This window comes from Pseudoxanthomonas sp. LjRoot125, assembly GCF_964252705.1.
Taxonomy (GTDB): Bacteria; Pseudomonadota; Gammaproteobacteria; order Xanthomonadales; family Xanthomonadaceae; genus Pseudoxanthomonas_A.
This window is the reverse complement of the sequence record NZ_CAXUOY020000003.1, coordinates 114673-172343: the sequence shown is the minus strand read 5'-3', so window position 1 is coordinate 172343 and position 57671 is coordinate 114673. Positions and strand designations below refer to the sequence as shown.

Sequence of the window (57671 nt, the reverse complement as noted above, 5' to 3'; positions counted from 1 at the left end):
CGGCTTCGGCGAAGTTGGCGAACAGCACGGTGACGAACAGCAGCACGGTCACCGCCCAGCCGATGTCGGGCGCGGTGGTGCCGGCGAGCGTCAGCCCGGCGGTCAGCCACGTGCCCAGCCAGACCACGGCCATGACTGGATTCTTGAAGGCGTGCTGCGGGGCGAGCTTGGCGAACGACGCGATCACCGCGGCGTGGACGCCGGCGCGGTCGAGCAGGACCGGCGCACGGCCGGAGGAGCGTGAGGAAGAAGGAGTCATGTCGGTGTTCTCAGAGCGCGCTCAAGGCCAGGTGGTCGGCGATCGGGCCGAGGACCAGCACGGGCATGAACTGCAGCAGGGTCAGGATGACGACCACGGCGATCAGGGTGAGCGCGAAGGTCGGGGTTTCCACCTGGAGGGTGCCGGGGCTTTCCGGCGCGGCGCGCTTGCGGGCGAGCGACGCGGCGATGGCCAGCGGGATGATCAGCGCGGGGTAGCGGCCGAGCAGCAACATCAGCGTCGTACTGAGGTTCCACCAATAGGTCGCATCGCCCAGCCCCTCGAAGCCGGAACCGTTGTTGGCGAAGGCCGAGGTGTACTCGTAGAACACCTGGCTGATGCCGTGGAAACCGGGATTCGAGTTGCCGGTGATCGAGGGCACCGCCAGCGTGGTGGCGGTGAACGCCAGCAATGCCAGCGGCTGCAGCAGCACCAGCGCGGCGAGCAGTTTCACTTCATGCGCTTCGATCTTGCGCCCGAACAGTTCCGGCGTGCGGCCGGTCATCAGGCCGGCAAGGAACACGCTGAGCAGCAGATAGACGAGGAACTGCTGCAGGCCGCAGCCGATGCCGCCCCAGATCGCATTCACCAGCATGGTGCCGAGCGTCACCAGCCCGGTCAGTGGCGCCAGCGAGTCGTGCATCGCATTGACCGAGCCGTTCGATGTCTGCGTGGTGACGGCCGCCCACAGCGCGGACGGCGCGTCGCCGAAGCGGACTTCCTTGCCTTCCATCAGGGCGATGTCGGTGGCGGTGCCGGACAGGCTTTCGGACCACAGCGCAGCGCCCGTCGACACCAGCGACATCGTCAGCATGGTGCCGAACACCAGTGCGGTGAATCTCCGCCGGCCGGTGAAACCGCCGACCATGAAGGCGATGGCGACCGGGATCAGCACGATGCCCAGCGTTTCCAGCAGGTTCGAGAACGGCGTGGGGTTCTCCAGCGGCACCGCGCTGTTCGGGCCATACCAGCCGCCGCCATTGGTGCCCAACTGCTTGGCCGCCACCATCGGCGCGACCGGGCCGACCGGAATCTTCTGCTCGGCCATCTCCGCCGTCGTGTCGATCGGCGTGGCGACCGGTCCACCCTGCAGCGTCGACGGCACGCCCTGCCAGGTCAGCAGCAGCGACCACAGCAGGCACAACGGCAGCATCAGGCGCACGGCCGGGCGGATGACGTCGGCCCAGTAGTTGCCGAGATCGGCGTCACCGGCGGCGGGCGTGGTGGCCTTGTCGCCGCGGCCACCGAAGAAGCCACGCAGCGTGGCCACGACCAAGGCCAGGCCCATCATCGGCGTGACCACCTGCAGGCCGACGATGCCGGTCATCTGCGCGAGGTGCGACAGCTGCGCCTGGCCCGAGTAGTGCTGCTGGTTGGTGTTGGTGAGGAACGACACCATCGTGTGCAGCGCCAGGTCCCAGCGCATGTTCGGCGCATCGTTGGGATTGAGCGGCAACCACGCCTGGGTCATGAAGACGCCCCAGGTCAGCACGCCGAGGACCAGGTTGCTCAGCAGGAAGGCTTTCGCATACGCCTTCCAGTCCATGCCCTGCGCCGGATCGACGCCGAGCAGGCGGTACAGCGGTCGTTCGAGCCAACCGAACAACGCATCGCCGCGCATCGGCGCACCGCGCATGACCGCCGCGAGATAGCGGCCCAGCGGCCAGCCCAGCGCGATGGCCAGCGCGAATACAAGGAGGAATTCAGTCATGGAGGTCGTCCATCGGGGCGCGTACGCGCCGCGTGATCAGCAGGAACAGGAGACCGGCACCGGCGAGCACGCCCGCCAGGGCCAGCAGCAGATGAAGGAAGTCGGTGGCCATGGCGATGCTCAGAACGCAGCCTGGAGCGCCGCTTCCACGCGCGAACCGGCCAGGCCGGGGAACAGCGTCTTCGCGCGGTTGTCGGTGGCATGCGCCGTGACACGCAGTTCGAACGGCGCCTTGAACGCCCACACGGCGCCGAGCTGCACATGCGCGTAACTGTCGTCGTAGACGTCGTCCAGCCCGTAGTAGCCGGCCACGGCTTCCACGCGGAGCTGGTCGTTCAGCGGGAACCTCGCGCCGAGTTGGGCATAGGCGCCCGCGTCATCGGTGGCGAGCGCTTCAGTGGAATACCCCAGCTGCGCCCAGTAGTTCTGCTTCCACGTCAGCGTACCGATGGCCTCGGTCCAGTCCAGGTCGACGGTGGTGGACGGATAACGGTAGTGGGTCAGGTTGAGGTCGAGCGCCCAGTCGTCCGACAGCGTTCCACCCCAGCCCACGGTGACATCGATTTCACTGCTGGCGTGGGTGTCCGGTGCGAACTCGACGTTCGAGCCCCACACCGCGCCGTACACGCCGTTATCGGCCGTGGCCTTGAAGCCGGCCTGCACGGCCGGATCGCCCTGGGTCTGGGTGGTGCCACGCCAGACGTAATCGGTGGTGAGCGCACCGGAACCGTTGAAGGTAGCGGCGTGCGTGGTGGACGCCATCGCCAGCAGCAGGCCGGCGGCGACGGAAGAAACGACGAGACGCGCCGGCATCGACCGGCGCGGAAGGAACGAGGAGGAAGACATCGGTGCGATCCAGGCGGAAGACGTTCCGCCGACCGCGAAAGTCTGGTCCTGCCCCGCGTAAAGCCGCCATGCGCTTCCCGCGCACCGCCGTAAATTCGGCGTAAAACCGCGCGCCCCGACTCAGCCGGCGTTGCGTGCCTGCGACGATGGCGTGCCGAGCACGTGCTCCGCATCCTGATCGAACACCGGCGCGGCGAACGGCGCCGGACCCGGCGTGCGCCCGAACGCGATGGGTCGGGTGACGCCGCGATAGCTGCCGACGACGGGATGCGCGATCTCGGCCACCATGTCTTCGGCCAGCACCTGCGGATGTTCGAACATGTCTTCGACGCGTCGCGCCGCCGCGCACGGCACTTCGTCGCCGAAGTGCGCTTCCCACTCCGTTGCGGTGCGCGCCTGCAACGCGTCGTGCAGCTGCGGGACGATCTCGGCGGCCTGCGCGGCGCGCTTGCGCACGCTGTCGTAGCGCGGGTCGTCGGCCAACGCGTCCAGGCCGGTCAGGCGGCACAGCGCCTTCCAGAAGCGCGGCGTGTTGGCCGAGAGATAGAGATAGCCCTCGCGCGCCGGATGGATGCCGGTGACGCCGCCGGAGCGCATGTCGCGACCGATGTCGAGCGCTTCACCTTCGGCCCAGATCATGCGCGCGGACTGCATGGTCAGCGCGCTGCGCAACAGCGACACGCCGACGAACTGCCCGCGCCCGCTGCGTTCGCGTTCGTACAGCGCCGACGACACGCCGGCGGCGAGCAGCGCCGCCGCGTAGTAGTCCACCACCGAGCCGTAGATGATTTCCGGCGCACCGCCGCGCTTGCCCTGCAGCGTGCACATGCCGGTCATCGTCTGCAGCACCTGGTCATAGCCGGCCTTGTCCTTCATCGGCCCGGTTTCGCCGTAGCCGGTCACCGCGCAGTAGATCAACCGCGGGTTGATCACCGTCAGGCTGTCGAAATCGATGCCCAGCCGCTTCGGCACGGTGGGACGGAAGTTGTGCACCAGCACGTCGGCCTCGCGCACCAGGCGCAGCAGCGCGGCGTGGTCGGCCGGCTGCTTGAGATCGAGCGCGATGCCCTGCTTGCTGCGGTTCACGCCGAGGAAAGCGCGGCTCTCGCGCTCCAGCGTGGACGGATACTGGCGCAGGTTGTCGCCATCGGGCGGCTCGACCTTGATCACGTCGGCGCCCTGGTCGGCCAGCAGTGTGCAGCCGTACGGCCCGGCGATGTAGGCGCTGAGGTCGAGCACCTTCACCCCGCTCAGCGGGCCGACGGGACCCGTGCGCAGCCGCGAACGGAAGGGAGACGGATTGTCCATGGAAGAGGGCTCCTTCAGCCGCCGCCGCAACGGCGATGGCCAGTCTGTGCCACGGGGCGGGCGCGATACAGCCAGCGGCCGTAGCTTCTGCTGCCACAAATTCTTGCGAGCGCGCGGGCGGTCATGGCGGCGGCAGCGCCAGCCAGGTCAGGCGCCAGGCGCCGTCGTGACGCCCACCGGCGCGGTAGTACGGCCAGAACAGCAGCGGCGGTCGGCTCGCGGGCTGCAGCGAAATGGCCGCGCCCTCCTCGCCGTCGGTCACCGGCAGCACCTGCAGCCAGTCGTCCTGCGGGCCGTCGGGCAGACGGACGGTCTCTTCCGTCTTGAAGCCGTCGATCAGGTCGGTGGCGTAGGCCAGCGGGCCGCGCGTGAGCCCGACGTAATGCAGGTCCAGCACCTGCTGGTGGACCGCCGAGCCGTCCGGCGCGCGCGATTCCTGCACATTGCGCAGCACCTGCCGGTGCAGGGTCGGCCGCAACGGGAAGGCCAGTTGCACATGGTCGTCGGAACGCCACAGGCGGCGCAGGACGAGGAAAGCGCCGGGGACGACCGCGGCCTCCACGGGCTCGCCATTGACCGACACCGTGGCGCCCTCGGCCCAGGATGGAATGCGCAGCTGCAGGTCGAACGTCGCATCGCGCTGGGGCTGCACGTCCAGCGACACCTCGCCGTCGAACGGATACGCAGTGTGCTGGCGCAGCACCACCGTCCCGGCCTGTGGGTGCGCCAGGCGCGCCTCGCCGGGCCCGTAGAGCTGCACGCGGACGGTGTCGCCGTCCACCGCATACGCCAGCGACGGCAGTTCCTCCACCGCCATCGCGCCGCTGGACTTGCAGCAGCGCCAATAAGTGGTGTGCACGCGCCGCCCGTTCGGGAAGGAGTAGTAGCACCAGTCCTCGCCATCCGGCGCCTGCGCGCCGAGCAGGTCGTTGTACGCGGTGCGCTCGATCTCTTCGGCGAAACGCGCTTCGCCGGTGAGCTGCAGCAGCTCGCGGTTGAACTGGATCCACGACAGCAGCGAGCAGGTTTCCACGTAGGCATTCGGGCTGAAGCTGCCGCGTGCGTTGAACACTTCGCGCGAGCGATGGGCGACGCCGCCCCAGGGCCCGCCGCCCAGGGTCAGGTGGTGCTCGCGGATGTTCTGCCAGATGCGCTCCAGCGTGTCGCGCAGGGCGGCATCACCGGTGGCGCGGCACAGCTTCACGAGGGCGACCAGGTTCCAGAGCAGCTGGTAGGCCTTGCCAGTGGCGATCTCGGACGCGTCCGCACCGGCGTCGAGCGCGGGCAGCAGGCGCAGCGCCGGATGCGCGTTCGCCTGCTCCAGCACGCGCTGGGCGAGCGCGAGGAAGCGCGGCTCCGCGGTTTCGGCATGTAACTCCAGCGCGGCATCCATCAGCACCGTGGCCGACATGCCGTGGTGGTTGCCGAGCGTGGTGATGTCGATGCCGGACGCCAGCGCCTGCGCGCACAGGTCGGCGATGCGCGCGGCGGCCTGCGTATAGCGCGGATCCTGCAGGGCGCGCGCCGTCTCGACCAGGCCGAGGATCAGGTAGGCGTGCACCCAGATATCCCAGGTGCGCAGCGCTGGCGCGCCGTCCCAGCTGGGCGGCTTCGGCGGCTGCGGATGGAGGAAGCGTCGTTCTTCCGCGTAGGTACCCAGGTAGCCGTCGGCTTCCTGCACGGAGAGCAGGTAGTCGGCGACCGCGCGCAGGTGCGCGCCCAGCGTCGCATCGCCGCTGCGGCCATAGGCGCGGGCCGCGGCCGACAGCCATTTGCCGGCGTGTTCGCCGTACCAGTCGCCCTCGGTGTTGCGCGCGCGGTGCTCGGGCGAGAACAGCGCGATAGCGGGGCTGTCCGGCGCAGTGATGAAGTGCGAGAGGCGGCCGCGCAGGTTGGCCTCGAGGGCTGCGCCGAGGACGCCGTGCAGCTGGATGTGGTGCGGGGTCATTGCTTCAGGTACCTGGCCAGGTCGTCGATCTGCTGCGCGCTCAGGCCGGCCGCGTGCGGTCGCATCACGCCGCGGCTGAGCGCATCGACGATGCGGGTGTGGGGGCGCGTGGCGATCACCGCGCGCGGGGGAATATTGCCTTGCGGATGGTCGTGGCAGGCAGCGCAGCGCTGGGTGTACAACGTTGCCGCTGGCACGCCGGCCAGCCGCGCATCGACCGCGACGTCCTGCGTGGCGACGGCGACCGGCGCGCGATCGGTGACCCGCTTGCCGCCACGGCCGAAGGCCTGGATGCGGTCGGTGCCGACGAACACCTGCCCGCCGCCGAACGCGGGCTCGTTGTACTTGCCGCTGGTGAACAGCTCGCCCGGCGCACTGCGCCACACGATCTCGAGCGAGCGCGCGTCCAGGGCATAGAGCACGGGCCGTGGCGCATCGCCGCCGGCCAGCGAGGCCGAACGCGGTGCGTTCTCGTCGAGGATCCAGACCAGCGCATCGTCGGCGCCGCGGCTGGTCACCACCGGCGAACCGGGATTGCCGAGCACCAGCGTGGGATGGGCGCGATCGATGCGCAGGAACGGCGCGTCCGGCGACGTGCGATCCACGCGCAGGCGCACCACCGACGGCGCGATGCTGACCGGCGAGCCAGGCGCCTGCTTGGTGTTGCCGGTGACGACGACGTACTCGGCGCCCGAACCATCGCGGTACACCGCGGGCACCGAACGGGCGCGCGCCAGGTCGAGCGCCGCATCGTCTTCCGAATACGGGCCGAACACATTGAGCGGCCCACGCGTGCCGAACGGTCGCTGCGGCGACGGCGCCAGCAACGAGCGGTCGCTTGCGGCATCGGTGCTGCAGGGCGCACGGCGATCGAGCGCACCGGGCAGACGCTCGCGATCCAGCAGGTAGACGTTGCCTTGCTTGCCGCCCACGGTCATCAGCCGTCGGCCGCCCTCGCCCGCTGCGTCAGGGAACAGCGCCACGCCACCCGAGCCGAGGTCGATGTCCTTCTCGGCCGTGGTGCAGTAGTTGAACGGCGTATACGTGCCGCGCAACGCGAAACCCTTCTCGTCCGACGAGGCCAGCTTCAGCACCGACTGTGCCCAGTCGCCGTCGGAGTGCTGGTAGCCACCGAAGCCGCTGCCGGTGACCACATACACGTGGCCCTCCGCATCGACGGCAGGACCGCCCGCACCCCAGATACCGCCACTGCCCCGGTGCGGCATGGCGACCGCGGCGAACGCACCGCTGACACGTGGATGACGCGTATCCACCGCGGCGATCCAGCCCGTCTCCGATTCGCCGAACACGATGTACAGCTGCGAACCATCGGGACTGAGGTTCAACGCACCGCGCTGCACCCGGAAATCGAACTTGCGCTTCGGCGGCACCGGCGACGGGCCGGCGTTGGTGTTGAGGCGGTTGAAGGCGGCTTCGTCGAGCGTCACCGGCCAGCCCGGCAGCACGCGGCCGCTGCCCAGCTCGAGCGCATAGGCCCGCCACCGGTGCTGCGGGTCGCAATGGGTCACGTACAACCGGCCGTGCGCGACATCGATCACCGGCGTGCTCAGGATGCCGGTAGGCACGCCATCGAGCGGCGCCGGCTGCAGGCGGCAGGGTTCGCCCAGGCGCGTCTTCCAGAGGATGCGCCCTGGCGCGACGTCGCCCTGGCGCGCCGCGTTGATCGCGTAGACATGGCCGTTGTTGCTGGCGGCGATGACGACGTTATGCCGCTCGCCGGTCTGCGGGCCTGACGTGATCGCCAGCCGATCGACGTACAAGGGCGAGGCGTACAGGCGCGCCTCGCTGCCGTTGTCGGCATCGAGCGGTGGCGATTCCCATACGAGGCCGAAATCCTTCGCGCCGACGGTAGCGGGCGTCAGGACGGTTTCATCGCGGCGCCAGCCGGTGCGTGCGGCATCGACGTGGAAGGTGGCGCGGCGCACCTGGCCGGGTGCGCCGGTCGGCGCGGGTGCGGATGCAGCAGGGATCGCAGGCGCATCCAGCACGTCGGCATGCGCCGACCACAGGATGGCGTTGAGCAGCACGTGGCGCACGGAGGCTTGGCCGAGCGCATCGAGGTAGTGCCCGCCGGTGAAGACGACGCCTCGCCCGCCATTCGCTCGCTCGTGGGCCCAGGCCACGTCGGTCCGCTCGGCGATGTCCTCGATCACGGGTTCGCCGTCGCGGAACTGCGGATGCAGCACGGCCTGCAGCAGCGGCGTGCGCGCGCCGGTGCCCTGGAAGGTGGGATAGAACTCGTCGCGGTAGGCGAAGGGCTGCATGCCGGCAGTGACGGGGTGCGCGGCCGGTTCGAGCGTCGTCCACTCGGTAGTGCGATCGAACATGCCCACGCGCACCGCGCCCAGCCAACGCGCGAGACCGAAATCATCGCCTTGTGGCACCGTCGAGGCCTGGTGCAGCGCGACGACGCCAGCGCCGCGCTGCATGGCGGCGTCGAACGCCGCGCGATGCGCGGGATCGCGTAGCGGATGCTTCTCCAGGCCATCGAAATACAACACCACCGTATCCGCCTGGGTGAGCGCGGTGGGATCGGCCGGCCAGCCGTCAGGATAGGCCTGCACGCGCACGCGCCCAGAGGCTTCTTCTTCCAGCATCTTCTGCAGGTGGCGGATGCCGGCAGGATACGCATGCCGACCCGGACCTTCGCTGGCCGGGCCGCCGATCAGCACGACCGTCTTCGGCGCTCCGGCGGAGCAGGCCATCAGCACGCCGGCAAGCACCAGCGCGACCGCCCAACGACAGGTGCGCGACAACCCGCGTGCGCACCCGCCTGGCATCACGCCGCATCCACCACGCAACGGAAACCGATGCGACCGGAGCGATCCTTGCCCGGCGCCATCAACAGCAGCTTGCCGTGCTGGTCCAGTCGCTTGGCCTGGGGGAAATACCAGTGCGACGTGCGCGGCTCGTAGTCGCTGCCGCCGCGCACGATGGCCGCGCGTGTGTGCTCGTCGTGGAATTCATCCGTCCACTGCCAGACATGACCGACCAGGTCCATCACGCCGAACGGACTGGCGCCGGCCGGCCATGCGCCCACGTCGGCGGGCGGCGGCAGCACACGACCGCGGAACACCGGCGGCGCGGCATCGTCGCGCCAGGCATCGCCCCACGGATACAGGCGGCCGTCGGTACCCTGTGCGGCGTACTGCCATTCCCAGCCGTGCGGCAGGCGCTTGCGCGCCCATGCGGCGTAGGCACGCGCATCTTCCAGCGACACCCAGGTGACCGGCTTGTTCTCCCAGCCCGCCTGCGGTGCGCCATCGCGCCAGTCGCGGAGGAAATTCAGCGCATCGCGCGGCGCATAGCCGGTGGCGTCGATGAAGGTCTTGAACTGCGCGTTCGTCACCAGGTGGCGATCGATGTGGAACGCCGCAACCTGCATGCGCTGGCGATGGTGGCGGCGCGCGGTCGGTTCCCACGGAAACTGCACGTCCACACCCTCCCACACCTGCCCTTCGATCTCGATGCCCTGCACGGCGAACAGGAACTCGCCGGCGGGAATCGTCACCATGCCCGCCGGCGCGGTGCCCTGTGGCGTGGTCGCGGCGATCGCCTGCAGCGTTTGCGGTAGGGCGGTCCATCGTGCGGACAAAGACGCCAGCGGCGTCGCCGCGTGGTCCGCCATCTGCGCCAGGAAGGCATCCAGACCCTCTTCTTCCGCACCCGTGCGCAACGCCAGCAGCGCGCCGAAGCCACGGCCTTCCAGCGTCGTCTCCAGGATCGCGTGGCCGTCGATGATGCGCGGTTGCAGCGCCGTGCCGTTCCACAGATCGATATACCGCGTGCCGTCGACATGCGGCACGGCGAGTTGCTCACCGGCAATCGCGTACTCGTGGCGGTTGACCAGCGTCCACAACGTGCGGCCTTCGCCCGGGAAGCGGCTGGCGAAGATGCCGGCCTGCAGCGTGCGCTCGTACGGGCGCCAGTCCAGGCTGACCAGCAACGGCGCGAAGCGACGGTAGATCGTGGCGATGCGGCGCAGCGAGGCGGCATCGCGTGGCGTCAGCTGGTTCCACAAGCCCCACACGTTCTCCCACGCGTTGTAGCCCACGCCATTGAAGAAGATGTACTGCAAGTCGTGGTTGCGGTCGCGACCCCAGCGGTTCTCGTAGTTGATCATGTGGCGCGGTTCCAGCCACTTGAACTTCGCCACCGGCGGCACGACCTCGTTCGGCGCCTTCTTGCCCCAGCTCTGCACGTTCCAGATCAGGTGTTCTTCGGCGCTGATCGTGGATTCCGGCTGCACGACCACCGGATGGCCCAGCGCATCGCAGGCATCGAAGAACGCGCGCGGCACGCCGTTGTAGGTGTCGCCGTTGATGCCGTCCGCGCCGACCGCCTTGACGATCCGCGCGATGGCTTGCCAGTCCGGCGCGCCTTCGTCGCGGGTACCGTTGTCCCACGGCATCGTGGTGAGGAACACGCGCACGCCGCGGCGATGGAAATCGTCGACCGCGCCGCGCAGCGCCTCCAGCCCGCCCGGCAGGCTGCGCGCCAGGTCGAACTGGTTGCGGTCGTCCACGCCGATGTTCGGGTACACGCACCACAGCAGCACGCTGTCGAGGCCACCGAAGCGCGCTTCCAGATCATCGAGGTAGCGGTCGACGGTGTAGCGGCCGGCGACGGGATCGTAAAGGTAGCGGTCCTCGACCATCACCTGCGCATGCACGAAGTTGCGCTGCGCCCATTGCAGTTCCGGCCTGCGGTAGTTGGCGTCGTCGTAACCGATGCGCGTGAGGTGCTCGCGCCGCCAATCCTTCAGCTCGGCGACCCAGTCGTCGGCCGAGGCGTTGGCATCGATCTTCCACTGGCCGATGTCGGCGAACGGCCAACCCGGCGCCTTGCCCGGTGTGGGCAGGTAGCGCTGCGTGGTGACGTGGGAAAACTTGTATTCGGTCTTCACCACGTGCGCGTCGTCGTGACCAGCAGCTTCGTGGGAATCGGGGAACGTGGGAGTGCTCATGGGGAGATCTTGGATCGGGACGATGGATCAGTCGCGGGGAAGGCCGCAGTAAGCCGCCAGGGCGGCCTGCTGCGAGGGTGCGTCGACATGCCCGGCGAGCCAGGCTTCGACTTCCGGGCGCGCCGGGATGCTGGTCTGCGCGCCCAGCCGGGTGCAGGCGAGCGCAGAGGCCGCGCTGGCGAAGCGTAGCGCGTCCGCCAGCCCGGCATGCTCGGCCAGGCGGGCCGCCAGCGCACCGCAGAACGTATCGCCCGCCGCGGTCGTATCCACGGCGTCGATCGGGAACGCGGGCTGCAGGAAGATTTCACCGCCCCGCCGTGCGAAGCAACCACGCGCGCCAAGCGTCACGATCACGCAGGGCACCGGCAGGCGCGCCGCCTGCGCGGCCACGGAACCTTCGCCGGCCAGCGTGGCCAGTTCGCCTTCGTTGACGACCAGCACATCGACGCTGTCCAGCAGGCCCGCAGGCAGCGGGGTGGCGGGTGCGGCATTCAACACCACCCGCACGCCGGCCTCGCGGGCAAGCCGGGCGTAGCTGGCCACGCTGTCCAAGGGTGTTTCCAGTTGCAGCAGCAAGTGGCTGATGCCGCGCAGCGAAGGGAGATGGTGCGGCATCAATCCCGCGTTGGCGCCCGGTGCGACGGTGATCGCGTTCTCCGCGTCGTCGGACAGGCAGATGAAGGCGGTGCCGCTGGCGGTATCCGGCACGCGCACGATGTGCATGGCCACGTCGGCATCGGCAAGGGCGGCTTCGAGTACCACGGCGTACGGATCGTCACCGAGCGCGAGCAGCATGCGGGTCGCCACGCCGCCGGCACGCGCACTGGCGACGGCCTGGTTGGCGCCCTTGCCACCCGGAAACGTCGCGAACTCACGACCCAATACGGTCTCGCCCGGCGCCGGTACGTGCGTCGCACGCACGACGAAATCGAGATTGGCCGACCCTGCTACCAGCACGCCGCCCTGGCCGCGGCTCATGGTGTCGCCGCCGAATAGACCGCGCGATAGAACGGCGTAGCCAGCTTGGGCAATGGAGGCGCTCCATCGGTGGGCAGGTGCTGCGACAGCAGCAGGATAACCAGGCCGCGCTCGCGGTCGATGGTGAAGTACGTGGAAGCGGCGCCGGACCAGCCGAACTGTCCGCGCGATCCGGGACGCGTACTGATCGCCGGATCGGTCACGACATACCCGCCCAGCCCGAAGCCTTCGCCCGGCTCGGGTGCGGGCACCGGCGGATCGAAGCCCGCGAGCTGGTCGGACATCATCATCGCCACAGTGTCCTCGCGCAGCAGGCGAACGCCCTCAAGCGCGCCGCCGTCGACCAGCATCCGCGCGAAGCGCAGGTAGTCGGCGGCGGTGGAATAGAGGCCGCCGGCACCGCTCGTGTAGGGACGCAGGCGGACGCCGGGTTCGCGCGCAGACGGTGTATCTGCCAGGACGCGTTGCCCTGCGGCATTGCGCGTGGTCAGCGCCATGATGCGGCCACGCTGTGCTGCGGGCACTTCAAAACCGGTGTCGTGCAGGGCGAGTGGCGCAAAGATGCGCGTACGCAGGAAGGTCTCGAACCGCTGCCCGCTCGCGACTTCGATGACCCGCGCCAGCACTTCGGTATTGACGCCGTCGTAGCGGAAACGCGTGCCCGGCTCGATGCCGAGCGGCGCGCGTGCGACGCGATCGGTGTAGCCGGCGAGGTCCGTGGCTTCTTCCGGCGCCTGCGCCTGCAGCAGGGCGGATGCCACGCGAATGTCGTCACCGCCCGTGGCGAAACCGGCGGTGTGCGTCAGCAGGTGCCGCACGGTCAGCGGGCGCTGCACCGGCACGAGCGTGGGGGCCTCGACGCTGCCACCCGCGACCCGCTGCAGACCCGCGAATGCAGGCAGGTAGGTGGCTACCGGGGCATCGAGTTGCAACCTGCCCTCTTCCACCAGCATCAATGCCGCCACCGAGGTGACGGGCTTGGTCATCGAGTAGATGCGGAAGATCGCGTCTTCGCGCAGCGGGTGCCGGCCTTGCAGGTCGGCATGGCCGAACGCACCGCGGTAGACCACGGCGCCATGATCGGCGACCACGGCGACGGCCCCCAGGTAACCGGCATCGCCGGTGTCCCGGGTGAGCAACGCATCCATGGGCGCACGGGGCAGCGGCGACGGAGCGGCCGTCGCGCAGGCGGCGAGCGAGAGCATCAGGACCATCCAAAGCCCGCGCCGCCCTGGAGAGGGAGCGGCGCGGGTGGATGCAGCGTGGGGGAGTGCCGACATCCGCAGATCGTGGATCAGAACGTATATTCGTAGGTGACGGAATACATCCGGCCGCGGCCCGCGAAGTAGTTCTTGAAGAAGTCCACCTGCGACCAGCTGAGGATGTACTGCTTGTTGGTGAGGTTCTCGATGCCCAGCGTCACACGGCCATAGTTCTCGAAGCGGTAGTTCGCGCTCAGATCGAAAAGCGTGTAGCCCCGCGTGTGCTCCTGGAAGGAGTACGTCTGTCCATCGAATGCCCGCGTGTCGGAACCGGTGAGATCGCGATCCAGCAGTTTCGTGGCGTTGAGGGTGACGTCACCCTGCTCGTTGAAGCGCCAGTTGACCGAAGCGCCGATCTTGTCCGGGTTGATGTCCGAGACACCGATCGGCTTGTTGAGTCCACCGGCGGGATAACGATCCAGGAGATCGGCATTCCAGAATGCGGTCTCGCCGCGGATACGCGAGTACAACCCGTTGACCTTCCACTGCGGGTTGAAGCGCCACTCGCCGCTCAGTTCGACGCCCTTGATGCGCGTGGGAGCGCGGTTGAGCACGTAATCGTTGGTCGCCGGGTCGACCGCCAACGAGGTGCCGAACGGCGAGCGCGAGTCGTAGTACGAACCGCCGAGCGAACCGCGGTCGCCACGCCAGTTGAAACCGTACTCGCGGTTGTCCACGACAATCGCCTGCAGGTCGCGGATCCGGTCCACCGACTGGCCTGGCACGTTGATGTTGCGCAGCGGGATACCGATGTTGGGGAGGCTGAAGCCCTCGCCATACGAAGCGAACACCGACCAACCGCCCGCGATCCGCCAAATGGCGCCGAAGTTGACCAGGTTCTCGGTGTATTCCACACCGCCGCCTTCGACGAACACGCTGTTGCGATAGGGCGTGGTGGTGTAGCTGTCCACATGCAGCTCGCCGTCTTCGCGGCGGAAACCGCCGCTCAGGGTCACGGGCCCCAGGTCGTAGCTGAGCTGGACGTACGGCGCCAGGCTCGTGTATTCCATGGGAGGCACCCACAGCCGGTCGGTCAGCGCCAAGCGCTGTTGCGCTTCGTCATATACGTAGTCGACGCCGGTGCGGAGTTCCAGCCCTTCGACGCCGAACAGCGACGTGCGCGTCCACGACGGGCGGAATCCCCACTTCTTGCTGGTGATCTCCGACTGGTCGAAGATGCGCTCGGCGCCTACCGGCAGCGGCCAAACCAACTGGCGATCATCGCCGTTCTCCGGCAGGTAGCGCATGGCCTGGTCGGCCCAGTAAGCGTTCAACACCAGGTTGCCGCCAAGGAAGTCCCCGTGCGTGTAGAGCGCGTTCAATTGCTCGAAGTCGTTGAATTCCGCCTTGCTGCCGAAGATATGGCCGCGCTCGGACGTATTGGTCACGGGATTGGCGCAGGTGCCGGGCCGGCAACCTTCCACCTGGATGTAATCGCCATTGCCTTCGATCTTGAAATTGCTGTAGCTCAGCTGGATGCGTTGCACACCGTCTTCGCCGAAGTTGATGCCGCCCTTCAGAAACAGGTTGCGGGCCACCGAATCGGATACCGAGCCGCTGGTGTTCATGCCGACCCGGCGACCGTCCGCGTCGTAGGACATGCCGCGCTCGATCGTCGAGACGCCCACCACCAGGTCCTTGTTCTCCTGCTTGAACGCGTAGTTCAGGCCGAGCTTCCAGCCGGCGCTGTCGTCCTTGAACTGGGTGGAGTAGCGCGACAGGAAGCGGAACTCGCTGCCTTCCTTGGTGGGCACGGTGGAGATGTAGTTGATGATGCCGCCGGCGGCGCCGATGCCTTCGGACGCTGACGGACCGTTGATGACCTCGATGCGGTCCACGATGCCCATGTCGGTGAAGGTGGCATTGCGTCCACCTTCGCGCAACGGCGATCCCTGGGGCACGCCGTCGAAGAGGCGCAATGCGATGCGGCCGCGCAGCGTCTCGCCGGTGTTGCTCATGGCTTGCGACGACTCTGCGTAACCCGGCACGGTGCGCGCAAGCACCGCCGTGGCGTCTTCGGTGACCGCCAGCGTGTGCTTGATCTCTTCCTTCGACACCAGCGACACGGCACCGGGAATCCTGTCGATCGACTTCGGCGCGCGCACGCCGGTCACGATCACCTGATCCAGGTCGACGGCGTCCTTGGCCTTGGCTTCTTCGGTCGCCGCGTCCTGCGGCGGCAGCGGCGTGTTCTGTTGGGCCTTGACGCTGGCGCTGACGGCGGCGGCGAGTAGGAAAACGCCGAACGCGGCGGGTACCTGTTTCATGGTCTGTTCTCGAAATGCGGGGTGGGCGGCGGCGCGCGAAGCGCCTGCCGCATGGCAAGGGTGAGTGCGAGAAAGGCCGCTCCCGGCGGCCGGCGTGCCCAGCGTTCCTCCCAGACGCTCGAACCCGACGATGTTCGAAGCGTAGGCGGACGTCCGTCACGGAAGAATCGCCCGCGGATATGTTCACAGGCTAGTTTTTGTAGCGTGCACTGCAACATGACGCCGCGCCGTGCGGCGTGGATCAACCCTGCCCTGCGGTGGCGCGGCTTTCCTGGAGCAGCACCGTCACCAGGCGGATGCGCACCGTCGAGCGCGACCACACCATGCCGATCCGGCGCGGCTCGCTGGGCATCGGCAGCGGGATGCGGACCAGGTCCAGGCCTTCAGGCCACGGTTTGGCCCAGTCCGGCACCAGCGATACGCCCAGGCCACGGTCCACCATGACGGCGATGGCGTTGAGCCCGTTCAGTTCGAAGCGCTCGTGCGGCACGATGCCGGCGCGGCGCAGGTAGTCGTCCGCCACGCGCCCACCCCACTGGTTGCGGTCGTAGCGGATCAGCGGCTCGCTGCGCAGCAGCTCGTGCGGGTCGCGGCCGGCCATGCGCGCCGGCGCGATGACCACCAGCGGTTCTTCGCGCAGCAGCTGCCAGTCGCAGGTCTTGGGCAGGTTGTAGGGCGCCTGCAATACCAGCGCGGCATCCAGCTCGCCGTTCTCCACGGCGCGATACAGCTCCGCCGAGTAGCCGGGCCGGATGTAGACGTTGATCTGCGGGAAGGCGTCGACCATCCGCGCCAGGATGTCCGGCAACATGCCGGCCAGCGCGGTCGGGCATGCGCCCAGCCGCAGTTCGCCGGAGACTTCGCTGTCGTTGGCGACGCTGCGCATGTCGGCGACGTCGCGCAGCAGGTCGCGGGCACGCTGCAGGATGCGCGAGCCTTCCTCGGTCAGGCTGACGGTGCGGCCGGCGCGGGCGATCAGCGGTGCGCCGAGTTCTCGCTCCAGCGTGCGGATCTGCTGGGCCACGGCGGCAGGCGTGATGTTGAGCACGCGTGCGGCCGCGGCCATCGAGCCCCGGTCGGCCACCACCACGAAGGTATTCAGGAACTGGGTGTCCACGCGCCTCCCCTGCTGCCTTCAGGCTACACGAGGCGCGCGACGCCGACGATGGGACCTATGGCCCATGCGCTCCGTCAGCCGCATTCACGGCATCCTGCCGGTGGATCGTCAGGCCATCCAAGGACTGCGCGGGCGGCGGGAACAGCCAGCTCGCGGCATAGCCGATGACGATGCACAGCAGGATGGAGATGCCGAGATAGAAGTACGGATGCACCAGGTCCATCGACCAGATCAGCATGGTCAGCACGATGCTCCCGCCGATGCCGATCGCCACGCCTTGTGCATTCGCACGCCGGGTGAACATGCCCAGCGTGTAGGCGCCCGCGAAGCCGCCACCCAGTAGGCCTGCCAGTTCGATGGAGACATCGAAGAGCGAATGGATGTCGTAGCGCGACAGCACCAGCGCGATGCCGATACCGACCAGGCCGACCAGCACACCCATGATTTCGGCGAACAGCACGCTTTTCTTCGGCGTCGGGTTCTTCGCCAGTTTTTCGTAGAAATCGACCGACGCCAGCGTCGAGACGCTGTTGATGATGCTGGACAACGTGGACATCGCCGCAGCGAAGATGCCGGCGATGATCAGGCCGGTGACGCCCATCGGCAACTCGGCCGCGATGAACAGCGGGAACGTGGCGTCGATGGGGAGCAGCGGATTCATCCGCTCCGGATGCGACTGGTAGTAGACGTAGAGCGCTGTTCCGATAGCGTAGAAGAAGAATCCTCCGGGCACCATGATGGCGGCGAACGTCCAGATGGAACGGCCCGCCTCCTTGTCCGATTTCGTCGACAGCACGCGCTGCATCAGCACCTGGTCTTTCGGGAACGTCAGCACGACGTCGAACACGACGAGGAAGATGAATCCCCACACGGTCGCCTTGGTCAAGTCGAAGCTGAAATCGAACAGCTGCGTCTTGTTCTCGGCCATCGCGACATCGAGGAATTCGGGGACGCCGCCGTTGAGATGGTAGATGATGAAGCCAATGGCGAAGATCGCGCCACCGAACATCACGAACACCTGCACGAAGTCGGTCCAGATGACCGCCTTCATGCCGCCCAACGTGGTGTAGATGATGGTGAACACACCCATGATCAGGATGCTCCACACCACATCCAGGCCGGTAATCGTGGCGATGGCAAGCGCCGGCAGGAACAGGATGACGCTCATGCGGCTGCCGATCTGCATGGCGATGCACAGCGCGCTGGCCAGCATGCGGATCGCGGGATGGAAGCGCTTCTCGAGGTACGAGAACACCGACATGAGATCGAGCCGGCGCAACAACGGCACGATCCACACCGCGACGAACATCAGGCCGATCACCGCGATCAGATTGTTGGTCAGGTACTGCCAGTTGGTCTCGAACGCCTTTGCAGGGATCGCGATGAAGCTGATCGAACTGGTATTGGTGGCGTACAGGCTCACGCCCGCCGCCCAGAAGGGGATGCTGCGGCCACCGACGAAGAAGTCCGCTGTCGAGGCGCGCTTCTCCTGCAGGTAGAAGTACATGCCGATCCCGACCATCGCCGCGAGATAGACGACGATGACCAGCCAGTCCAGCCATTTCAGCAGGTAGGTGCTGCCGGTCAGCGTGACGGAGCGCAGGGCACCCGCTTCCGCATCCCAGCCCACCAGGCCGTTGCCCCAGGCGGTAGCCAGTACGGGCATCGGATGCGCGGCCGGGGGCAAGTCGGCCCACGCGCGCGTGATCGTGTGGAACGTGGCCAGTCGCGTCGCGGACGCATCGCCGGTGGCGGGCTTCAGCAGATACAGCACATGGGCCTGGCCGAGGGCCCGTGCCGTGCCGTGTCCCGCCAATGCGCCGGGCAACGCCGGCCCTGGCTGCCAGCCCGCATCCTGCGACCATCGCCACATGGCGTCATGGCCGGAGCCAACGGTCGTCGCGATCAGCTCGCCCCGCTGCGCCACGAGGGAATTGGCGGCCGACCCGGTGGGCCATGCCGGCATCGCCTGCCAAGCGATCGCATCGGCGGCATCCGCCGCCCGACGCCATACCCGCAGGGCACCCGACGCATCCCGGCCCGAGACGAACAGGGTCGCGGCATCCTGGGCGAGCTGAACCTGCTGCAGAGGCTGCGGAAATGGCAGGACGTCGTGCAGCGTCAGTGCCCCCTTCGCCAGCGACGCGCGTGCGATGTACGCAACGTCATCGGATCCGTCGGCGGATCGAAGGAAGTACAGGCGTCCGAGCGATGCGTTGCGCCACGCTTTTGGCGACGTGGCATCGGCTGGCAAACGGATCGCCTGCCAGCGTGCGGCATTCCCGTCCCATTGCCACGCAGCGGCGTCGCCGAATGCGATCAACTGGCCATCTACGGTGTGCAGCCCGCGGGCTTCACCGGGAGGTTTCGTCAGGGTGCCCTCTGTCAGGTGCGTCAGGCTTTCAGCGCGGGCATCCGCCGGCAGGAGGGCGAACGTGGCCGCCATCAGCATGCCGCAGGCCAGCGCCACCCCACGTACTGCATTTCGCCACGACATCATGCGCGCCCTCTTTCAGCTGCCGCCAGCAAGGCTCGAGCACGCGCAAGGAAGGGAGCATCCACCATGCGTCCATCCACCGCGTACGCCCCGATGTCTCCACCGGCTGCGGCTTCAACCGTACGCCTGGCCGCTTCGACTTCCTCGGTCGAGGGCGCGAAAACATCGTTCGCCCACGCCACCTGGCGTGGATGCACGCAGCTCTTGCCCGCGAAGCCCAGGGCGCGCGCCGCATCGGCTTCCGCACGGAAGCCTGCTTCGTCTTCGAGTCCCGGGAAGGCCGCATCGTAGGCAAAAGCACCGGCTTCTGCCGCCGCCATGCGCAGCGCGTACTGCGCGGCGTGGACGTTGCGGAGGTCACCGCGCCGGATGCCATGGGGCTCGAAGAGGTCACCCAGGCCCAGTTGGAGGCCGCGGACGCGTGGGTGCGCCTGCGCGATCTTCGCGGCATGGCGGAGCGCGCGCGGCGTCTCGATGTTCACCAACAGGCCGACGGCGCGGCGCACGCCGAGGCGCGCTTCGATCGCATCGATCTCGCTCATCGCCTGGCGGAGTTGGTCCGCGGACTCGATCTTCGGCAGATTGAGCAGGTCGACATCCAGCGGCAGGATCGCGCGCAGGTCGTCTTCCCAGGCGGAGGTGTTCCATGCGTTCACCCGCACCACGACCTGCTTGCCCGCGGCACGGTGCGGCACGGACTTCAGGAAGGCGGCCACCTGCTGGCGCGCCGTCGCCTTCTCGTCACCGGCGACGGCATCTTCCAGGTCGAAGGACAGCAGGTCGGCGTCGCCGGCCAGGGCCTTGGCGAACAGCGCAGGGCGACTGCCGGGTACGAACAATTTGCTACGCATGGACGGCGCTCATCATGGCGCGCAGTCTGCGGGAATCAGGCGACGGGCAAAGCCCGCGCCGGCATCTTCAAACGATAGTTTTTCCTGCGTCCGGGAATGCCGCGACGCAACATTCCCTGTTGCTCGATGCGGGGATCAGCGCTTCACGTCCAGGCTGTTCTCGCCAAGGAACGCCTGCACATCGGCCGCCCCGACCAGGTTGAAGTCGCCTGGCAGCGAATGCTTCAGGCACGCCGCTGCGACACCGAAGTGCAGTGCGTCCGCCGACGACATCCCGGAAAGTCCGCCGTGCAGGACGCCTGCCGCGAAGGCATCGCCGGTGCCGATGCGGTCGACGATCGGCGAAACCTCGTGCGATGGCGTGGTATGCAGCGCGCCCTCGCGCAGGGCGGTGATCCCCGACAGCACATGGTGGTCGACGCTACGCTGCACGCGCACGGTGGCGGCCATCTGCTGCAGGTGAGGAAAGGCCCGGAACGCGGCGGCCGCGCCGGCGGCGAACCGTTCTTGCGGCGTCGCCTGCGGGAAGTCCAGGCCCAGCACGACCTGGAGGTCGCGGTGGCTGGCGAACAGGATGTCGGCTTCGGCCATCAACCCGCGCAGGATGGTCGGCGCGTCCCCACCCCAGGCTTCCCACAGCTTCGGTCGGAAGTTGCCGTCGAACGACACTTTTACCCCTGCGGCACGCGCTGCCTTCACCGCGGCGAGCACGCCATCGGCCGCGCGTTGCCCCAGCGCCGGCGTGACGCCGGAGACATGCAGCCATTGGGCGCCGTTGAGCAACGACGGCCAGTCATGGTCTCCGCCACCCGCGCGCGCGAAGGCGGAGTCGGCGCGGTCGTATAGCACTTCACTCGGGCGCTGGATGGCGCCGGGCGTCAGGAAGTAGAGGCCCATGCGACCCGGCTGCTGCTGCACGGCGGCGACATCGACGCGGTGCCGGCGTAGTTCGCCCAGTGCGGCCTCACCCAGCGCGTTATCCGCTACGACCCCGACGACGCGCGTGTCGTGACCGAACCGCGCCAGCGACACCGCAACATTCGCTTCCGCGCCGCCGACGTGCACGTCCAGCACCGGCGACTGCAGCAATACCTGCCTGCCGGGCGCGCCCAGGCGCAGCAGCAGCTCTCCGAAACACACGATCTTGGCCATGCCAGCACTCCTCCCGTTGCGGTGTTGCATCGATGCTTGCGCGCCGTCCTGGCTTGTCCTGAGGACAAGATAATCCGGACCCGGCGACAGTTGTTGTTGCAGCGCACACTCTGTTAGCGTTGTTTTTGACCAGCGGTGTCATTTTATCAGCTGGCACGATCTGGAAGGGAATACACAGCGTTTTTTTGCTAACAAAACAGTCGCACACGCGGCCATGGTCCCTTGAGGAGGGGAGAACATGCCAGTCAGTCAACACCGCCGGAAGACACCGGTTACCTTGCTTGCCGTTTCGATCGGCCTGGCGCTGCAGATGAGTGCAGCCGCGCACGCCCAGGAAGCGGCGCAGACGACCGAGTCCGGTCAGGCCACCCCTGCGCAACAGAGCGTCGATACGCTGGATACCGTCAGCGTCACCGGCTACCGCGCGAGCGTGGAAAAGGCACTCGACATCAAGCGCGGCGAAGCCGGCGTGGTCGATGCCATCGTCGCCGAGGACATCGGCAAGTTCCCCGACCTCAACCTGGCCGAGTCGCTGCAACGCATCCCGGGCGTGGTGATCACGCGTGAAGGCGGCGAAGGCCGCCAGATCTCCGTCCGCGGCCTGCCGCCGGACCTCACCCGCGTCCGCATCAACGGCATGGAGGCCCTCACCACGGTGGGCGCCACCGACCAGAATGGCGGCACCAACCGTGGCCGCGGTTTCGACTTCAATGTCTTCGCGTCGGATCTGTTCTCGCAGCTGATCGTGCGCAAGACGCCCTCGGCCGACGTGGAAGAAGGTTCGCTGGGCGCCACGGTGGACCTGCGTACCGCGCGTCCGCTCGATTACGACGGTTTCACCTTCACGGCCAGCGGGCAGGCCAGCTACAACGATCTGGCCGACAAGACGGACCCGCGGATCGGCGCGCTGATCGCCAATACCTGGGCCGACGGCAAGTTCGGCGCCCTGCTTTCGGTCGCCTACTCGGAGCGCCAGGCGCTCGAAGAAGGTTCTGGCAGCGGCCGCTGGGCACAGGGCACGAGCAACGGCAACTTCAGCGCGACGTCGCCGTTCGCGGCGGCGCGCGGCGCGGATGTCTACCACCCGCGCTTCCCCCGCTACACGCTGATGGAGCACGACCAGAAGCGCACCGGCGTGGCCGCTTCGCTGCAGTTCAAGCCGACCGATCGCACCCAGTTCGCGCTGGATGCGCTGTACTCGAAGATCGATGCCACCCGAGACGAGAAGTACATCGAAGCGATTTCCTTCAGCCGCAGCGGCACCGGCAAGCCGCAGACCGTCGTCCGCGATGGCGTGATCCAGAATGGAGCGCTGGTATATGGCCTGTTCGACGATGTCGACATCCGTTCGGAAAGCCGTCACGACGAGTGGAACACCGTCTTCACCCAGCTCAACCTGGAAGGCGAGCACGAGTTCACCGACAACTTCAAGATCAGCGGCAAGATCGGCACGTCCAAGTCGGAGCACGAGAATCCGATCCAGACCACGATCATCATGGACAAGGCGAACGTCGATAACTACAGCTACGACTATCGCAACGATCCCTACAAGCCGGTCCTCAACTACGGCATCGATCCGACCGACCCGAACGGCTGGACGCTGGCGGAGATCCGCATCCGTCCCCAGTACGTCACCAACGATTTCGACACGGCGCAACTGGATTTCAACTGGAACATCAGCCCCGGGTTCCGCCTGAAGGGTGGCGTGCAGTCGAAGGACTACTCCTTCTCCACGCGTGAGCTGCGACGCGCTTCCGAACTGGCGGTCCCCACCTTCACCGGCGGCACCACCACCGTGCCGTCCGACCTGACCGAACTGGCCAGCCTCAGCGGCGTCAATGGTTCGCCGGGTACGTGGGTCATACCGGACTACGAGGCCATCGCCGACCTGTTCGACATCTACAGCAACAGCGGCATCTATGCCGTCACCGAGCGCGCGGTCAATACCCGCAGCGTGAAGGAAGAGGACCGCGGCGTTTACCTGATGGGTGAGTTCTCCGCCGACCTGGGTGCCATCCCGGTATCGGGTAACTTCGGCGTGCGTTACGTGCGCACGAAGCAGAGCTCGACCGGCATCGCAACCGCCAGCGGCACGCCCGTCGCCACGACCGTCACGCGCGAGTACAGCGATACCCTGCCGTCGATGAACCTGGTGGCCGAGATCACGCCCGACTTCCTGATCCGGTTCGGTGCCGCCAAGGTCATGTCGCGTCCTGGCCTGGGCTCCCTGACCCCCGGTGTGACCGTCAACGTCAGTGGCGGCGCACGCACGGTCAGTGGCGGCAATCCCAGCCTCGATCCCGTCCGCGCAGAAACAGCGGATCTGGGCTTCGAGTGGTACTTCAACGAAGGCGCGATGCTGGGCCTGGGCCTGTTCTACAAGGACATCGAGGGCTTCGTGCAGACGACGCGCGAAGTGCGCAGCTATGCGTCCAGCGGCCTGCCCGCCAGCCTGCTCGACGGAACGGGTGCAACGGTCAACGACGATTTCGTCTTCAGCGTGCCGGTCAACACGCCTGGCGGCAAGGTGAAGGGTTTCGAAGCCACCTTCATCCAGCCGTTCACCTTCCTGCCCGGCAAGTGGTCCAACTTCGGCACGCAGCTGAACTACACCTACGTGGATACGGAGATCCAGTACGTCAACAGTGCCGGCGTCAACGTGCTGAAGGCACCGTGGACCGGCATGTCCAAGCATTCGTGGAATGCAACGCTGTACTACGAAGGCGAACGCTTCTCCGGCCGCGTTTCGGCGACCAACCGCGACGATTACCTCCTGCAGGCACCCGGCACCGAAGCGGGCTACAACATCGATGGCGTGCACGGGCAGACCGGCACCACGACCATCGACATGGCGCTTCGCTACAAGCTCAACGACAAGCTGGAGCTGAGCCTGGAAGGCATCAACCTGACCGACGAGGCGCAGGAGTCGTGGGTCCAGAACGCGAACGGCCAGCTACCGCTGGACTACAGCGAAACCGGCCGCCAATACCTGCTCGGCCTGCGCTACAAGTTCTGATCGATACACGCGAACCCCGGTTCGCCCCGCAAGCCCGGTCGGATTCGACCGGGCTTTTTTGTTGTCCGCCGTATGGAAAACGATTCCAGCCAGGAGATTGTCCCCAAGGACATTTTCTCTATTTGAATCAATCACTTGTTGTTGCACTGCACACTCTGTTAGCGTCACTGACCATCGGTGTCATTTTTTCGCACCGAGTCCGGAATCTGGGGAGTTTCCACACCGTCGCCGGCGCTGTCCGGCACGCTCACATGATTGGCAGCCCTTGGGAGGGGGACGTCATGACGCATCAGCCATATCGCCGGAAGACACCGGTGTCCGCACTCGCGTTTTCGATCGCCATCGCGCTCCACGCACCTGCGTTCGCGCAGTCGCAGGAAGTACAGACCCCATCGCCGGCCACGACCGACCTGGATCGCATCGAAGTGGTCGGTACCTTCCGCGCCAGCCTCGAGAAAGCACTCGAAGAAAAGCGGTATAGCGCCGAGCAGATCGACGCCGTCGTGGCCGAGGACATCGGCAAGTTCCCGGACCTCAACCTGGCCGAAGCGCTGCAGCGCATCCCAGGCGTGGCGATCGATCGCGATGCCGGCGAAGGCCGCTCGATCACCGTGCGCGGCCTGGGCCAGGATTTCACCCGCGTGCGCATCAACGGCCTGGAAGCACTGGCCACCACCGGCGGCACCGACAGTTCCGGCGGCGCCAACCGCGGCCGCGGTTTCGACTTCAACGTGTTCGCTTCCGAACTCTTCAGCAAGCTGACGGTGCGCAAGACACAATCGGCGCAGGTGGACGAAGGCTCGCTCGGCGCCACCGTCGACCTGCGCGGAGCGCGCCCGTTCGACTACGAAGGCTTCACCGCGACGGCGACCAGCCAGATGGGCTACAACGACCTGTCGAAGGATTGGGACCCCCGCTTCTCCGCCCTGATCAGCAATACCTGGGCCGACGGCCGGTTCGGCGCGTTGCTCTCCGCCGCCTACAGCGAGCGGCACCTGCTCGAAGAAGGCTATAGCGCAGTCCGTTGGGACAACGGCGCTTCGTCGAACGGGTTCTGCAGTCCGGTCGGCTACACGCCGCAGAACAACACGAACAACAGCGGGCGAGGGACCACCGCGCTGAACTGCTCCACCGGCAATCCGCGCCCGGCCAACACGCAGGCGAACAACGACGCTTACCGTCTGGCATCCGCGGCCACCACGTTCCACCCGCGTCTTCCGCGCTACGGCCGCCTGACCCACGACCAGGAGCGCCTGGGCGTCACCGCCGCCCTGCAGTTCAAGCCCAGCGACCATACGCTGCTGAGCTTCGACGCGATGTACTCGAAGCTCGACGCCACGCGCCAGGAGGATTTCCTGGAGACCATCTCGTTCAGCCGGTCCAATGCGCAGGGCGGCAAGTACGAGACGCACGTGCTGCAGGCGGAGGTCGATGCGCGCGGCAATCTTGTCTACGGCGTGTTCGACAACGTGGACGTGCGTTCCGAATCGCGCTTCGACAAGCTGTCCACCGAGTTCAGCCAGTACAGCCTGACGCTCGAACAGGACATCACCGACAGGTTGAAGCTGACGGCCCTGGCCGGCACCTCGCGCTCGGAATTCAACAATCCCGTGCAGACCACGGTCACGTTCGACATCCAGAACCTGGATGGCTACAGCTGGGACTACCGTGGCAACAGCCGCCTGCCGGTGATCACGTACGGCAACCTCGATGTGACCGATCCCGCATCCTGGCGCTGGATCAGCAGCCCGGCGGCCAATACGACGGGTTCGGAGATCCGCATCCGTCCGCAAGGCGTGGACAACACCTTCGACACGGGCAAGCTCGACCTCGACTTTGCGATCAATGAAACGTTCACACTGCGCGGCGGCATGTCGTACAAGCGCTTCGACATGGATACGTGGGAATTCCGCCGCAGCAGCGAGACCTCGGTGCCGGCGTTGCCCACCGGCACGACCGTGGCCGACATCTCCACGCTGGTCACCGGCTTCGGACGCGGCCTGGACGGGCGCGGCCCGAGCGCGTGGCTGATCCCGGACCTCAACGCGATCGCCAGCCTGTTCAACATCTACTGCAACTGCAACACCGGCGTGCCCGGCGGTGATTTCACCCTCAGCAGCATCACCAACGGCAATGCGCGCGGCAACAATCGCAGCATCAGCGAAGAAGACTGGGGCGGCTACCTGCAGTTGGACTTCAACACCGACCTGATCGGCCGGCCACTGCGCGGCAACCTGGGCGTGCGCTATGCCACGACCGACGTCGAGGCCAGCGGCTACACCTCCGTGGGGGGCGGCAGCGCGGTGACGGTCACCAACGACTACAAGGACTGGCTGCCCTCGTTGAACCTGGCGTGGGACGTCGCCGATGACGTCGTGCTGCGCTTCGGCGCGGCGAAGGTCATGGCGCGTCCGCAGTTGGGCAATCTGTCGCCCGGCGCGGGCATCACCACCACGGGTTCGCCGAACATCCGCGTGGGCAATCCCTACCTGCAGCCGTTCCGCGCCAAGACCTACGATTTCAGCGCGGAGTGGTATTTCGCCGAGGATTCCGTGCTCTCGCTGGCGCTGTTCTACAAGGACATCGAAACCTACATCCAGGAACTGCGGGAGAACATCGCCTACCGCGACACCGGTCTGCCGCTCGAATGGGTGCCATCGACGTTCTGGGATGTCGAGTTCGACGTGCGTACGCCGATCAACACGCCCGGCGGCCCGCTCAAGGGATTCGAGCTGAACTACCAGCAACCGTTCACCTTCCTGCCCGGCGGATTCCGTCATTTCGGCGTGCTGCTCAACTACACGCACGTGGAATCGGACATCGACTACGCCGTGCCGGGCAGCTTCCCGGTGACCTACATCGCCAACGACCTGGTCAACCTGTCGCCCGATTCCTACAACGCCACGCTCTACTACGACAACGATCGCTTCAGCGCGCGCGTCTCCACCTCGTTCCGTGACGACTACCTGCAACGCGTTCCCGGCCAGAACAACAACGACGTGGAAGGCAAGCGCAGTGCCCGCAGCGTGGATGTCTCCATGTCGTACAAGTGGAACAAGCGCCTCACGCTGACGCTCGAGGGGCTCAACCTGACCGACGAGTTCAACGACCAGTATGTGGATTCGACCGGCGATCGCGCGTCCGTTTACCACCACACCGGCCGGCAGTACTACGTCGGCGCGCGGTTCAACTTCTGAGTCCTGCTCACGGATCGCGCGGGAGGCGACGTGGTCTACGGAGTCCATGGAAAAAGGGTCCGCCTTGCGGCGGACCCTTTCGATGCACTCAGTGGCGTTCGTTTCCGGTCAGCGCAGCGGTTCGCCGCGCGGATAACCCGCCAGCGGCTCCATGACGTCCAGGTTCCATTCGCTTTCGACGAACGGTTTGCGCGCTTCCTTGTACTGCGGGTAGCCACCGACCTGCTCTTGACTGTCGATGATCTCGCCGCGGCCCTCGATGACGTCGGCCACGATGCGGCGATCGATCAGATCGCGGTTCCAGGGCGTCGCACCCACGTTCTCGATGACGGTATCCTGGACCTTCTCGGATGCCAGCAGCGTCACCCCGAACGGCAAGGCGGGCGCGCTCTTCACGCGATTGAGCTTCAGCGGCGCGGTCGTGTAGCTGCCGGTGTCCTGGATGCTCTTGTTGCCCACGCGGTCCACGACCAGGTTGTCCTGCAAGTACAGGTCCAGGTCGCCGGACCCGCCGATCATGAAGAAGGCCAGCGGCTCCGTGGAGCGGCCCGCACGCATGACGTTGCCTCGCACCGCCATTTCCCCGCGCGAATAAGGATGGCCCAGCCATTCCTCGGCGATCAGGTTGTAGTGGATGGCGCGCTGGCCTGGGTTGTAGATCAGGTTGTTGACGACCTGTCCGCGCGCGCCGCCCTTGAACAGTGGGCTGCGCTCATAGTTGTGGGCGTACAGGTTGCCGACGATCAGCACCTCGTTGACGTGGTCGTGGATCAGCGAACCCTTGGAGTGCTCGCCCTTGGGATGGGTGGCGTTCGCCAGCCCTTCGCCGACGATGTTGTTGCTGTAGGTGATCCTGCGAGAGGCGTTCGCCATCCACTCTGCTTCGGTTTCGCCGTGGAAGCGCGTGCTGGACGCCGACAGGTTCTCGTCCGTCGCCCAGGTGAGCGAGCAGTGGTCGACGATCACGTCGTGCGCGCCGCGCACGGTGGTGATCGCATCGATGTCGCCGGAACGCTTGGCCATGCCACCATCGCCCGGGCGGATGCGGATGTGTCGGATCACCACATCGTGGGTGGCGATGGTCAGGCCGCCCTTGATGATGGTCACGCCCGGATGCGGCGCGGTCTGGCCCGCGACGGTGAGGAAAGGCTCGGAGATGCGGAGTTCTTTCATGCCGAGGTCGATCACGCCGCCGACCTCGAACACCACTGTGCGCGGGCCCTTCGCCATCAGCGCGGCCTTGAGCGAGCCGGGACCGTCGGCCGCCAGCGTCGTCACGCGAAGGAGGGTTCCGCCGCGTCCGCCCGGCGTATGCGCGGCACTGCCTTGTGCACCCGGAAAGGCCTGCGGTCGCGTGTCGGCCGCCCAGGCGGTTGCCGTCGCGGCTACCAGCAGCGTGAAGGCGAACAGGCGGGCGCCCGCCAGCCGGGGGATACGGATATGAAGCATTGGCTCCCTCCCAGGAGTGGATCGATGCATCGTGGCATCGGGTGGGTTTTTGCGGCAGTGCACATTGTCAATGACACCGGTTTACCATATACAGGCCACAGCAGCGCTGTCACTCGGCAGTGCAACAAACGGAGCGGGGAGAAACCCTCTTGAGCAATGACAGCAGCGCCCTGGCGGGCCAGCGCGCCCAAGCCCCGGAACTGGCGACCATCGCGGACAGTTTTGTCGCGGCCCGCCGACAGGGACGGGCGCTCCAGGGCTTTCCCGGCGACATCCCGGTCGATCTGGTGAGCGCGTACCGCGTGCAGGATTTCGCGATCGCGCAATGGCCGGACCGGGTGGTCGGATGGAAGGTGGGCTACATCGCACCGGAGCGCCGGGATGTCTCTGGCGACGAGCGCCTGCTGGGCCCCATCTTCGCCCGCGCCCTGCAAATGACCACCGGTGGTCAGAATGCCTTCCACGTCTTTGCCGGCGGGTTCGGCGCGGTGGAGGCCGAATACGTACTCCGCCTGGACGCCGACGCTCCAGAAGGCAAGGCCGACTGGACGCCCGAAGAGGCGGCAGCGGTTCCGTCCACCCTCTTCATCGGCATGGAAGTCGCCAGCAGCCCGCTGGCCACGATCAACCAGTTGGGACCACGCGTGGTGGTGTCCGACTTCGGCAACAACAACGGCCTGGTGATGGGCGTGGAAGTCCCGGACTGGGCCGTGCGCAGCGATGCATCGCTGACCTGCAGCACCTGGATCGACGGCGTCCGCGTCGGGCAAGGTGGCGCCACCACCCTGCCAGGCGGCCTGCGTGCCGCATTCGCGTTCGCCCTGTCGCGTTCCGCGCGGCGCGGCCGCCCCTTGAAGGCCGGCGACCTGATCGCCACCGGCAATGCGACCGGCATCCACGACATCCTGCCGGGCCAGGTGGCACGCATCGACTTCGACCACCATGGCAGCATCGAGTGCCGGGCCGTCGCCGCGGTCGCGCAGGACGAGGGAGACTGGCGCGCATGATGAACCGTCGTCGTTTCCTCGGTGCCGGCCTGGGCGCCGCCGTGGCCGCCCCGCTGGTCGGCACGTACGCGCATGCCGACGAAGGGCGCCGCGTGCTGACGGCGTCCGATGTGCACGTGAAGGACTATCCCACCGTCGAAGCGGTCCGCTGGATCGGCGATGCGATGGCGCGCGAGACCGGTGGCCGCCTGACGCTGCGCCAGTACCACTCCGGGCAGCTGGGCCGCGAAGCGGAAGCCATCGACATGGCGCGCTTCGGGGTGATCGACATCACCCGCGTGTTCTCCGGCGCGCTGAACAACGCGCTGCCGTTGACCCAGGCGCTATGCCTTCCGTACGTATTCGAGTCGGTCGCGCACCAGCGGCGCGTCATCGATGGCGAGGTCGGCCAGGCCGTGCTGGATAGCTTCGGAGCCCGCGATCTCGTCGGCCTGGCGATCTACGATTCCGGCGCCCGCTGCTTCTACAACAACAAGCACCCGATCACCAAGCCCGCGGACCTGCACGGCATGAAGGTGCGCGTGGCGGCATCCGACATCTTCATCCGGCTCATCCGCCTGCTCGGCGCGAATCCCACGCCGATGTCGCTCGGCGAGACGTTCTCGGCGATGGAGACGCACATGATCGACGGCGCGGAGAACAACATGCGCAGTTTCCACTCCAGCCGTCATTTCGAAGCCGCGAAGTACTGGTCGGAGACGCGTCATTCCTACGCGCCCGATGTGCTGGTGATGTCGCGCGCGAGCTTCCAGTCCCTGCAGCCGAACGATCGCGAGTTGCTGGTGCGGCTGGCACGCGAGTCCGTGCCGATCATGCGCGCCAAGTGGGATGCCTCCGAGAGCGAGGCCCGCAAGGCCGTGCTGGAACACGGCATCCAGGCGAACGAGGTGGACATCCCCGCGTTCCGCAAGGCCGCGCAACCGCTGTTGGATGCCTACCACCAGCAGCCTCAGATCGAAGCCCTTTACCGTCGCATCCGCGACCTGGCCTGACGAGACACCATCATGACCGAGACCGCCGCTTCCGTTCCGGCCGGCCCCGTGCAGCGCGCGCTGGACCGCCTCGCCGATGCCGCCATCGCCATTGCCGCCACGGCGCTGGTGGGGTTGGTGGTCGTGCAGGGCTGGCAGGTGTTCACGCGTTACGTGCTCAACGATTCGCCCAGCTGGACCGAACCGGTCACGCTGCTGCTACTGAGCACCGCGATGAGCCTCGGCGCCGCAGCGGGCGTGCACACCAACAAGCATTTCAGCTTCCACTTGCTGGCCGAGAGCCTGCCGTCGGTGGCGCGTCGCGTGCTCGCCGTCGCGCGTCCCCTGCTGATCGCTGCGGTGGGCGCGATGATCGCCGGCTGGGCCGCCGTCCTGTTGCTCGACGGCCTGGACATCAAGATCGCCGGCGCGTCGATGCCGCAGAGCATCAACTACCTGCCCCTCTCGATCAGCGGCGTGCTGATCTGCCTGTTCGCACTGAACATCGCGTGGAAGGCCCTGCGGCCCGCGCGCGAAGAAGGAGTCTGATCCGTGGCCATTGCCATCCTGCTGGGCGCCTTCGTCCTGTTGCTGCTGCTGGGTGTTCCCGTCGCGTTCGCACTCGCGGTCGCGGCGCTCGCGACCCTGCTCTACCTCGATGTCCCCTCGATCGTGCTCGTGCAGCAGATTTCCGCTGGTTCCGGTTCGGTCTCGCTGATTGCGATCCCGCTCTTCATCTTCGCGGGCGAGCTGATGCTGAGGGGCGGCATTTCCGAACGCCTGATCGCGCTGGCGTCGTCGCTGGTCGGCCGCATGCGCGGCGGCCTGGGCCAGGTCAGCGTGCTGTCATCGCTGTTCTTCGGTGGCGTATCCGGTTCGGCGTTGGCCGACGTCTCCGCCGTCGGCGGCACGATGATCCCACAGATGGTGAAGCGTGGTTACGACGTGGACTACGCCGTGAACGTCTGCATGACGGCCGCGCTGGTCGCGCTGCTGGTGCCGCCGTCGCACAACCTGATCCTGTTCTCGGCCGCGGCCGGCGGCGGCCTGTCGATCGCGGACCTGTTCGCGGCCGGCATCGTCCCGGCGCTGCTGATGACCGTGGCGATGATGATCACCGGCTATGTGGTCGCCCGCCATCGCGGCTATGGCACGGAGCCTTTCCCCGGCTGGCGCGCCGTCGCCCTGCGCCTGGTCGGTGCCCTCCCCGGCCTGGGCCTGGTCACGCTGATCTTCGTCGGCATCCGCGCCGGCATCTTCACCGCCGTGGAATCGGCGGCGATCGCGGTGGTCTACGCTCTACTGGTGACTTCGCTGCTGTACCGCCAGCTGCGCTGGGCCGAGTTCCGCGGTGCCGTGGTGCATGCGGCGCGCACGACCGGCGTGATCCTGTTCGTGATCGCCACGGCGGCGGTGTTCGGCTGGCTGCTGGCTTACCTGCAGGTACCCGCGGCGGCGGTGGAGTTCCTGCAGTCGATCGCCGACAGCCAGCGCACGGTGCTGCTGATGATCGTGGTGATCCTGCTGGTGCTGGGCATGTTCATGGACCTCGCACCGAAGATCCTGATCTGCACGCCGATCTTCCTGCCGGTGGTGAAGGCCTACGGCATCGACCCGATCCACTTCGGCTTGGTGATGGTCCTCGCGGGCGGCATCGGCCTGGTTACGCCGCCCGTGGGCTCGGTGCTGTTCATCGGCACGTCGATCGGCAAGATCACCGTCGCGCAGAGCATGCGCACGATCTGGCCATTCTGGCTGTCGGCGTTGGTCGTGCTCCTGATCGTGGCGTTCTTCCCCGAACTGTCCCTCTGGCTGCCGCGGGCACTGAAGGGATGAAGCGCGCGCGCGCTCTGACCCTGGGCTGGCTGCTCGTGGTCTCGCCCGTCTGGGCGACGCCACCGCCGTCGCCGTCGCTGGCGGGCTTCGAGGACGCCATCCACCACTGGCGCAACGTGCACGGCGATGCTTACCCGCGCTATGCGCCGGATCAGGTCGCGTCGATCGCCGACAACATCCTGCGTTACCAGCGGATCGATGGCGGCTGGATCGAGAACCAGGATCCGGCGCGGATCCTGGATGATGCCGAGAAAGCGCGTTTCGATGCCGAAGCGCGCAAGTCCGGCGGCAGCTTCGACAACCGCAACATCTACACGCAGGTGGACTACCTGGCCACGGCGTACGCGATCACCGGCGATGTGCGGTATCGCGACGGCAGCCTGAAGGGCTTGCAGTTCACCCTGGCGCAGCAGATCCCCTCGTGCGGGGGGTGGCCGCACACGGTGCCTGCCACGCAGTCCTACCACCCGCACATCACCATTGCCGACGACGTGACCGTCGGCGTGCTGGGCACGCTGCGCAAGGTGCTCAGCGACGAGCGTCGCTACGCCTTCGTCGATGCCGCGCTGCGCACGCGCGTGCGGTCAGCCGTCGATGCGGGCGACGCCTGCCTGCTGCGCCTGCAGATCCGCCAGGGCGACGCACTGGCGGGTTGGGCGGGCCAGTACGACGCGCAGACGCTGGCGCCCGCGCAGGGACGCAAGTTCGAACTGCCTTCGATCACCGGCCAGGAAACCGTCGGCGTGGTGCGCTATCTGATGTCGATTCCCGACCCGTCGCCCGACGTGGTGAAGGCGGTCGACGGTGCGGTCGCGTGGCTGCGCCATGTGGAAATCACGGGGTGGCGCATCGAGACGTTCGAGGCGCCCGCCGAGCAGTTCCAGTACCACAGCAGTACGAAGGACCGCCGACTGGTGGCCGATCCGACGGCCTCCGCTTTGTGGGCGCGCTTCTACGACGTGAAGGACAACAGCGCCATCCTCGCGACACGCGACAGTCGACGCGTCGCGCGCTACGAGGATATTCCGCGCGAGCGGCGCACCGGTTACGAGTGGTACGGCAGTTGGCCGAAGCGGCTGCTGTCGAAGGAATACCCGCAATGGAAGGCGTCGCACCCGGCGACGCCCTGAGGAAGTCCCGCATGCCGCTGATCAGGTTCATCGCTGTCGCACTGTCCTTCTGCCTCGCCTTCCAGGCGATGGCCGCGGACACCACCACCCCCGCGTGGAAGCGCGGCATCGAGCACCAGCGCCAAGCCGACCTCGGCGACGGCACGTTCCTCAATCCGGTGCTGGCCGGCGATCGTCCCGATCCATCGGTGCTCAAGGATGGCGACGACTACTACCTGACACTGTCGTCGTTCACGGCGTATCCGGGGCTGCCGGTGTGGCACTCGCGGGACCTGATCAACTGGCAGCCGATCGGCCATGCGATCACCCAGAACGTTGGCTCGATCTGGGCGCCGGACCTGGTCAAGCATCAGGGCCGCTACTACATCTACTTTCCCGCGCGCGTGGGCGGTACCGAGTCACCTCGGCGCAGCAACTTCGTCGTTTGGGCCGACGACATCCGCGGGCCGTGGAGCGAACCGATCGACATCGGCCTGCCGGGGCATATCGACCCCGGCCACGCGGTGGGAGAAGACGGCAAGCGTTACCTGTTCCTCAGCGGCGGCGACTATGTGCAGTTGGCGGACGACGGTCTGAGCACCGTCGGCGCGGTGAAGCATGTCTACGACGGTTGGCGGTATCCCGAATCCTGGGATGTCGAAGGCTATGCACAGGAAGGCCCGAAGATCACCTTCCGCAACGGCTGGTACTACATGGTCACGGCGGTCGGCGGAACAGCGGGACCGCCCACCGGCCACATGGTGATCGTCGCGCGTTCGCGTTCGATCCACGGCCCTTGGGTGAACGCGCCCAACAACCCCGTGGTGCGCACGACCTCGCGCGACCAGTACTGGTGGTCGCGCGGCCATGCGACGCTGGTCGAGGATGCCGCGGGCCAATGGTGGATGATCTACCACGGTTACGAACACGACTTCTGGACGCTGGGCCGGCAGGCGTTGCTCGATCCGATCGAATGGACGGAGGATGGCTGGTTCGTCGCCAAGGGTGGCGACTTGAGCCAGCCGCTGCGCAAACCCGCGGGCCAGGCACTGGCGCCGCACGGGATGGCGCTGTCGGACGACTTCCGCGACGGCAAACTCGGCCCGCAGTGGGCCTTCTACGATCCGGCGCCGGACGAGTCCCGTCGACTCACCTTCGGCGATGGCGTGATGACGCTGCAGGGCAAGGGCACTGCGCCGCGCGACAGCTCGCCGCTGGGCATCATCGCGGGCGACCTGGCCTACCAGTTCGAGGTCGAAATGGAGGTCGAGCCCGGCGCGCAGGGTGGCGCGGTGCTGTTCTACAACGACCGCCTGTATGCCGGCGTGGGCAGCAACGGGGAACAGTTCGTGATGCACCGCTACGGCCTGGAGCGCCCCGGCAAGCTGGCCCCGAGCGCCAAGGGCGGCAGGCTCTGGCTGCGGGTCACCCACAACCGCCATGTCCTCACCATCCATACCAGCACGAACGGCAAGACTTGGACCAAGTACCCCGTCCAGATGGAGGTCTCCGGCTACCACCACAACGTGGCCGGGGGCTTCCTCGCCCTGAAGCCGTCGCTGTACGCCGCTGGCCAGGGCAAGGTGCATTTCCGTAATTTCCGCTATCGCGCGCTGGACTGACCCCCAGCCGCTAGAATCCCCTCGACCGACGACCGGACCCGCATCGCCCCATGCCCGCGCGCAAGAAGCCCGAAAGCCCTGCCAGCCTGCCCACCGGTGGCAAGGCCGCCACCATCAACGACATCGCGCGGTTGTCCGGTGTTTCGAAGAAAACGGTGTCGCGGATCATCAACCACTCGCCACTGGTGCGTAAGGACACGCGCGAGAAGGTCGAGACGCTGATGCGCGAGGTCGGCTACGTGCCCGACCCGATGGCGCGCGGACTCGCCTTCCGCCGTTCGTTCCTGATCGGCATGGTCTACGACAACCCCACCGCGCAGTACATCGTCAACATGCAGTATGGCGCGCTGGACGCGTTGCGCGATTCGGGTTTCGAACTGGTGGTGCATCCCTGCGACAGCCGCAGCCCCGGCTACATCGATGGCGTGCGCCGTTTCGTGCAGCAACAGAAGCTGCATGGCGTGATGCTGGTGCCGCGCGCATCCGAGGACCAGGCGCTGGCCGACATGCTGGCGGAGATCGGGTGCCGCTACTCGCGCATCGCATCGGTCTCGATGGACGAGCCGTCGCGCATGGTCGTCACGCACGACCGCGACGGTGCGGCCGAAGCGGCGGAGTACCTGCAATCGCTCGGCCATACCGACATCGCGCTGATCACCGGCCCCGCCGCGTATCGGTCTTCGATCGAGCGGACCGACGGCTTCCTTCAGGCGCTGGCGAAGCGGGGCCTCGAGTTGCCGAAGTCGCGCATCATCGAGGCGGGCTACACGTTCGAGTCCGGCGTGGTCGCGGCCGAGAAGCTGCTGTCCGGCAAGAACCGCCCCACCGCCATCTTCACCGGCAACGACGAAATGGCGGCCGGCGTCTACAAGGTGGCGATGCGCGCCGGGATCAGTATCCCGCGCCAGCTGTCGGTGGTCGGCTTCGACGACAGCCCGCTGGCCTCGCGCCTGTGGCCGTCGCTGACCTCGGTCCGACGCAACACCCGCGATACCGGTCGGACCGCGGCCGCCATGCTGATCCAGCCGGAAGGCACGCCCGTGCTGGCCGCCGCCAGCATCCGCCCGCACCTGATCATCCGCGACTCCTCCCAGCCCCCTGAATAAGCCGCTTGGTGTGGCCTCGGCCCCCTGCCGCACCGCAAAATGACACCGGTTACCAAAGCCCGTAGAATCCACCCCACACCTCTTACCGACGCCGCCGCACGGCGCGTCCGCACCGACGGAGCCCCGCCCATGTTTTGCAAGACCTACCACGCCACCCACCCGGACATGATGGATGGCGCCACCAACGACCAGCTGCGCGACCGTTACCTGATCGGCAACCTGTTCGCCGACGACACCGTGCAGCTGAACTACTCGCACAACGAGCGCTTCGTGATCGGCGGCGCCGCGCCGGTGTCGAAGAAGGTCGACCTGCCTCGCCAGACCGAGCCCGCCTCGGCTGCCGGCAAGCCCTTCCTGGAGCGCCGCGAGCTGGGCGTGATCAACGTCGGTGGCGGCGCCGGCAAGGTCACCGTCGACGGCACGACCTACGCGCTGGGCCCGAAGGACGGCCTGTACGTGGCCATGGGCAGCACGGACGTGGCATTCGAATCCGATGACGCGTCGAATCCCGCCAAGTTCTACCTGACCTCCACGCCGGCGCACGCGCGCTTCGAAACCAAGCAGCTCTCGATCAAGGATGCCGTCGCACTCGAGCGCGGTGCGCTGGAAACCAGCAACGAGCGGACGATCTACCAGTTCATCGTGCCGGCCACCTGCCAGTCCTCGCAGCTGTTGCTCGGCCTGACCGTGCTGAAGACCGGCAGCGTGTGGAACACCATGCCGCCGCACCTGCACGACCGCCGCAGCGAGGTCTATTTCTACTTCGACCTGGCCGACAACGACCGCGTCTACCACTTCATGGGCGAGCCCGACGCGCAGCGCCACATCGTCGTGCAGAACGACGAAGCCGTCGTGTCGCCGCCATGGTCGATCCACATGGGTTCGGGCACCAGCAACTACGCCTTCATCTGGGCGATGGGCGGCGAGAACCTGGACTACACCGACATGCACGTGCTGGACATCTGCCAGCTCAAGTAACCGCGCCACCCAACATCCGAGGGGAACACACGATGGCACGCAATCCTTTCAGTCTCGAAGGCAAGGTCGCATTGGTGACCGGCGCCAACACCGGCCTGGGCCAGGGCATCGCGCTCGCGCTGGCCGAAGCGGGCGCCGACATCGCCGCCGCCGGCATCGTCGAAGCCGCGGACACCGGCGAGAAGGTACGGGCGCTGGGCCGCCGCTTCCTCAACCTGGAAGCGAACCTGATCAGCATCGATCCAGTCGAGCGCCTGGTGAAGGAGACCGTCGACGGCCTGGGCGGGCTGGACATCCTGGTCAACAACGCCGGCCTGATCCGCCGCGCCGACGCGGTGGATTTCAGCGAGAAGGACTGGGACGACGTGATGAACGTCAACATCAAGTCCGCCTTCTTCATGTCGCAGGCCGCGGGCCGCCACTTCATCGCGCAGGGCAGCGGCAAGATCATCAACATCGCCTCGATGCTGTCGTTCCAGGGCGGCATCCGCGTGCCGTCGTACACGGCCAGCAAGTCGGGCATCGCCGGCATCACCCGCCTGCTCGCCAACGAGTGGGGCGCCAAGGGCGTGAACATCAACGCCATCGCACCGGGCTACATGGCTACCGACAACACCGCGCAGCTGCGCGCCGACGAAGACCGCAACAAGGCCATCCTGGATCGCATCCCGGCGGGCCGTTGGGGCGAGCCGTCGGACCTGGGTGGCACGGCCGTGTTCCTGTCCTCGCGTGCGTCCGACTACGTCAACGGCGCCGTCATCCCCGTCGACGGTGGCTGGCTGGCGCGCTGAGTTTCCTTCCCCCTTTGCTGCAGCGACACGGGCCGCGCCCCTCTCCGACGCGGCCCGTGTCGTTTCCGTCTTCCGCCACGGTGCCGCCATGATCCGTCCGCTCGCCGCGTTGATCCTGATTGCCGCCCTGCCCTCGCTCGCGCACGCCGCGCCGCCCCGGCAGGTCTTCATCGCGGGCGACTCCACGGCCAGCGCCTATGGCCCGGAACGCGCGCCGCGCGAGGGGTGGGGACAGCAGTTGCAGGGCTTCCTCGACCCGAAGGCGTTCGTCGTGCGCAACCATGCACAGAGCGGGCGTAGCGCGCGCAGTTTCGTCGCCGAAGGCTGGTTCGACGGCATGGCGAAGGACGTGCGCAAGGGCGATGTGCTGCTGATCCAGTTCGGCCACAACGACGAAAAGATCGAAGACCCCACCCGCTACAACGAGCCGCAACGCGCGTTCCCGGAGTGGCTGATGCGCTACGTCGAGCTCGCGCGTGCAAAGGGCGCTACGCCTATCCTGGTGACGCCAGTGGCGCGCAGGAAGTTCGATCGCGGCCAACTGCTCGATACGCATGGCTTGTACGCGCAGGCCGTGCGTGACCTCGCGCAGCGCGAACGCATCGGCCTGATCGACCTGACAACCCTGAGCATGGATTGGCTGCGCGCGGCCGGCGACGAAGCGAGCAAGGCCTACTTCATGCACGTGCCGGCGCAGGACCAGCGGGACGACACCCACTTCCAGCAGCGCGGCGCGGTGATGGTGGCATGCCTGGTGGTAGCAGGCTGGAAGCAGATCGATCCCGCGCTCGCTGCGCACGTGAGCCGCGATACGGACTGCGGCGCGCCGGATACCGCGCTGGCCGACCGCAAAGCCCAGCCGAACCCGTCGCTCATCGCGCACGAGCGCGACATCGCCGTGGAGCAACCGGGTCCGCATGGCGGCGCGGGAACCACCACGGCGTATCCCTTCTTCCGCGACGCGCCCGCGCTCGGCTTCGAGTTCCGCAAGCGCGTGCTGCACAAGGGTGCCGGCATCGGCCTGCACCAACACCACAAGGACGAGATCTACTACGTGCTCAGCGGGCGCGGCGTGTACGAGCTGGATGGCGTCGCGCAGGCGGTGCAGGCCGGCGATGCGATGCTGACCCGGCCCGGCAGCACCCACGCGATCCGTCAGGACGGCGACGAGGATCTTGTTTTGTTGATCATGTACGGAAAGAAGGCGCCGTAGTCCCGTCTTCGGGTCAGAACGCACGTAGCTCCCGTCGCGGTGAGTGCCGCGATTACGGCTGCGGCCGATCCCAACGACGGTAGGTCGCCTCCAGCGCACTGCGCAGGCGACGGTACTGCGGGCTACCCGGCTCGGCCTGCAATCGTCCGGCGACGGCTTTCCAACCGCCCTCGTGATCGCGCGACCATTCGCGCACGACCGCGCGGCAGGGTTGCCCCACGATCTGCGCCAGCGCGCACGCCATGAAGATGTCGCCGGCAGTCCAGTCAGGCTGTTGCTGCATCGCTTCGACGTAGCCACGTGGTACGGCGTAGTAGCGCGACATTTCATCGGCGAATGCGGCGGGATAGCGCGCGGCATAGTCGTTGATGTCGGCGAGGTGCCGGTCCACCGCGGCGTCGCCCGTCGCAGGCGTGTACACCGCCGCGTTCTGCGCGCCGGCAGGTGCGTTGACCGCCAGGCAAGCCAACAGGATCAGGATGGGCAGCGCGCGCTTCATGCCGCCATTGTGCCGCAGCGCCAGCGCGGGCGCTTCGTCGGCATCAGGCGTCCGGGATGGCTTCGATCGCCGCCAATGCGGCGGTCAGCTGGTCGGCGCTCTCCACCACCCGCAGGCGCGGCGCATCATGGGCGACACCGTGTTCGGCTTCCAGCGCCCAGGTCACGTGGTAGGGCATGTGGATGCCCCAGCCACCCAGCCCGAGCACCGGTTCGATGTCCGATCGCAGCGAGTTGCCGACCATTGCAAACGCGTCGGGCGCCACCTCGAGTTCGCGCAGCACGCGGGCGTAGGTGACCTCGTCCTTCTCCGATACCACCTCGATGCGATGGAACAGGTCGGCGAGGCCGGATTGCGCGATCTTGGCCTCCTGGTGGAACAGATCGCCCTTGGTGATCAGCACGATCTCGTGGTCAGCAGCGATCTGAGCGACCGCGTCGCGGATGCCCGGCAGCAGGTCGACGGGATGCTGCAGCGTGGCGCGCCCGATCTCGATGACCCGATGCAGGTCGCGGGCGCTGATGCGTTCATTGGTCAGCTGGATCGCGGTTTCCAGCATGGACAGGGTCATGCCCTTGACGCCGTAACCGAAGATCTTCAGGTTCCGGCGCTCGACCTCCAGCAGGTGGCCGTGCGTCCGCGGATCGGCCAGATCGATGTATCCGCCGAGGATCGCCTCGAAGTCCGCTTCGGCCTGGCGGTAGTAGTCCTCGCTCTTCCAGAGCGTGTCGTCGCCGTCGAAGCCGACCCATTGGATGCGCGCCATGCGGAAGCCTGTCTTCATCGCGGGAGGGGCGCGCAGGATAGCAGCCTCGACTTTCCGCGCGCGTCACGAAGATGGCCGCCTTGCGGCGGCCATCCTGGTCAGCGGTTGCTCACGGCATGCGCGCGAACTTATCCGCCGCTGGCGGGCTGCGTCGTGCTGCCGTCGGCCGGCGGCGGCGTGGTTTCCGGCGCATTCGGGTTCGCCGGCGGCGGTAGGTTCGGATCGGTCGGCGGGGCGTTCGGATCGGTCGGCATCGTCGGGTCGGACGGTGTCGGCGCCGGCGGCGCAACGTCGGTCGGCGGCGTCGTTTCGACCGGCTCCGGCGCCGCGGCAGCGGGCGTGTCTTCCGGCTTCGGGCCACAGGCCGTCAGCAGGCCCGCGCCGAGCACGGCGGTGCCCAGGAGCAGCAGCGGCTTGTCGAGCAATCGGTGGATGCGCGTGTTCATGGTGTTCTCCAGGTGGGGGAAGGGAATCAGGACTGGCCCTGCGCGTAGACCGCGTACTCCTCGGGCGTCAGGCGGCCATCGGCATCGGTATCGAGCGTGCCGAAGGCCTGCGCGAGCGGCGGATCGACCGCAGCCTCATCCTTGCTGATGGCACCGTCGGCGTTCGCATCGAGTTCTGCGAAAGGCTTCGGCGATGGCGGGGCTGGTGCGCCATGCGGTGGGGCCTGCGGCTCGTTCGCGCTGCGCGGAGCGTCCTGCGCGTGCGCGAGCGATGCGCCCGCAGATGCAGCCACAGCGAGTGCGATCGCGAGGCCGGAGTGGCGCCAGGTGGGGGGCGTCATGGGGTACCTCCTGTACTGACCACGCCGCTGCGTTCGTGCGTGGACGCATGAAGCGGGAAAGGCGGCACGCCGGCCGCCTCTCCCGGTGAAGCATGCGTCGCGCGGTTGCGCGACGTCACGCCGCTGTTACCGCAGGTGCTTACTTCTGCTCGCCGTAGTTCTTGCTGACGAACGCCTTGTACTCATCGGCCGTCAGCGAACCGTCGGCATTGGCATCGGCCTGGTCGAAGACCTGGCTCAGGCCCGGATTGGCCGCGGCTTCTTCCTTGCTGATGTTGCCGTCGCCATTGGTGTCGACATCGGCCCAGCCCTGCTTGCCACTATCAGCGGCCGACTGCGTGCTCTGGGTCGGGCTCTGCGTGGCCGAACCGGTCGCCTGCTCGGCGGTGGGCTCGGTCTGCTGCGCCTGCTGCGTGGCGGCGTCTTCGGTCTTCTCCTGGGCGAATGCCAGCGGCATGGCCAGCGCAGCGCTCAGGGCAACCAGGGCGATCAGCGGGGTGCGGGTGTTCTTCGTCATGTCAGTGCTCCGTCTGTCTTCGTAGGAAGTGCGTCCGATTTGCGCACGGCCCCACCTTGCAGCGACGCGTCTGAACGAAAATTGCGCGCCGATATGAACGTGCACGCAGGCTTAACCACGCACGTCATGGCATCGGCTAGCACGGTGTTACGGCGTGGTGATTGCGCGGTTGTCACTTCGTGGAATGCGTGACGTCGCGCAGGATTGAAGTTACGCGCCCGTTTTTTCGTCGCTGTTCGCCGATGTTTCTTCCGGCGTTTTTTTGCTGAACCATTGCCAACCGAGCGCGACGCCACTCAATGCACCCGCGATCTCAAGGACCACGCGCGAACCGAGGGACTCGGCATCGTGGATGCCCTGCAAGGCGAGGCGCGCGTACAACGGCGACTCCAGCCGGCTGATGCCCAGATAGAACAGGTTCCACGTATCGATACCCGCACCGATCAGCACGGCGGACACGCAAGCCCACCCCACGGCATGTCCGATCGACCACCCCTGGCGACCGCACAGCCAGTGCCATACCAGGAAACACAGCAGACCGATGACGAAGGCGATCAGGCCCGCCTCGAGCGCACCCAGCACGCCATAGTGGAGCGGCAGGTTCATCGACCGCACTCCCGGATCGGATCGACGGGCGTGATGCGTGCGAAGGCGACTGGCATGGCGTGGCGCTCCTCGCGCCGGGGCGTGACCGACACGGAAGCGTAACCGATGCCTCTGGTGCCGGCGCATCAGGCTGGCATGATGCAGACTTCCCACAGGCGGAAATTCTTGATGAGCCGCATCCTGTTGGCAGGTGCCACCGGCCTGGTGGGTCAGTCGACCCTGGCGCACGCACTGGCGTCGCCCCGGGTCGCCGCCGTCGTGGCGCCGACTCGCCGCGCGTTGCCTGCCCATCCGAAGCTGCTCAATCCCGTGGTGGATTTCGACGCGCTTCCTGCCGACGCCGACTGGTGGCAAGTGGATGCCGTCGCCTGTGCGCTGGGCACGACGATCCGCGATGCCGGCTCACAAGCGGCGTTCCATCGCGTGGACCACGACTATCCGCTGGCCGTCGCCCGGTTGGCCCATGCGCACGGCGCAAGCTCGTTCGCGCTCGTGTCGGCATTGGGCGCCGACCCGGACTCACGCGTGTTCTACTCGCGCACGAAGGGCGAAGTGGAACAGGCGCTGGGCGACATCGGCTTCGATTCACTGACGCTGCTGCGACCAGGCCTGCTGGGCGGCGATCGCACGCAGCACCGCGCGGGAGAACGCTGGGCACAGCGGATCCTGGGTGCGCTCGGTTCCGTGGTCCCGCGCCGCTACCGCGTGGTACCGCCGGAGCGCGTCGCGGCCGCGCTGCTCGATGCCGCCCTGGACGCGCGCCCAGGGCGCCACGTCGTGCTGTCGGAACACCTGGTCGACTAAGCGCCCTCAGGCACCGGGATCGTCGGCCAGCACTTGCACGCCATCGGCGACGATGCGGTACTCCACCGTGGGCACCGCCGCCCCGGGCGAGGTTTCCTTCGCAGTATGTTCGCGCGCCGCCGGCGACAGCGTCACCTTCGACAACACGCCATGCACCTGCGCCGGTCCGCTCACGTCCTTCGGCACGTAGAAGTCGTGATCGCCGAGCAGCACGCGCGCACCCTGCCCCGCGTCCTCCAGCATCACCCAGCAGCCCTTCTTCTGGCACACGTCGACGACGCGACCGCTGAAGACGCGCGATTGCCCCTCATGCGCCGCGGGATCGGCCAGCGCCTGCGACAGTGGCACTACCGGGCCTGCCGGCATGTCCGCACCGAATTTCTCCCATGCGCCGTCAGCCGCATTTGCGGCAGCCGCGGACACCATCAGTCCCACCATCACCAGCACACGACGCATCGGACGTACTCCTTCCAGGGAAGCCCGCATCATAGCCGTGCGCTGGTGGCGTGGGCTCAGTGCAACAAGCCGTGGTGAACGAGTTGAAGGCGCTGGGTACCGGCAGCGGTGATGGCGTCGCTCGCCCGCTCCAGCAGGCGCTCGTCCTCGTCATCGATCACCACCAACACTTTGCCCGCCTCGATCTCGTTGCGGTAGTCGCGGCGGACCTCACTGGGCACGGACGAGCCGGCGAGCGCCGCGGCCCAGCCGCCGACCAGTGCACCGACCAATGTGCACAGCAGCACCGCGACCAACGGGATGCCCACGGCAGGAATGGCCATCGCGAGCAGGCCGATCACCAGGCCGACCACGCCGCCACCGACCAGCCCGCGCAGGGCGGCCGGCATGAAGTCGGTGGGCGAGCCTTCCTTCTCGGCATCGGGCATCTGGGTCATCTCGATCTCCGGACGGCCGACGAGGGCGGCGTGGTCCGGCTGGATGCCCATGTGCAGGGCTACATGCAGCGCCGCTTCTGCGGTGTCGATATCCGGGGCGCTGAATACGCGTCGCGTCTTCATGGCGGTCTCCTGGCCGGCGCGTGGGTCCGGCCGTAGCGACACCGTAGGCCCGGTCGTGGGAGCGCCGGGTGAAGAACGCCGATCCGACTTAGAGCGCGGGCCGTTCCGGCGCCTGCTTGCGCCCCATCGCACGCAGGTAGAGCTCGTACAGCGCCGTGACCTTGGAGACGTACTCCTGCGTTTCCGCGTAGGGCGGCACGCCGCCATAGCGCGACACCGTGCCGACCCCGGCGTTGTAGGCCGCGGCCACCAAGGTCAGGTCGCCCTTGTAGCGTTTCATCAGCAGGCGGAGATGGCGTGCACCCGCGTTGATGGATTCGGTGGAAGAGAACGGATCGGCGACGCCGTACTCCTTGGCCACGTCCGGCATCAACTGCATCACGCCCATCGCGCCTTTCGGGGATACGGCCTTGGCGTCGAAATCGCTTTCGGCGTGTGCCACGGCACGAAGCCAGGCGTCGTCCACGCCGGTCTGCCGCGCGGCCGCCTTGAACTCCGTGGGATACCGGTCAAGCCGGGGCTTGCCGACCCGGCCCAGGCCCGGATGCGCCGGCTCGCCGGGCGGCGTCTGCACGGTGAACTTCAGGTAGGGCGTGGACCCCGGCAGCTTGCGGGTGGAGTACACCTTCTGACCGTCCTGCTCGCGTTCGTACAGCGTGCCGCTGAACACGCCCATCGAGCCCCACAGGTTGGGGGTGCTGACGGCGTTGTCGTCGATTTCCTTGGCCGTGCACTTGGAGCCGGGCTCGGGCGCGGTGGCCAGGCTGACCGTCCCGCCCTGCACGCACCGGTAGACCGTGCGCGCACCCGCGTCGGCGCTGGCCAGGGCCAGCACCGTCAGCAGGAGGCCGGCGGCGGTTCGCAGGGGAGACATGGGCGGCGGATTCTAGGGCCCGGGAGCTGTAAGACAGCCTGAATCACGTGCACGGCGCCGACGGCCGGCCAGGCGGGGCTCGCTCCTGCTGCGCCGCAGCAGCCAAGCGCGTAAAATACGGACCCTCTTTCACCCCACCCCCTCGGAGTACGCAATGGGCCTGGATCTGGTCACCGCCGGCAAGAACCCGCCGGACGAAATCAACGTCATCATCGAGATCCCGAAGGACGCCGAGCCGGTGAAGTACGAAGTGGACAAGGCCAGCGGCGCGATCTTCGTCGACCGCATCCTCTCCACCCCCATGCGCTACCCCTGCAACTACGGCTACGTTCCGCACACGCTCTGCGGCGACGGCGACCCGGCCGACGTGCTGGTCGTGCTGCCGCTGCCGCTGATCCCCGGCTCGGTGATCCGTTGCCGGCCGGTCGGCGTGCTGCGCATGAGCGACGAAGCCGGCAGCGACGAGAAGCTGCTGGCCGTGCCGGTGGACAAGGTGTTCGCCGGCTACAGCCACATCAGCGACATCGACCAGGTCAGCCCGCACTGGCTGGAGCGCATCGGCCACTTCTTCGAGCACTACAAGGATCTGGAGAAGGGCAAGTGGGTCAAGCTGGACGGCTGGGGCAATGCTGCCGAAGCCAAGGCCGTGCTGGTCGACGCCATCGCCCGTCAGGCCGCGCAGCCGGAAGACGAGAAGCACAAGTTCTGATCGCGTCTCCGCGTCGCAGAAAAAGGCCGCCCAAGGGCGGCCTTTTTTGTTTCGGCCGCGGTCGCGGCTGTCAGCGGGCCCACTCCTGCAACGCCGCCTTCGCGCGCCGGATGGTCGGGTCGAGCCCGGGCAGCAGCGGCTCGATCAGGTCCGCGTGCTTGCGCCACTTGTGGGGCGCCGGCCGGGTCAGCGTGTAGCGGGACAGCGGCAACGCATTGCCCAACTCCCTGTCCCAGGGCAGATCGAGCGCGGCGCAGAGGCGCTTCACTTCCACGCCAGGCTGCTGCAGGAAGGCGTCGTAGTCGAGCGTGGTGCGGTGCGTTGCAGGGACATCGGACACGTCGTCGAGGATGGTGGTGAGCGTGCGCTCCCATTGGGCGCGTACGACCTCATGGAGAGGCTTGCCAACCAGCTCTCGCCATCCCGGCACCAGCAGCAGCGACCACGCGAACTCGCCAGGCCAGCCTGGAAGGCCAGGGTACGTGCGAAAGCGCCCCGACTGCCAGGCATCGATCATGCTGGACAGGGTCTGCCTGGCGTCGCGATACAGGAAGACGAACCGCGCCTCCGGAAACACCTGCCTCAGGAAACGGATGCGCAGCGCGTTCTTCGGCGTCTTCTCCAGCATGCGGATGCGTCCCGCGCCCGGTCGCTGGCCGGCGCGATCACGAAGCGCGGCATGGAAATGACGGCGCAGTGCGGTCACGCGCTCTTCCGAGGCGTCACCATCGGTCAGCACGTTGGAGTCGAAATTCCTGTCCCTTGGCGCAAGGCCCGGCACCTGCTCGATCATCTGGTGGCTTTCGCCGCCGATGGTGTACAGCGCGGGTGCTTGCGACATTGTCTCGAAGAGCAACGTCGAACCCGAACGCGGCGAAGACAGGATGAAGACCGGTCGGTCAAACAGGGGGTCCGCATCCGGCCGCTCCCCCGACGAACCCAGCATCACGCCATCGCTCCGAGCGCCATGCGCGGCCGGCCGGGCGCCAGTGCCCCGGGCGCTTCCTGCACCGCCGGACGCACGGCCATGAGCATGATGGCCGGCATCAGTGGCAGCTCGTTGCGCAGGGCGGTCGTGCCCACTGCGGGCCTCGCCTCCTGGACGAACTGCTGGATCCGGCGGCGATAGTCGGGCAAGGCGGCTTCTTCCGCGCCATGGGCCGCCCACAGCGCGCGCCAGTCGCGGCAGAGGCGATCCACCATCTGCCGCACGGCATCCAGATGCGGGAACGGAGTCGATTCGTCGAGGAGGAACTCCAGGTGGCGACGCAATTCCCATGGCGACATGACGACAGGCACGTTGTAGTGCTCGAAGGCGAGGGCGGGTGTCGCGTCCGGCTGGTAGTCGACCAGCGAAGCAGCCCAGCCGACAGGACCTTCCGTCAGGTTGGCCTGAACGCGCCTGCCTGCGCGCACGTGGCCCCAGAAGCGTTCGCCGCCGACCGTGTCGCAGACCAGGTGGATGCGCTGCCGCTCATCCTGGTTCAGCACGCGATGCTGGCGCCAGGTATCGAAGATCCAGCATTCCCCCGCCGCCATGTTCACCGCCGACGTATCGCACTCGAAGCGCACCGTGGGCTGGGTGATGATCGGCACGTGCACACGGACGCGTTCGGCCCAGTAATAGCCCTGATCCGCATGGCGCTTGACTTCCGCGCCTCCGGACAAGCGCATCAACCGCGTCCGGCCCACCGTCGTACCGAGACTGGCCAGCACCTGTTGCAGGTAAGGACAACGCTCCAGCTCGGAGGTCGGGCGCATCTGGCCCGCGAACTCCTCGTTCGCGGGATCACCGTCCACAGCGACCAACGGAAGCATGGAATTGCCGGCGAACTTCTGCGGATGCTCACGCCAGGCGCCCTCCCCGATCGCGAGCACTTCCTGGGCGAGCCGGTCTGCGTCGTAACGCATCGGCAGCTGAACGAAGGGGGCATCTAGTTTCATGTCCGGTCCCGCACAGGCATCAGGCCGCGGATGGTACCGGAATAGGCGTTACGGCTCCTGTGCCGTCAGTCGGGCTTCCGGGGCGGCCTGAGCATGGTCAACCCGATCAGGCGCGACACGACGACGGCGATGTACATCACGCCGGCGAACTGCTCGAGCATCACCAGCGCACGCGCCTGCGGCAGGATCGGCACCACGTCGCTCAGGCCCACGCCGGACAGCAGGCTGAAGCTCAGGAACAGCAGTTCCATCCAGCTCCGCGCAGAGGTGGGATCGACCGCCGCAGTGAAACTTCCTGGATACCACTGCTGGCAGACCGAGAACGCGAAGGCGAATGCCCAAGCCAGCAACGTAAATGTGGCCCCGGCAGCGAACAGCTCATCACTGGTGACCGAGTGGTCCTGCAGCATGTAAGCGATCAGGCTGCCGGCCGTGTAGAAGTACAGGCCGCTTTCCAGCAGATGGGCGTAGATGCCCAGCGAAGGCAGGTCGAAGACGGCCGCGGACACCGACAGCAGCACCGAAGGAACAGCCAGCGACCACGCGATCCAGTTCACGGCCGTGCTGCGGTTGACCACCCAGAGCGCCAGCGCGAGCACCAGGATGCCGAACGCGCCGAACAACGCACGGCCCGCCTGGGTGTCTTCCATCACGGGATACAGCAGGATGCCCGCCAGTTGCACGATCAACAGGAAAGCGCAGGGATGGCGCCGCGCCGTGACCAGCCAGCGCAGCCACGCCAAGGGCATCGTCATGCGGCAGCCTTCATTTGAAGTGGTAGACCAGCGCGTAGTAGACCACGTAGACCCACGACAGCACGCCGTGGATCACTGCCCACAGCAGCGATTTGTTGGCGCTCCAGGAGATGGTGATCGCCAGCGCCGTGCCAAAACCGATACCCGCTTTCGCGATACCGCTACCGCTGCCCTTCACGGCGCCACCGCCGCGGTGCCGCTTCCGGCACGGTACGGATAGCGCAGGAAAATCTCCGCGACGGCGGCATCGATCTTCGCGCCACGCTCCTCCGGCTTGGTGCGGCCGACGCGGCCGACCGCGACGCCGGTCCAGACCAGGCGATTCTGCTTCGCGTCCACCAGGTCCACGTTGAGCGTGCCCTCGGTGTACTTGTAGACGTCGGTACGGTCGCGCCAGTTCGGCACGGCGAAGTACCGCCGCGCGCGGTAGCTGTAGTAGTAGTCGTAGTCGACTTCCGGCGTACTGACGACGTCGGTTTTTTCCTGCATGTAGGCGTTGAGGTTCACCCACAAGTCGGGCGACTTCTCGTCATACACGTAGCCTCGCGCCTCCATCTGCGCACGTGCTGCGTCCTTGGTGCGTCCGCTGGTCAGCGTGGCATAGCCCTGGCTTTCGATCGCCAGCGGCGTGTAGAACGCGAACGTGCGGTACTGCGCGAAGTTGGCGGACGGGTCGACGTCGCTGGTGACGCGCGGGCCGGTGGCGCAGGCCGCCAGCACGAGCGTGGCGGCCAGCAACAGACTGCGGCGGGTCATGCGGGCGATCAGGGTCATGGCAGGTCTCCGGAAGTTCGGTGCGGGCCGCCACCCATGGCGGCCCCTTTCCCTCTTCTACGCAGTCCCGGGGCGTTCCGTCGCACGGACCCGTCACCCGGTTCAGCCTTGACGATACACCTGCGCGCCCTGGGCGAGGAACTCCGCCGATTTCTCCGCCATGCCGTCCGCCAGCGCCTGCTGCTCGTCCACGCCGTGCTCGGCCGCGTAGTCGCGCACGTCCTGGGTGATCTTCATGCTGCAGAAGTGCGGGCCGCACATGCTGCAGAAGTGCGCCAGCTTGTGCGCGTCCTTGGGCAGGGTCTCGTCGTGGAATTCCTTGGCCTTCTCCGGATCCAGGCCGAGGTGGAACTGGTCCTCCCAGCGAAACTCGAATCTGGCCTTGCTCAGTGCGTTGTCGCGCACCTGGGCACCGGGGTGGCCCTTGGCCAGGTCGGCCGCGTGGGCCGCGATCTTGTACGCCATGATGCCGTCGCGCACGTCCTGGCGGTTGGGCAGGCCCAGGTGTTCCTTCGGCGTCACGTAGCAGAGCATCGCCGTGCCGTACCAGCCGATCATCGCCGCGCCGATCGCGCTGGTGATGTGGTCGTAGCCCGGCGCGATGTCGGTGGTCAGCGGGCCCAGCGTGTAGAACGGCGCCTCGCCGCACTCGCGCAGCTGCTTGTCCATGTTCTCCTTGATCAGCTGCATCGGCACGTGGCCGGGGCCTTCGATCATGCACTGCACGTCGTGCTTCCACGCGATCTTGGTCAGTTCGCCCAGCGCTTCCAGCTCACCGAACTGCGCGGCGTCGTTGGCGTCGGCGATGCAGCCGGGACGCAGGCCGTCACCCAGCGAGAAGGCCACGTCGTAGGCCTTCATGATCTCGCAGATGTCTTCGAAGTGCGTGTAAAGGAAGTTTTCCTTGTGGTGCGCCAGGCACCACTTGGCCATGATCGAGCCACCGCGCGAGACGATGCCGGTCACGCGCTTGGCGGTCAGCGGCACGTGGCGCAGCAGCACGCCGGCGTGGATGGTGAAGTAGTCCACGCCCTGCTCGGCCTGTTCGATCAGCGTGTCGCGGAAGATCTCCCACGTCAGCGCCTCGGCGCGGCCATCGACCTTCTCCAGCGCCTGGTAGATCGGCACCGTGCCGATCGGCACCGGCGAGTTGCGGATGATCCACTCGCGCGTCTCGTGGATGTGCTTGCCGGTGGACAGGTCCATCACCGTGTCGCCGCCCCAGCGGATCGACCACACCAGTTTCTCCACTTCCTCGGCGATGCCCGAGGACACCGCGGAGTTGCCGATGTTGGCGTTGATCTTGGTCAGGAAGTTGCGGCCGATGATCATCGGCTCGCTTTCCGGATGGTTGATGTTGTTCGGCAGGATCGCGCGTCCGCGTGCGATCTCGTCGCGAACGAATTCCGGCGTGATGAACTTCTGGATGTTCGCGCCGAAACTCTCGCCCGGATGCTGCGACAGCAGATGCGCCTCGCGCACGGCATCGAGCCGCTGGTTCTCGCGGATCGCAACGTACTCCATCTCCGGGGTGACGATGCCGCGCCTGGCGTAATGCATCTGGCTGACGTTCGCGCCCGCCTTGGCCCGGCGCGGCAACACGCGGCCGGGGAAACGCACGGCATCGAGCTTCGCATCGTGCTCGCGCGCGCGACCGAAATCCGAACTCAGCGCGGAAAGCTCCTCGGTGTCGCCGCGCTCCTCGATCCACTTCGCGCGCAGCGCGGGCAGGCCCGCGGCCAGGTCGATGCGGGCATCGGGATCCGTGTAGGGACCCGATGTGTCGTACACCGTGACCGGCGGGTTCGTTTCGCCGCCGAAGATGGTCGGCGTCTGCGTCAGCGCGATCTCACGCATCGGCACCTGCAGGTCCGCGCGCGAGCCCTCGACGAAGATCTTCCGCGAGCCCGGGATCGGGCGCGTCACGGACTCGGAGAGCTGTCCGGTCTGTTGCAGCAGATCGGCGGCGGGCTTGGGAATGGCATTCATCGGCTTCGTCCTTTTTGAATCCCCGCACATGGATGTGCGGGCTCTTGCGAGGGATTCGCATACGGGGACGCGAGGATTCGCATCACGGACGAAGCGGCGGCGCGGCGGCGGACGGATCCCTGGCCCACGAAGGGGCGACATGGCGATACGGCGCATCCTGCGAAGCTTCCCTACGCCGGTCTCAACCGGATCAGGTTCGAAGGGTCTGTCTCAATCACCGGCCAGGCCGGCGATACCCCCGCTTCGGCGCGAATTAGACCACAACCCGGCGCCCCGCGCCGCGCCCCGCCCCGCGCACGCGACGACAACCGGGATATGCTTTCTGCCAGGGGACGGGACAGGGGCGAAGGGATGACGAGTTTCAGGATGTGGGCCGTCGCGGCAGCCCTGCTGGCCATGCATGCCGCACCCGCGGGCGCGGAGCCCTCCGTGCCGATCGAGTCGTTCGCCACCACCAGCCGGCTCCATTCACCGAGGCTGTCGCCAGATGGCGCGCACGTGGCGATCACGGCCGATCTTGGCGATGGTCATCATGCGTTGGTGGTGCACCGCACCGACGACATGCACCGCACCGCCCTGCTGCGATTGCCGCGCTACGAACTTCCCACCCAGGTCGCGTGGGTTAGCGATACGCGCCTGGTGCTGGCGAAGGGCCGACAGTTGGGGTCGCGCGAGGCTCCCATCCCGACGGGCGACATCATCGCCACCGACGTCGACGGCACGCACCAGAAGTACCTCTTCGGCTATCAGCAGACGCTGCGTACGGGCGGCGTCGAAGCCGGCTTCGGCTACATCGAAGGCTTGCCTGCGACGCCCAATGGCCGGTTTTACATGCGCCGGCTGTCGCGCGGCACCCAGCGCTCCCAGCTCTACGATGTGGATGCCGGCAACGCCACCGGACGCCTGGTCGCCGATATCGGCGTCAAGGACCTGCGCTTCACGCTGGATCCGCAAGGCGTTCCCCGGTTCGCCACGGGCTCCGACGACGACGGCCAGCAATTGCTGTTCATCGCCGATGCGCAGGGCAAGAATTGGAAGCCCGTCGCGGCAGAGCCGCGCAGCGTATGGACCCCGTATGCGTTCAGCGCGGACGGCCAGCACGTGTTCGGGCTGCAGGCCGTGGACGGAGGACCCTCCAGGCTGGTCTCTTCATCGCCGGACGGCCGCGACCACCGTGTGCTCGCGCAGCACCCCTGGCGCAGCATCTCCGACATCGAGTGGGCCGCGGCCCCCTTGCAGCCGTTCGCAGCCGTTATCGACGACGGCCGGCCACGCGCCGTCTACCTCGATGCGCAGTCCGCGGATGCCCAGTTGCATGAGGCCCTGTCCAACAGCTTCCCGGACCACTACGTCGCGTACGTGGATCACAGCCTCGACGGCAAGAAATCGCTCCTGTATGCCTTCAGCGACCGGAACCCGGGCAGCTGGTACCTGTTCGACCGCGTACAGCAGAAGGCGTCGCTCCTGCTCTCCAGCCGGCAGGGACTGGATGCTGCCCGGATGGGCGAGCGGCGCGCATTCCGTTTCCGCGCGAGCGACGGTATGGAACTGGAAGGCTTCATGACCTTGCCGGCCGGCACCACGACGCCTGCCAACCTGCCTACCGTGGTGCTGCCGCATGGAGGTCCCCATGCGGTACGCGATGACTGGGCGTTCGACCAGGACGCCCAGTTCCTGGCCAGCCGCGGTTATCTGGTCCTGCAGGTGAACTATCGCGGGTCGAGCGGGCGCGGCCGCGCGTTCGAGCACGCCGGCTACCTGAAATGGGGTACGCGGGTGCAGGACGACCTGCTGGATGGCCTGCGCTGGACGATCGCGCAGGGGTTCGCGGATGGAAACCGCGTCTGTGCGTTTGGCGCGAGTTTCGGCGCCTACTCCGCCCTGATGATGGCGGCAAGGGCTCCCGACCAGATCAAGTGCGCGACCGGCCTGGCGGGCGTGTACGACCTCAAGATGATGTACACCAAGGGTGACATCCGCAGCACGCAGTACGGCACCCACTATCTCGAACGCGCCATCGGTCGCGACGATGCGGCGTTGCTCGCCGCCTCACCCACGACGCTGGCCGCGCAGATCACGGCGCCCGTTCTGCTGGTGCACGGAGAGGTGGACGAACGCACCCCGATCGCCCAGGCCCGCGCGATGCGTGCAGCACTCGAGCGTGCGGGTCGCCCGCCGGAATGGATGGCGGTGGCCGGCGAGGGGCACGGTTTCCATGCCGACGCCAACAACATCGCGTTCTATCGAAAACTCGAGGAATTCCTGGCGAAGCACATCGGGCCGGCCGCGCCCTGACGCACGTCTGCTCGCGATCCGTACCTACGGCTCGATCCGGAGGTCCGACGCATCCAGGAGTTGCCGGTCCGGCACCATGAAACGATTCGCGTCGCCGAACTCGGGCCAGCCTGCACGCAACGCCATCATTACGGCAGGGGACTCGTCGTGCGCCTCGAGCAGCCACGCCGCGAACTGCTGGCACGGCACGTCGGCCGCGGGTCGGCACAGCAGCGGGCCGGGCGGAATGGGCTCCGAGCGCCACAGCTCGACCACGCCGGCTGGCCGCTCGGCGTCGTAGACATCGGCCGCGAGGGCAGCGATGTCTGCACCCCCCGTCGCCACCGCATCCAAGGCGGCCGCATGGGAACCGGCGTAAGCGAGATGGCCGAAGGCCTTTGCAGGCGCCAGGCCGCGGCGGCGCAGTTCGCGCACCGGCACGAAACCACCGGAGGCCGAATCGCGGCCGACGAGCACCAGGCGCAGGGTCTTCGCCTGCCGCTCCAGTTCGCCCGGCGCTTCCAGTCCCTGCCGGGCGATCAGCACGGCGCGGTAGCGGTCCGCCTGCAGCGCCGGCACCTGCGGCACGGGCAGGGTCGTCAGCGTTTCGCCAGCGCGCCGCGCCTGCAGGTACCCGTGCAGGTTGGGCACGGCCACGTCGACGTCACCACGCCGCAGCGCAGCGACCAATGCCGTGGGCGAATCGAACAGGCGCACCTGCACCGGATGCCGCGCACGCAGGCCGAGATAGTCCGCCAGCGGCTGGATCGCGGCCGCCCGGTCGCGTTGCGGATAAGCGTAGGTCGCAATCACCCAGGGCCGCGGCGGCGTCTCCTGCGCCCACGCAGGCAGGACGGACAGCAGCGACAGGACGACGAACAGGAAGACGCGGGTCATTCCGCTATCAGACACCATCCAGCAACTGCTTGTCGCGTACCGCACCCTTGTCGGCACTGGTCGCGAGCAGGGCGTACGCCTTCAACGCGGTGCTGACCTTGCGCGTACGCGGTTGCGCCGGCTTCCAGCCCTTCGCGTCCTGCTTGGCGCGACGCGCCGCCAGTTCGTCGTCGGAGACCAGCAACGCGATGGCGCGTTGCGGAATATCGATGCGGATGCGGTCGCCATCGCGCACCAGGCCGATCGCGCCGCCCGCGGCGGCTTCCGGCGATGCATGACCGATCGACAGGCCGGAGGTGCCGCCCGAGAAGCGGCCATCGGTCAGCAGTGCGCACTGCTTCCCGAGTCCCTTTGATTTCAGGTAGCTGGTCGGGTACAGCATCTCCTGCATGCCGGGCCCACCCTTGGGGCCTTCGTAGCGGATGACGACCACGTCGCCCGCCGTCACCTCGTCGCCGAGGATGCCGGCCACCGCCGCGTCCTGGCTTTCGAACACGCGCGCCGTGCCTTCGAATACATGGATCGACTCGTCCACGCCCGCGGTCTTCACCACGCAGCCGTCGCGCGCGATGTTGCCGTAGAGCACGGCCAGGCCGCCCTCCTGCGAGAACGCATGCTCGACACTGCGGATGCAGCCTTCTGCGCGGTCGATGTCCAGCGACGGCCAGCGCGTGGCCTGGCTGAAGGCGACCTGGGTGGGAATGCCGGCCGGACCCGCCTTGTAGAAGGTCGTGACGGCGTCATCGTCGTTGGTCGTGACGTCCCATTTCGCGATTGCCTCGCCCAGCGACTTCGCATGCACGGTGGCGACCCCGGTATGCAGCAGGCCGCCACGTGCCAGTTCGCCGAGGATCGCCATGATGCCGCCGGCGCGGTGCACGTCCTCGATGTGGTACTTCTGCGTGTTCGGCGCCACCTTGCACAACTGCGGCACGCGTCGCGACAGCCGATCGATGTCGCGCATGTCGAACGGCACCTCGCCCTCCTGCGCCGCGGCCAGCAGATGCAGGATGGTGTTGGTGGAACCGCCCATCGCGATGTCCAGCGTCATCGCGTTCTCGAATGCCTCGAACGTGGCGATGCCGCGCGGCAACGCCGTCGCGTCTTCACCACCGTACCAGCGGTGGCACAGCTCGACGGCCAGCACGCCGGCGCGCTTGAACAGCTTTTCGCGATCGGCATGGGTCGCGACCACGGTGCCGTTGCCCGGCAGCGACAGGCCGAGCGCTTCGGTCAGGCAGTTCATCGAGTTGGCGGTGAACATGCCGCTGCAGGAACCGCAGGTGGGGCACGCGCTGCGCTCGACCGCCGCAACTTCCTCGTCGGACACGTTCGGGTCGGCCGCCATCACCATCGCATCAACCAGATCGAGCTTGTGGTCGGCCAGCCGTGTCTTGCCGGCTTCCATCGGACCGCCGGACACGAACACGGTGGGGATGTTGAGGCGCAACGCCGCCATCAGCATGCCGGGGGTGATCTTGTCGCAGTTGGAGATGCACACCAGCGCGTCGGCGCAGTGCGCGTTGACCATGTACTCGACCGAGTCGGCGATCACTTCGCGCGACGGCAGCGAGTACAGCATGCCGTCATGGCCCATCGCGATGCCGTCGTCGACGGCGATGGTGTCGAACTCCTTGGCGACGCCGCCGACCCGTTCGATTTCACGTGCAACCAATTGCCCCAGGTCCTTCAGGTGCACATGCCCCGGAACGAACTGGGTGAAGGAGTTGGCCACGGCGACGATGGGCTTGTGGAAGTCCTCGTCCTTCATGCCGGTCGCGCGCCACAGCGCGCGGGCACCGGCCATGTTGCGGCCATGGGTAGAGGTCTTGGAACGGTATTCGGGCATGGAAACAGCCGGCGTTGCGACAGCGTGGGGAGGCTGATTCTGCGGCGTTTTCTAGGTTTCAGTTGCAACCATCTCGACTGAAATCATCCTATCGTCGCAAACGACGGAAAAGCGCTTGACACAGTTTGGAGCGGCATGTTTCTCTTGCCGCATGTTGCAACGCCACACGCCCACGACGAACGACCCCACCGCATCCGCTGCGGCGTCCTTCCTCGTACTCGTCCTTATTACCTCGCCCACAAGTGCGGGACGGACCGGCGTGTAAGCAGCAGAAACGCCAGATTCGCAAAACCCCGCACTGAGAAGTGCGGGGTTTTTTGTTTAAGCCCCTTCGATTCCCCATCAACCCTCAGGAAAACCCGCGCCATGACCACCGCCAACGCTCTCCCGCATCCCAAGATCACCGTCGTCGGCTACGGCAGCCAGGGCCGCGCGCATGCGCTGAACCTGCGTGATTCCGGCTTCGACGTGACCGTCGGCCTGCGCCCGGGCGGCCCGACGGAAGCCAAGGCCCAGGCCGACGGCTTCGTGGTGAAAGCGGTCGCCGACGCAGTGAAGGACGCCGACCTGGTCGCGGTGCTGACCCCGGACATGGTGCAGAAGAAGCTCTACGCCGACGTGCTGGCGCCGAACATGAAGCAGGGTGCCGTGCTGCTGTTCGCGCACGGCCTCAACGTCCACTTCGGCATGATCGAACCGCGCGCCGACCTGGACGTGGTGCTGGTCGCGCCGAAGGGCCCGGGCGCGCTGGTGCGCCGCGAATACGAAATCGGCCGCGGCGTGCCCTGCATCTACGCCATCTACCAGGACAAGAGCGGCCAGGCCGAGCAGTTCGCCCTGGCCTACGCCGGCGGCCTGGGCGGTGCGCGCGCCAACATCATCAAGACCACGTTCAAGGAAGAGACCGAGACCGACCTGTTCGGCGAACAGGCCGTGCTGTGCGGCGGCGCCTCGTCGCTGGTGCAGGCCGGCTTCGAGACGCTGGTGGAGGCCGGTTACCAGCCCGAGATCGCGTACTACGAAGTGCTGCACGAGCTGAAGCTGATCGTCGACCTGTTCTACGAAGGCGGCATCACCCGCATGCTGGAGTTCATCTCCGAGACCGCGCAGTACGGCGATTTCGTCAGCGGCCC

At 67.2% G+C, this 57671-nt stretch carries 48 protein-coding genes and 1 riboswitch (2 of these 49 only partly in view); of the genes, 16 read left to right on the top strand and 32 right to left on the bottom strand.

What is annotated here, in order from left to right; translation table 11 throughout:
* The 14 genes from kdpB to ACSION_RS17735 all read right to left on the bottom strand — a co-directional run.
* On the bottom strand, positions 1–259 hold the 5' portion of the coding sequence (gene kdpB, locus ACSION_RS17800; protein WP_435307110.1) for a potassium-transporting ATPase subunit KdpB. Its footprint begins 1802 nt before the window's first position; 259 of the gene's 2061 nt are visible here — the first part of the coding sequence; it begins with the start codon at positions 257–259; its stop codon lies off the left edge, out of view.
* A 10-nt stretch (positions 260–269) separates the two neighbouring features.
* Entirely contained in the window at positions 270–1970 is a 1701-nt protein-coding gene (kdpA, locus tag ACSION_RS17795; RefSeq protein WP_435307109.1) for a potassium-transporting ATPase subunit KdpA, read from the bottom strand.
* Between the two features lie 120 nt (positions 1971–2090).
* Positions 2091–2816 (bottom strand): TorF family putative porin, encoded by a 726-nt coding sequence (locus ACSION_RS17790; RefSeq protein WP_435307108.1) that lies wholly within the window; start codon positions 2814–2816, stop codon positions 2091–2093.
* Positions 2817–2936: 120 nt separating this feature from the next.
* Complete coding sequence (locus ACSION_RS17785; RefSeq protein ID WP_435307107.1) at positions 2937–4124, bottom strand: CaiB/BaiF CoA transferase family protein; 1188 nt, start codon at positions 4122–4124, stop codon at positions 2937–2939.
* Positions 4125–4245: 121 nt separating this feature from the next.
* Positions 4246–6072, bottom strand: a complete 1827-nt coding sequence (locus ACSION_RS17780; protein WP_435307106.1) for a glycoside hydrolase family 127 protein — start codon at positions 6070–6072, stop codon at positions 4246–4248.
* Positions 6069–8873, bottom strand: coding sequence for a ThuA domain-containing protein (locus tag ACSION_RS17775; protein ID WP_435307105.1), 2805 nt, complete (start codon positions 8871–8873; stop codon positions 6069–6071). The genes ACSION_RS17780 and ACSION_RS17775 overlap by 4 nt, the downstream gene beginning before the upstream one ends.
* Complete coding sequence (locus ACSION_RS17770; RefSeq protein ID WP_435307104.1) at positions 8873–11059, bottom strand: SUMF1/EgtB/PvdO family nonheme iron enzyme; 2187 nt, start codon at positions 11057–11059, stop codon at positions 8873–8875. Before ACSION_RS17770 ends, ACSION_RS17775 begins: the two co-directional genes overlap by 1 nt.
* Before the next feature lie 27 nt (positions 11060–11086).
* The gene (locus ACSION_RS17765) at positions 11087–12037 is read right to left on the bottom strand and encodes a ribokinase (RefSeq protein WP_435307103.1); all 951 of its coding nucleotides are present in this window, start codon (positions 12035–12037) and stop codon (positions 11087–11089) included.
* Positions 12034–13242 carry a serine hydrolase domain-containing protein gene (locus ACSION_RS17760; RefSeq protein WP_435307102.1) on the bottom strand — a complete coding sequence of 403 codons (1209 nt, stop codon included), beginning with the start codon at positions 13240–13242 and terminating at the stop codon, positions 12034–12036. The genes ACSION_RS17765 and ACSION_RS17760 overlap by 4 nt, the downstream gene beginning before the upstream one ends.
* A gap of 89 nt (positions 13243–13331) precedes the next feature.
* Entirely contained in the window at positions 13332–15566 is a 2235-nt protein-coding gene (locus ACSION_RS17755; RefSeq protein WP_435307101.1) for a TonB-dependent receptor, read from the bottom strand.
* Between the two features lie 241 nt (positions 15567–15807).
* A complete protein-coding gene (locus ACSION_RS17750) occupies positions 15808–16683 on the bottom strand; it encodes a LysR family transcriptional regulator (protein WP_435307100.1) in 876 nt (291 codons plus the stop codon).
* Positions 16684–16738: 55 nt separating this feature from the next.
* Positions 16739–19183, bottom strand: coding sequence for a sodium:solute symporter (locus tag ACSION_RS17745; RefSeq protein ID WP_435307099.1), 2445 nt, complete (start codon positions 19181–19183; stop codon positions 16739–16741).
* A complete protein-coding gene (locus ACSION_RS17740) occupies positions 19180–20031 on the bottom strand; it encodes an HpcH/HpaI aldolase/citrate lyase family protein (RefSeq protein WP_435307098.1) in 852 nt (283 codons plus the stop codon). The genes ACSION_RS17745 and ACSION_RS17740 overlap by 4 nt, the downstream gene beginning before the upstream one ends.
* A gap of 135 nt (positions 20032–20166) precedes the next feature.
* Complete coding sequence (locus ACSION_RS17735) at positions 20167–21183, bottom strand: sugar kinase (RefSeq protein ID WP_435307097.1); 1017 nt, start codon at positions 21181–21183, stop codon at positions 20167–20169.
* A 238-nt stretch (positions 21184–21421) separates the two neighbouring features.
* On the opposite strand from ACSION_RS17735, the gene ACSION_RS17730 reads away from it, so the two are divergent.
* The gene (locus ACSION_RS17730) at positions 21422–24199 is read left to right on the top strand and encodes a TonB-dependent receptor (RefSeq protein WP_435307096.1); all 2778 of its coding nucleotides are present in this window, start codon (positions 21422–21424) and stop codon (positions 24197–24199) included.
* A gap of 281 nt (positions 24200–24480) precedes the next feature.
* Positions 24481–27396 (top strand): TonB-dependent receptor, encoded by a 2916-nt coding sequence (locus ACSION_RS17725; RefSeq protein WP_435307095.1) that lies wholly within the window; start codon positions 24481–24483, stop codon positions 27394–27396.
* Positions 27397–27504: 108 nt separating this feature from the next.
* Here ACSION_RS17725 and ACSION_RS17720 read toward each other — a convergent pair whose 3' ends face one another.
* Positions 27505–28845 carry a pectate lyase family protein gene (locus tag ACSION_RS17720; RefSeq protein ID WP_435307094.1) on the bottom strand — a complete coding sequence of 447 codons (1341 nt, stop codon included), beginning with the start codon at positions 28843–28845 and terminating at the stop codon, positions 27505–27507.
* Positions 28846–28994: 149 nt separating this feature from the next.
* On the opposite strand from ACSION_RS17720, the gene ACSION_RS17715 reads away from it, so the two are divergent.
* From ACSION_RS17715 to ACSION_RS17670, 10 genes are all read left to right on the top strand, one after another.
* Complete coding sequence (locus ACSION_RS17715; RefSeq protein ID WP_435307093.1) at positions 28995–29852, top strand: 2-keto-4-pentenoate hydratase; 858 nt, start codon at positions 28995–28997, stop codon at positions 29850–29852.
* Positions 29849–30844: a TRAP transporter substrate-binding protein gene (locus tag ACSION_RS17710; RefSeq protein WP_435307092.1), complete on the top strand. Its 996-nt coding sequence runs from the start codon at positions 29849–29851 to the stop codon at positions 30842–30844. Before ACSION_RS17715 ends, ACSION_RS17710 begins: the two co-directional genes overlap by 4 nt.
* Positions 30845–30856: 12 nt before the next feature.
* Positions 30857–31372 (top strand): TRAP transporter small permease, encoded by a 516-nt coding sequence (locus ACSION_RS17705; RefSeq protein ID WP_435307091.1) that lies wholly within the window; start codon positions 30857–30859, stop codon positions 31370–31372.
* A gap of 3 nt (positions 31373–31375) precedes the next feature.
* Entirely contained in the window at positions 31376–32659 is a 1284-nt protein-coding gene (locus ACSION_RS17700) for a TRAP transporter large permease (protein ID WP_435307090.1), read from the top strand.
* Complete coding sequence (gene pelA / locus ACSION_RS17695; protein ID WP_435307089.1) at positions 32656–33789, top strand: pectate lyase; 1134 nt, start codon at positions 32656–32658, stop codon at positions 33787–33789. The genes ACSION_RS17700 and pelA overlap by 4 nt, the downstream gene beginning before the upstream one ends.
* 68 nt (positions 33790–33857) lie before the next feature.
* Positions 33858–35390, top strand: a complete 1533-nt coding sequence (locus ACSION_RS17690) for a family 43 glycosylhydrolase (protein WP_435307180.1) — start codon at positions 33858–33860, stop codon at positions 35388–35390.
* A 50-nt stretch (positions 35391–35440) separates the two neighbouring features.
* A complete protein-coding gene (locus tag ACSION_RS17685) occupies positions 35441–36496 on the top strand; it encodes a LacI family DNA-binding transcriptional regulator (protein ID WP_435307088.1) in 1056 nt (351 codons plus the stop codon).
* 129 nt (positions 36497–36625) lie between these two features.
* A complete protein-coding gene (kduI, locus tag ACSION_RS17680) occupies positions 36626–37474 on the top strand; it encodes a 5-dehydro-4-deoxy-D-glucuronate isomerase (RefSeq protein ID WP_435307087.1) in 849 nt (282 codons plus the stop codon).
* A 32-nt stretch (positions 37475–37506) separates the two neighbouring features.
* Complete coding sequence (kduD, locus tag ACSION_RS17675; RefSeq protein WP_093488101.1) at positions 37507–38265, top strand: 2-dehydro-3-deoxy-D-gluconate 5-dehydrogenase KduD; 759 nt, start codon at positions 37507–37509, stop codon at positions 38263–38265.
* A gap of 88 nt (positions 38266–38353) precedes the next feature.
* On the top strand, positions 38354–39478 hold the full coding sequence (locus ACSION_RS17670; protein WP_435307086.1) for a cupin domain-containing protein: 1125 nt from the start codon (positions 38354–38356) through the stop codon (positions 39476–39478).
* 52 nt (positions 39479–39530) lie between these two features.
* On the opposite strand, the gene ACSION_RS17665 is transcribed toward ACSION_RS17670, so the two are convergent.
* The 6 genes from ACSION_RS17665 to ACSION_RS17640 form a co-directional block, all read right to left on the bottom strand.
* Complete coding sequence (locus ACSION_RS17665; RefSeq protein WP_435307085.1) at positions 39531–39977, bottom strand: hypothetical protein; 447 nt, start codon at positions 39975–39977, stop codon at positions 39531–39533.
* 43 nt (positions 39978–40020) lie between these two features.
* Positions 40021–40743 carry an HAD family hydrolase gene (locus ACSION_RS17660; protein ID WP_435307084.1) on the bottom strand — a complete coding sequence of 241 codons (723 nt, stop codon included), beginning with the start codon at positions 40741–40743 and terminating at the stop codon, positions 40021–40023.
* Between the two features lie 128 nt (positions 40744–40871).
* A complete protein-coding gene (locus ACSION_RS17655) occupies positions 40872–41189 on the bottom strand; it encodes a hypothetical protein (protein WP_435307083.1) in 318 nt (105 codons plus the stop codon).
* Between the two features lie 26 nt (positions 41190–41215).
* Positions 41216–41530 (bottom strand): EF-hand domain-containing protein, encoded by a 315-nt coding sequence (locus tag ACSION_RS17650; protein ID WP_435307082.1) that lies wholly within the window; start codon positions 41528–41530, stop codon positions 41216–41218.
* Positions 41531–41669: 139 nt separating this feature from the next.
* Complete coding sequence (locus tag ACSION_RS17645; RefSeq protein WP_093488109.1) at positions 41670–42047, bottom strand: hypothetical protein; 378 nt, start codon at positions 42045–42047, stop codon at positions 41670–41672.
* Positions 42048–42257: 210 nt separating this feature from the next.
* Complete coding sequence (locus ACSION_RS17640) at positions 42258–42653, bottom strand: hypothetical protein (protein WP_435307081.1); 396 nt, start codon at positions 42651–42653, stop codon at positions 42258–42260.
* 168 nt (positions 42654–42821) lie between these two features.
* On the opposite strand from ACSION_RS17640, the gene ACSION_RS17635 reads away from it, so the two are divergent.
* Entirely contained in the window at positions 42822–43457 is a 636-nt protein-coding gene (locus ACSION_RS17635) for an NAD-dependent dehydratase (protein ID WP_435307080.1), read from the top strand.
* A 6-nt stretch (positions 43458–43463) separates the two neighbouring features.
* Here the strand turns inward: ACSION_RS17635 and ACSION_RS17630 are convergent, their stop codons facing one another.
* The 3 genes from ACSION_RS17630 to ACSION_RS17620 form a co-directional block, all read right to left on the bottom strand.
* Positions 43464–43913, bottom strand: a complete 450-nt coding sequence (locus ACSION_RS17630; protein WP_435307079.1) for a DUF4920 domain-containing protein — start codon at positions 43911–43913, stop codon at positions 43464–43466.
* Between the two features lie 56 nt (positions 43914–43969).
* Positions 43970–44473 carry a hypothetical protein gene (locus ACSION_RS17625; RefSeq protein WP_093489598.1) on the bottom strand — a complete coding sequence of 168 codons (504 nt, stop codon included), beginning with the start codon at positions 44471–44473 and terminating at the stop codon, positions 43970–43972.
* 88 nt (positions 44474–44561) lie between these two features.
* Entirely contained in the window at positions 44562–45347 is a 786-nt protein-coding gene (locus ACSION_RS17620; RefSeq protein ID WP_435307078.1) for a lytic transglycosylase domain-containing protein, read from the bottom strand.
* Positions 45348–45501: 154 nt separating this feature from the next.
* Here ACSION_RS17620 and ppa point away from each other — a divergent pair, with 154 nt between their 5' ends.
* The gene (gene ppa, locus ACSION_RS17615; protein ID WP_093295280.1) at positions 45502–46056 is read left to right on the top strand and encodes an inorganic diphosphatase; all 555 of its coding nucleotides are present in this window, start codon (positions 45502–45504) and stop codon (positions 46054–46056) included.
* A gap of 70 nt (positions 46057–46126) precedes the next feature.
* Here ppa and ACSION_RS17610 read toward each other — a convergent pair whose 3' ends face one another.
* The 6 genes from ACSION_RS17610 to thiC all read right to left on the bottom strand — a co-directional run bounded on the left by ACSION_RS17610 (position 46127) and on the right by thiC (position 51518).
* A complete protein-coding gene (locus ACSION_RS17610) occupies positions 46127–47002 on the bottom strand; it encodes a sulfotransferase family protein (protein ID WP_435307077.1) in 876 nt (291 codons plus the stop codon).
* Positions 47002–48000, bottom strand: a complete 999-nt coding sequence (locus ACSION_RS17605; protein ID WP_435307076.1) for an aspartyl/asparaginyl beta-hydroxylase domain-containing protein — start codon at positions 47998–48000, stop codon at positions 47002–47004. Before ACSION_RS17605 ends, ACSION_RS17610 begins: the two co-directional genes overlap by 1 nt.
* Before the next feature lie 65 nt (positions 48001–48065).
* On the bottom strand, positions 48066–48749 hold the full coding sequence (locus tag ACSION_RS17600; protein WP_435307179.1) for an ion channel: 684 nt from the start codon (positions 48747–48749) through the stop codon (positions 48066–48068).
* A gap of 16 nt (positions 48750–48765) precedes the next feature.
* Positions 48766–48933, bottom strand: a complete 168-nt coding sequence (locus tag ACSION_RS17595; RefSeq protein WP_175502053.1) for a hypothetical protein — start codon at positions 48931–48933, stop codon at positions 48766–48768.
* Entirely contained in the window at positions 48930–49529 is a 600-nt protein-coding gene (locus ACSION_RS17590; RefSeq protein WP_435307075.1) for a DUF4136 domain-containing protein, read from the bottom strand. The genes ACSION_RS17595 and ACSION_RS17590 overlap by 4 nt, the downstream gene beginning before the upstream one ends.
* A gap of 102 nt (positions 49530–49631) precedes the next feature.
* Positions 49632–51518: a phosphomethylpyrimidine synthase ThiC gene (thiC, locus tag ACSION_RS17585; protein ID WP_435307074.1), complete on the bottom strand. Its 1887-nt coding sequence runs from the start codon at positions 51516–51518 to the stop codon at positions 49632–49634.
* Between the two features lie 149 nt (positions 51519–51667).
* A riboswitch (TPP riboswitch) is annotated at positions 51668–51768 on the bottom strand.
* Positions 51769–51869: 101 nt separating this feature from the next.
* Between thiC and ACSION_RS17580 the strand changes: the two genes are divergently transcribed.
* Positions 51870–53813: a prolyl oligopeptidase family serine peptidase gene (locus ACSION_RS17580; RefSeq protein ID WP_435307073.1), complete on the top strand. Its 1944-nt coding sequence runs from the start codon at positions 51870–51872 to the stop codon at positions 53811–53813.
* A gap of 24 nt (positions 53814–53837) precedes the next feature.
* Here the strand turns inward: ACSION_RS17580 and ACSION_RS17575 are convergent, their stop codons facing one another.
* Positions 53838–54689 carry a phosphate/phosphite/phosphonate ABC transporter substrate-binding protein gene (locus ACSION_RS17575; RefSeq protein WP_435307072.1) on the bottom strand — a complete coding sequence of 284 codons (852 nt, stop codon included), beginning with the start codon at positions 54687–54689 and terminating at the stop codon, positions 53838–53840.
* Positions 54690–54696: 7 nt separating this feature from the next.
* Positions 54697–56538: a dihydroxy-acid dehydratase gene (ilvD, locus tag ACSION_RS17570; protein ID WP_435307071.1), complete on the bottom strand. Its 1842-nt coding sequence runs from the start codon at positions 56536–56538 to the stop codon at positions 54697–54699.
* A gap of 366 nt (positions 56539–56904) precedes the next feature.
* Here ilvD and ilvC point away from each other — a divergent pair, with 366 nt between their 5' ends.
* Positions 56905–57671, top strand: the 5' portion of a protein-coding gene (ilvC, locus tag ACSION_RS17565) for a ketol-acid reductoisomerase (protein WP_093488129.1). Its footprint extends 241 nt past the window's final position; 767 of the gene's 1008 nt are visible here — the first part of the coding sequence; its start codon is at positions 56905–56907; its stop codon lies off the right edge, out of view.

Coding starts and splice junctions, on each gene's coding strand:
- kdpA (WP_435307109.1), bottom strand. CDS start 1,970: ATGACTGAATTCCTCCTTGTATTCGCGCTGGCCATCGCGCTGGGCTGG.
- ACSION_RS17790 (WP_435307108.1), bottom strand. CDS start 2,816: ATGTCTTCCTCCTCGTTCCTTCCGCGCCGGTCGATGCCGGCGCGTCTC.
- ACSION_RS17785 (WP_435307107.1), bottom strand. CDS start 4,124: ATGGACAATCCGTCTCCCTTCCGTTCGCGGCTGCGCACGGGTCCCGTC.
- ACSION_RS17780 (WP_435307106.1), bottom strand. CDS start 6,072: ATGACCCCGCACCACATCCAGCTGCACGGCGTCCTCGGCGCAGCCCTC.
- ACSION_RS17775 (WP_435307105.1), bottom strand. CDS start 8,873: ATGCCAGGCGGGTGCGCACGCGGGTTGTCGCGCACCTGTCGTTGGGCG.
- ACSION_RS17770 (WP_435307104.1), bottom strand. CDS start 11,059: ATGAGCACTCCCACGTTCCCCGATTCCCACGAAGCTGCTGGTCACGAC.
- ACSION_RS17765 (WP_435307103.1), bottom strand. CDS start 12,037: ATGAGCCGCGGCCAGGGCGGCGTGCTGGTAGCAGGGTCGGCCAATCTC.
- ACSION_RS17760 (WP_435307102.1), bottom strand. CDS start 13,242: ATGCTCTCGCTCGCCGCCTGCGCGACGGCCGCTCCGTCGCCGCTGCCC.
- ACSION_RS17755 (WP_435307101.1), bottom strand. CDS start 15,566: ATGAAACAGGTACCCGCCGCGTTCGGCGTTTTCCTACTCGCCGCCGCC.
- ACSION_RS17745 (WP_435307099.1), bottom strand. CDS start 19,183: ATGATGTCGTGGCGAAATGCAGTACGTGGGGTGGCGCTGGCCTGCGGC.
- ACSION_RS17740 (WP_435307098.1), bottom strand. CDS start 20,031: ATGCGTAGCAAATTGTTCGTACCCGGCAGTCGCCCTGCGCTGTTCGCC.
- ACSION_RS17735 (WP_435307097.1), bottom strand. CDS start 21,183: ATGGCCAAGATCGTGTGTTTCGGAGAGCTGCTGCTGCGCCTGGGCGCG.
- ACSION_RS17730 (WP_435307096.1), top strand. CDS start 21,422: ATGCCAGTCAGTCAACACCGCCGGAAGACACCGGTTACCTTGCTTGCC.
- ACSION_RS17725 (WP_435307095.1), top strand. CDS start 24,481: ATGACGCATCAGCCATATCGCCGGAAGACACCGGTGTCCGCACTCGCG.
- ACSION_RS17720 (WP_435307094.1), bottom strand. CDS start 28,845: ATGCTTCATATCCGTATCCCCCGGCTGGCGGGCGCCCGCCTGTTCGCC.
- ACSION_RS17710 (WP_435307092.1), top strand. CDS start 29,849: ATGATGAACCGTCGTCGTTTCCTCGGTGCCGGCCTGGGCGCCGCCGTG.
- ACSION_RS17705 (WP_435307091.1), top strand. CDS start 30,857: ATGACCGAGACCGCCGCTTCCGTTCCGGCCGGCCCCGTGCAGCGCGCG.
- pelA (WP_435307089.1), top strand. CDS start 32,656: ATGAAGCGCGCGCGCGCTCTGACCCTGGGCTGGCTGCTCGTGGTCTCG.
- ACSION_RS17690 (WP_435307180.1), top strand. CDS start 33,858: ATGGCCGCGGACACCACCACCCCCGCGTGGAAGCGCGGCATCGAGCAC.
- ACSION_RS17685 (WP_435307088.1), top strand. CDS start 35,441: ATGCCCGCGCGCAAGAAGCCCGAAAGCCCTGCCAGCCTGCCCACCGGT.
- kduI (WP_435307087.1), top strand. CDS start 36,626: ATGTTTTGCAAGACCTACCACGCCACCCACCCGGACATGATGGATGGC.
- kduD (WP_093488101.1), top strand. CDS start 37,507: ATGGCACGCAATCCTTTCAGTCTCGAAGGCAAGGTCGCATTGGTGACC.
- ACSION_RS17670 (WP_435307086.1), top strand. CDS start 38,354: ATGATCCGTCCGCTCGCCGCGTTGATCCTGATTGCCGCCCTGCCCTCG.
- ACSION_RS17665 (WP_435307085.1), bottom strand. CDS start 39,977: ATGAAGCGCGCGCTGCCCATCCTGATCCTGTTGGCTTGCCTGGCGGTC.
- ACSION_RS17660 (WP_435307084.1), bottom strand. CDS start 40,743: ATGGCGCGCATCCAATGGGTCGGCTTCGACGGCGACGACACGCTCTGG.
- ACSION_RS17655 (WP_435307083.1), bottom strand. CDS start 41,189: ATGAACACGCGCATCCACCGATTGCTCGACAAGCCGCTGCTGCTCCTG.
- ACSION_RS17650 (WP_435307082.1), bottom strand. CDS start 41,530: ATGACGCCCCCCACCTGGCGCCACTCCGGCCTCGCGATCGCACTCGCT.
- ACSION_RS17645 (WP_093488109.1), bottom strand. CDS start 42,047: ATGACGAAGAACACCCGCACCCCGCTGATCGCCCTGGTTGCCCTGAGC.
- ACSION_RS17640 (WP_435307081.1), bottom strand. CDS start 42,653: ATGAACCTGCCGCTCCACTATGGCGTGCTGGGTGCGCTCGAGGCGGGC.
- ACSION_RS17635 (WP_435307080.1), top strand. CDS start 42,822: ATGAGCCGCATCCTGTTGGCAGGTGCCACCGGCCTGGTGGGTCAGTCG.
- ACSION_RS17630 (WP_435307079.1), bottom strand. CDS start 43,913: ATGCGTCGTGTGCTGGTGATGGTGGGACTGATGGTGTCCGCGGCTGCC.
- ACSION_RS17625 (WP_093489598.1), bottom strand. CDS start 44,473: ATGAAGACGCGACGCGTATTCAGCGCCCCGGATATCGACACCGCAGAA.
- ACSION_RS17620 (WP_435307078.1), bottom strand. CDS start 45,347: ATGTCTCCCCTGCGAACCGCCGCCGGCCTCCTGCTGACGGTGCTGGCC.
- ppa (WP_093295280.1), top strand. CDS start 45,502: ATGGGCCTGGATCTGGTCACCGCCGGCAAGAACCCGCCGGACGAAATC.
- ACSION_RS17610 (WP_435307077.1), bottom strand. CDS start 47,002: ATGCTGGGTTCGTCGGGGGAGCGGCCGGATGCGGACCCCCTGTTTGAC.
- ACSION_RS17605 (WP_435307076.1), bottom strand. CDS start 48,000: ATGAAACTAGATGCCCCCTTCGTTCAGCTGCCGATGCGTTACGACGCA.
- ACSION_RS17600 (WP_435307179.1), bottom strand. CDS start 48,749: ATGCCCTTGGCGTGGCTGCGCTGGCTGGTCACGGCGCGGCGCCATCCC.
- ACSION_RS17590 (WP_435307075.1), bottom strand. CDS start 49,529: ATGACCCTGATCGCCCGCATGACCCGCCGCAGTCTGTTGCTGGCCGCC.
- thiC (WP_435307074.1), bottom strand. CDS start 51,518: ATGAATGCCATTCCCAAGCCCGCCGCCGATCTGCTGCAACAGACCGGA.
- ACSION_RS17580 (WP_435307073.1), top strand. CDS start 51,870: ATGACGAGTTTCAGGATGTGGGCCGTCGCGGCAGCCCTGCTGGCCATG.
- ACSION_RS17575 (WP_435307072.1), bottom strand. CDS start 54,689: ATGACCCGCGTCTTCCTGTTCGTCGTCCTGTCGCTGCTGTCCGTCCTG.
- ilvD (WP_435307071.1), bottom strand. CDS start 56,538: ATGCCCGAATACCGTTCCAAGACCTCTACCCATGGCCGCAACATGGCC.